This window comes from Atlantibacter hermannii, assembly GCF_009907385.1.
Lineage (GTDB): Bacteria > Pseudomonadota > Gammaproteobacteria > Enterobacterales > Enterobacteriaceae > Atlantibacter > Atlantibacter hermannii_A.
This window is the reverse complement of the sequence record NZ_JAAATR010000060.1, coordinates 1-47,431: the sequence shown is the minus strand read 5'-3', so window position 1 is coordinate 47,431 and position 47,431 is coordinate 1. Positions and strand designations below refer to the sequence as shown.

Genomic DNA, 47,431 nt, shown 5'->3' with positions numbered 1-47,431 from the left:
ATAGGGAGTAATCAGAATCTGACAAGCCTAAAATTCAAAAAAGTTTTTGTTCGCTCACATTTCAAACAAAACCTCGTAAGAAGGCCCAATTCTGCCTGCTTTATAAACAAAACGGGCTCCTGAGAGCCCGTTTTTTGCCATCGGCGAACGCTTATTGGCGAGCAACAATTCGGTCGTCTTTAACGGTCAGCTCAATCGGTTTACCCGGAATCAACTCGCCAGACAGAATCTGTTGAGCCAGCGGGTTCTCGATTTGCTGCTGAATAGCCCGTTTGAGCGGACGCGCACCATAAACCGGGTCATATCCGTTTTCACCCAGCAGTTGTAGCGCCTCATCAGACATCTCAACCTGATATCCACGCTCCTCAAGCCGTTTATACAGCCGTTGCAGCTGGATTTGGGCGATCGACGCGATATGTTTCTGGCCCAGCGGGTGGAATACCACCACTTCATCAATACGGTTGATGAATTCTGGTCTGAAGTTCTGGCTTACTACGTTCAGTACCATGTCCTTCATATGGCTATAGTCGAGTTCGCCAAACCTTTCCTGAATCAGATCGGACCCCAGGTTAGAAGTCATAATCACGACCGTATTACGGAAATCTACCGTACGGCCCTGCCCATCGGTAAGACGGCCATCGTCCAGCACCTGCAGCAGAATGTTGAACACATCCGGATGCGCTTTTTCCACTTCATCCAGCAGGATGACGGAATAAGGACGGCGACGCACCGCCTCGGTCAGGTAACCGCCTTCTTCGTAGCCGACATATCCCGGAGGCGCGCCCACTAAGCGAGACACGGAGTGTTTCTCCATAAACTCGGACATATCGATACGCACCATTGCGTCATCGCTATCGAACATAAAGTTCGCCAGCGCTTTGCATAGCTCGGTTTTCCCTACCCCGGTTGGCCCAAGGAACAGGAATGAACCAATCGGGCGGTTAGGGTCGGATAATCCGGCACGGCTACGGCGAATGGCGTTTGAAACCGCTTCGACCGCTTCATCCTGGCCAATCACCCGCTGATGCAGATCCTGCTCCATACGCAGCAGTTTTTCGCGCTCGCTTTCCATCATGCGGGCCACCGGGATACCGGTCCAGCGCGCCAGCACCTCAGCGATTTCGGCATCGGTAACTTTATTACGCAGCAGGCGCATAGTTTTGCCTTCGCTTTGCGTCGCGGCGGCCAGCTGTTTTTCCAGCTCCGGGATTTTCCCGTACTGCAGCTCAGACATCCGGGCCAGATCGCCCACGCGGCGCGCTTGCTCGATAGCGATTTTCGCCTGCTCCAGTTCAGCTTTGATGGTCTGGGTACCGGAAAGCGAGGCTTTCTCCGCCTTCCATTCCTCTTCCAGTTCTGAATATTGACGCTCTTTATCAGAAAGCTCGTCATTCAGCATATCGAGGCGTTTCTTGCTCGCTTCATCCGACTCTTTCAACAGCGCCTGCTGTTCCAGTTTCAACTGAATGATGCGTCGGTCAAGTCGATCCAGCTCTTCCGGTTTGGAATCAATCTGCATACGGATGCTGGATGCCGCTTCATCGATCAGGTCGATAGCTTTATCAGGCAACTGGCGATCCGCGATATAACGATGCGACAGCGTAGCTGCCGCCACGATAGCCGGGTCGGTTATCTGCACATGGTGGTGCAGTTCATAACGCTCTTTCAGGCCACGCAGGATCGCGATGGTGTCTTCCACCGTCGGCTCGGCGACAAACACTTTCTGGAAACGACGCTCAAGCGCGGCGTCTTTTTCAATATACTGGCGATACTCATCCAGCGTCGTCGCGCCAACGCAGTGCAGTTCACCGCGCGCCAGCGCTGGCTTCAGCATGTTCCCGGCGTCCATCGCGCCATCGGCTTTACCCGCGCCAACCATGGTATGTAATTCGTCGATAAACAGAATGACGTTGCCTTCCTGCTTAGAAAGATCGCTAAGCACGCCTTTTAAGCGTTCTTCAAATTCGCCGCGGTATTTCGCCCCGGCCACCAGCGCGCCCATATCCAGCGCCAGTACGCGGCGGCCTTTTAAGCCCTCCGGCACTTCGCCGTTGACGATGCGCTGCGCCAGCCCTTCGACAATCGCGGTTTTACCTACGCCAGGTTCGCCGATCAGCACCGGGTTGTTTTTGGTACGACGCTGCAATACCTGAATCGTGCGGCGGATCTCTTCGTCACGGCCGATCACCGGGTCAAGTTTGCCCTGCTCGGCACGCTCAGTGAGATCAAGAGTATATTTTTTCAATGCCTGGCGCTGATCTTCAGCCCCCTGATCGTTCACGCTTTCACCTCCACGCATTTGCGCAATCGCCTGAGTGATATTCGCGGTATTGGCGCCTGCCGCTTTTAACAGATCGGCCAGCGTGCCGCGCGACTCAAGCGCAGCCAGAACAAACAGTTCTGACGAAATAAAATTATCGCCCTGCTTTTGCGCCAGCTTGTCGCAAAGGTTGAGGACGCGCACTAAATCCTGCGACGGCTGTACGTCGCCACCGGTGCCTTCCACCTGCGGCAAACGGCTTAACGCCTGATCGATATCCGTGCGTAACTTGCCGGCATTGATGCCCGCAGAGGTCAGTAACGGACGAACGGAACCCCCTTCCTGATTCAGCAAGGCGCTCATAAGATGTAAGGGTTCGATGAATTGGTTGTCGTGCCCCAGTGCGAGCGACTGGGCATCGGCAAGAGCAAGCTGGAATTTATTAGTAAGACGATCCAGACGCATAACTCCTCCCATAAACAGGTCAAATTTGCTACTGGAGATTAAATGAGGTCATCCCTCAATTATTCAAGGTGAATGACCTGAATTATGTGAAAAGAAAACAACGCGTTCTGGATCGTCTTAATTCGCTAGGTTATATCAGCCAAATGAAACTTGCCATACGGCCCGTGATTCTGTCACGGCGGTATGAGAAAAATTCGTCCTGCTCAGTAAAGGTACAGCGGTCGCCGCCGTAGATTTTCGTCACGCCAGCCGCCGTTAAACGCTGGCGCGCAAGCTGATAAATATCGGCGAAATACTTTTCACCCGCTGGACGAAACGCGCTGGCGGCCTGGCCGTCTTTGGCAATAAACGCATCGCGCACATCATCGCCCACCTCAAACGCCTGTGGACCAATCGCCGGGCCTAACCACGCCATGATATTTTCCGGGCGATCGTTAAAACTCGCGAGCGTCGCTTCCAGTACGCCGTCACATAACCCCCGCCATCCCGCATGCGCGGCAGCCACTTCGCTGCCCGCCTGATTACAGAATAGCACCGGCAAACAGTCCGCGGTCATGACAGCGCAAACCGTGCCAGGCGTATCGCTCCAGGAAGCATCGGCGCGTTTTGCGCTATACGGCTCGCCGATCAGGCGTAATACCGCGTTACCGTGCACCTGCTCCAGCCATACCGGTCTGGACGGCATCTGCGCGGCGGCGAATAAACGGCTGCGATTTTCCTCGACGTCATCGGCGTTGTCGCCGCAATGCGCGCCCAGATTGAGCGATGCATACGGCCCGGCGCTTACGCCGCCAATGCGGGTGCTGCTACAGGCCGCAACGCCCGGCGGCAATGGCCAGTCGGGGATAATGAGTTTTGTCATAACCAGTCAACGTCGTCTTTATGCGTTTCGAAGTCAGCACGCAGCGCATCGATGAGGTCAACCATATCCTGCGGGATAGGCGCGTGCCATTCCATCTGGATACCGGTAATAGGATGATACAAACGCAGCATCGTCGCATGCAGCGCCTGGCGATCAAACTGGCGCAGCGCCTGAATGAATTCGTCGGACGCGCCTTTAGGCGGGCGCGGACGTCCACCGTACAGCTGATCACCCACCAGCGGATGGGTAATATGCGCCATATGTACGCGGATTTGGTGGGTACGCCCCGTTTCCAGGCGCAGCCTCAGCCGGGTATGAATCCGAAAATGCTCCATAATCCGGTAATGGGTAACGGCAGGTTTACCCATCGGATGGACAGACATATGGGTACGTTTCGTCGGATGACGGCTGATGGGTTCTTCCACCGTTCCGCCTGCCGTCATGTGACCGATCGCCACCGCTTCGTACTCGCGGGTGATCTCGCGCAGTTGCAGGGATTCCACCAGGCGGGTTTGCGCCGGAATGGTTTTCGCCACCACCATCAAACCGGTGGTGTCTTTATCCAGACGGTGCACAATACCCGCGCGCGGCACGTCGGCAATCGGCGGATAGTAGTGCAGCAGCGCATTCAGCACCGTGCCGTCAGGGTTGCCCGCGCCGGGATGCACCACGAAATCGCGCGGTTTGTTGATGACCAGAATGTCGTCATCTTCATAGACGATATTCAGCGGGATATCCTGGGGTTCAAAGCGGGCGTCTTCTTCGATTTCTACGTCGATAACCACGCTTTCACCGCCGAATACTTTTTCTTTTGGCTTATCGCTAATCTTGCCGTTGAGCTGGACGCGCTGGTCTAAAATCCACTCTTTTATCCGCGATCGCGAATAATCAGGGAACATTTCGGCCAAAGCCTGATCTAAGCGTTGACCGAGTTGAGATTCGGACACCGTTGCAGTGAGTTGTACTCGTTGTGCCATATACTGCTTCTTCGTTTACGTTGGGATTTACGGCTTCGCCGTATAATATAGTGTGCTATTGTAGCTGGTCTTAACCGGGAGCAGGAACTGTCAATCTCCCGCACAAGTAAAACATTCTGAGGAAAGTCAAAACGTCATGACGCGCATGAAATATCTGGTGGCTGCCGCCACGTTGAGCCTGGCTTTGGCGGGTTGCTCCGGTTCTAAGGACGAGGTCCCTGATAATCCGCCATCTGAAATTTACGCGACTGCTCAGCAAAAACTGCAGGACGGTAACTGGAAAGCGGCAATAACGCAACTGGAAGCGCTGGATAATCGTTATCCCTTCGGGCCGTACTCCCAGCAGGTTCAGCTGGATCTGATCTATGCGTACTACAAAAACGCCGATCTTCCGCTGGCTCAGGCTTCCATCGATCGTTTTATGCGTCTGAACCCGACTCACCCGAACATCGACTACGTGATGTATATGCGCGGGCTGACTAACATGGCGCTGGATGATAGCGCGCTGCAAGGTTTCTTCGGTGTCGATCGTTCCGACCGCGATCCGCAACACGCACGCGACGCTTTCCGTGACTTCGCGAAGCTGACCCGCGGCTATCCGCAGAGCCAGTACGTTACTGACGCCACCAAACGCATGGTGTTCCTGAAAGATCGCCTGGCGAAGTATGAACTGTCGGTTGCCGAATATTACACCAAACGCGGCGCGTATGTGGCCGTGGTCAACCGTGTGGAAGGGATGCTGCGTGATTACCCGGATACTCAGGCTACCCGTGATGGCCTGAAGTTAATGGAAAACGCCTACCGCGAAATGCAGATGAATGCGCAGGCGGAGAAAGTAGCCAAAATCATCGCCGCGAATGGCAGCAACACGTAATTGTTATCGATACAAAAAAGGCAGCCAGGCTGCCTTTTTTATGCCCGCGATCCCGATTTAGCCGGGTTTAGCGCGAAGTCATCCCATCAAATATGGCCTGAAAAAGGCGATCCGACAAGGGAAAAATGCCCTCTTCCTGTCCTGTCTCACAAAACAGTTTAGTTGACAAAAAGTGACAAATTTACGTGATTCACATCACACATTTTGACACTCAGGACGGTATGCTGGAATCACCAAGACGGGAAAGACGAGAGGTAAAATTTATGACAATGAACATTACCAGCAAACAAATGGAAATCACTCCGGCAATTCGCCAGCATGTCACAGACCGTCTCGCTAAACTGGATAAATGGCAAACTCACTTAATTAATCCGCACATCATCTTATCCAGAGAACCTCAAGGCTTCGTCGCTGACGCCACCATGAATACGCCAAACGGCCATCTTGTCGCCAGCGCAAAACACGAAGATATGTATACGGCTATTAACGAACTCATTAACAAACTGGAGCGACAACTGAACAAAGTGCAACACAAAGGGGAAGCACGTCGCGCAGTACCTTCAGTTAAAGACGTTAGCTTCGCGGAAGAAGAGTAATCACTCAAACAACAACAACGCGCCTCCGGGCGCGTTTTTTATTGACAGAGCGAAAACAGTACGGGTAGTGTAAACCGTACTTTTTCAAGGAACACCTTATGAAACAACTGCCGTTCTTCTTCGCATTCTTTTTTACCTTCCCCTGAACGGGAGGCTTTTCGTCATGTGATAAAGAATGCGAAGACGAACAAACAGGCCTCCCAAATCGGGGGGCCTTTTTTATGACTATAAAAAAGGTAGCGTTATGACAGCGGAAAACCCTTTACTGGCTCTGCGGGATAAAATCAGTGCGTTGGATGAGAAATTACTGGCGCTGTTAGCCGAACGCCGCACCCTGGCGGTGGAAGTTGGCAAAGCCAAGCTCGCCACGCATCGCCCGGTGCGGGATATTGACCGCGAACGCGATCTGCTGGATAAGCTGATTACCCTCGGCAAAGCCCACCATCTTGATGCGCATTACATTACCCGCCTGTTTCAGCTAATTATTGAAGATTCTGTTCTTACGCAGCAGGCGCTACTTCAGCAGCATCTTAACCAAACCAATCCGCACTCGGCGCGCGTGGCATTTCTTGGCCCGAAAGGCTCTTACTCGCATCTGGCGGCGCGTCAGTATGCCGCTCGCCATTTTGAGCAGTTTATTGAAAGCGGCTGCGCCAAATTCCATGAGATTTTTAACCAGGTGGAAACCGGCCAGGCAGACTACGCGGTAGTGCCGCTGGAAAACACCAGCTCCGGTGCGATTAACGATGTCTACGACTTGCTCCAGCACACCAGCCTGTCTATCGTCGGCGAGTTAACCATTCCTGTCGATCACTGCGTACTGGTATCGGGTTCTACCGACCTGGAAAGTATTGAAACCATCTACAGCCATCCGCAACCGTTCCAGCAGTGCAGCCAGTTCCTTAACCGCTATTCACACTGGAAAATTGAGTATTGCGAGAGCACCTCCGCCGCCATGGAAAAGGTGGCGCAGATGACGTCCCCGAAAGTGGCGGCGTTAGGAAGTGAAGCCGGCGGCGCGCTGTATGGCTTACAGGTGCTGGAACGCAGTCTGGCGAACCAGACCCAGAACATCACCCGCTTTGTGGTACTGGCGCGTAAAGCGATTCACGTTTCCGATCAGGTTCCGGCGAAAACCACCCTGTTGATGGCGACCGGCCAGCAGGCAGGCGCCCTGGTGGAAGCGTTACTGGTGCTGCGTAATCACAATCTGATCATGACTCGTCTGGAATCCCGTCCTATTAACGGCAACCCGTGGGAAGAGATGTTCTATCTGGACGTGCAGGCCAACGTTCAGCAGGCGGAAATGCAGCAGGCGCTGCGCGAGCTCACCGAAATCACCCGTTCAATGAAAGTGCTGGGCTGCTATCCCAGTGAAAACGTGGTGCCGGTCGATCCGGCGTAATCGATAAAAAAGCCAGCGAATTCGCTGGCTTTTTTAGTTTACTGGCGGCTGTCGTTCGCCTGACGCAGCAGGGTCCGACTTTCGCTCTGAAAGCGTGGCGCGTAATCGCCAAACCAGTGTTCGACTTTGCGGAAGCTGTTGATAAACGCCTGTTTATCACCCTGCTCCAGTAAGCCAATCGCCTCGCCAAAGCGCTGGTAGTAGCGCTTAATCAGCGCCAGATTATCTTCCGACGACATAATGATATCCGCATACAGCTGCGGGTCCTGAGCGAACAGCCGTCCAACCATCGCCAGCTCCAGCCGATAGATTGGCGATGAAAGCGCCAACAGTTTTTCCAGTTGCACATTCTCTTCCGCCAGATGCAGGCCGTAGGCGAAGGTCGCGAAGTGGCGCAGCGCCTGAATAAATGCCATATTCTGGTCATGCTCCACGGCGCTGCTGCGGTGCAGACGCGCGCCCCATACCTGAATCTGCTCCAGGAACCACTGATAGGCTTCCGGCTGGCGTCCATCGCAGTAGACCACCACCTGTTTCGCCAGGCTGCCGCTGTCCGGGCCAAACATGGGGTGCAGACCCAGTACCGGACCGTTATGCGCGCTCAGCATCGCCTGTAATGGCCCATTCTTCACCGACGCGAGATCGACGAGGATGCAGTCATCCGGCAATCGCGGCAGTTTAGCAATCACCTGCTCGGTAATGTGGATCGGCACGCTGACAATCACCATCCCGGCGTCGGCAACCAGCGCTTCCGCCTGCGGCCAGTCCTGCGGTTCAAGAATACGCACCTGATAGCCAGACAGCTGTAGCATCTTTTCAAACAGACGCCCCATCTGCCCCGCCCCGCCGACGATCACCACCGGCCGCAGCGTCGGATGCAGCGTTTTAAAGCCTTTGTCATTTTCATGCGCATAGGATTCGCGCATCACCCGGCGCAGGACATCTTCAATCAGATCCGGCGAGACGCCAAGCTGCTCGGCCTCCTGACGACGAGACGCCAACATCGACGCCTCGCGCTCCGGCACGTAAACCGGTAGGCCATAACGACTTTTCACTTCGCCGACTTCAGAAACCAGCGCCAGGCGACGCGCCAGTAGCCCCAGCAGTGCCTTATCCACTTCATCGATTTGATCGCGCAGTGCGGTCAATTCTGCAACCATAATAACCTCTTAAGCGAAACGCGCCGCGAGCGTACCGTTCAGATCGGTGTGGATTTCCTGCAGCAGCGCGTCGGTGGTTTCCCAGCTGATACAGGCATCGGTAACCGATACGCCGTACTTCATTGCGCTGCGCGGTTGCTCAGAAGACTGATTGCCTTCAAACAGATGGCTTTCAATCATCAGGCCGATAATCGAACGGTTGCCATCCTTAATTTGCGCGACGACCGATTCGGCGACGCCCGGCTGGCGGCGGTAGTCTTTATTGGAATTACCATGGCTGCAATCTATCATCAGCGCCGGACGGAGTCCCGCCTGTTCCATCTCTTTTTCACATTGCGCCACGTCCGCCGGGCTGTAGTTCGGCGCTTTACCGCCGCGCAAAATCACATGGCCGTCCGGGTTACCCTGGGTTTGCAGCAGGCAAACCTGGCCCGCCTGGTTAATACCAACAAAGCGGTGAGACTGCTCGGCGGCGCGCATGGCGTTGATGGCGGTCGCCAGGCTGCCGTCGGTGCCGTTTTTAAAGCCCACCGGCATAGAAAGACCCGAAGCCATTTCGCGGTGGGTTTGCGATTCGGTGGTGCGCGCGCCAATGGCGGACCAGCTAAACAGATCGCCCAGGTATTGCGGGCTATTGGGATCCAGCGCTTCGGTCGCCAGCGGCAGCCCCATATTGACCAGTTCCACCAGCAGGCTGCGAGCGATTTTCAGGCCAGCTTCGACATCAAACGAGCCATCCATGTGGGGATCGTTAATCAACCCTTTCCAGCCAACGGTGGTACGGGGTTTTTCAAAATAGACGCGCATAACCAGATAAAGCGTATCGCTGACTTGTTCGGCAAGGGTTTTAAACCGACGAGCATATTCAATGGCCGCTTCGGGATCGTGGATCGAGCAAGGTCCACATACCACCAGCAGACGCGGATCGCGCCCGGCAATAATATTGGCGATCGTCTCGCGGGAGCGCGCGATTTGCGCTTCCTGTTCCAGCGTCAGCGGGAATTCAGCCTTGAGTTGATCCGGCGTGATCAGTACCTGTTCATCAGCGATATGAACGTTATTCAGCGCGTCTTTTTGCATGATTGCGACCCTTAAATGTGCTCGTTTGCGATAGTCTTTACCTCACAGAGGTAGGCGTTACCTTATCATACGCGGTAAAGATTTCAATCCACATTACGTAAATTTTTCGTTACACTAACAAGTAAAGTCCATTTTCCCAGACTTAACTATCACCTGTGTGTAATTATTTATTTACATAATGCATATTCAATCGCCGGATCGTAAAAAAGTAAGCGGCTTATTCGTTTTTTGCGCTACGTTTTGCATAACCACTAACCCACCTTAAGGTTGCGGCAATGCGTCAAATAATGGTCTTTTTCGGCATCCTGTTTGCCACGGGTTGTCAGATCGATCCTTACACCCATGCGCCGACGTGGAGTGAACGGAACTGGTATGAGATTGGCGTTGATGATGCGATGTCCGGCGGTCCGGCAAAAGATCGGCAGCGACTTCTTCAGGATTATGATGACGCGCGAATTGATATGACGGCATACCAAAAGGGCTATCTACGCGGCCAGCAGAGGTTATGTCAGGATGATTTTTTATACGTCTGGGGACTGAGCGGCAGAAGTTTCCCGGCAACGTGCGAAAATCTCGAACAAAGTTCTCAGTTACGCGCACGCTGGAAAGAAGGCGATACGGGTGCCAGCGAAGATTCGATATTAAATTGAAGAGTTTAAAACTTTATTATCCCGTTTATTCACGTTAACCGCTCCGTCTGTGCGACTGATTAGCGTGTCGTTAATGACGAACCCGGCGGTAAATGGTATTATCCCAGGATATATTCTGTAACAACAATTACTGCGTCACCGTTTTATCTGGAATCCACAACATGCCTGTGCTGCATTTCCGAGCCATTTATTTTGTATTGATGTTGGTGGCGATACCTTCGATAGCGGAACTTCCCTCGTCAGGCGCAAATAATGACGAAGCCGTACAGCGTATTGTCTCAGGCATTATCAGTTATACCCGCTGGCCCACTCTTTTAGCGGCACCGCGTATTTGTATTTTTCGCTCTTCCCGTTTGGCAAAATTAGTAACCGATAATATTACGCCGTTATCCTATACGCCGGTCATCATTGAAAACAGTGAACAGGCATTAGCGTCGCAATGTGATGGTCTTTATTTTGGAGAGGAACGACCTGAAGAACAGGTGAAATTAATCGAGGCCTATCAACCACGCCCTTTATTATTAATTGCTGAGCAAAATACTCAGTGCCTGATCGGCAGTTCATTTTGCCTGAATATTAACGTTACCCCGGTTAAATTCGCGGTAAATCTTGACTCGTTGTCCCGTAGCGGTGTGCGGGTCAATCCAGACGTACTGATGCTTGCACGGAATAATAATCATGATTAAGGATATCAACTCTATGCCTCGGCCAACGTTTAAAAGAACGTTGCGACGCATCAGTATGATAAGCGTCGTCATTACTATGATTATTGCCTGGCTGCTGCTTTCCGTCTCATCCATGCTGACGCTGAAACAATACGCCCAGAATAACCTCCGTTTACTGAGCGTTTCCATCAGCCATACGCTGGAAGCCGCCATGGTATTTCGTGATGGCCCGGCGGCGTATGAGACTCTCGCCGCACTTGGCGCACAGGGTCAATTCGCCAGTGCGCAGGTAGTGGACAACACGGGAGAGATTATTGCCGACTGGTCAGGTACGGCAGATAACGATCGCGATGTGATGGGCGGCCTGGTCAGTAAATGGGTATTCCCGACACCGGTGATTCAGCAGATTTATCATAATGGCAGCGTGCTGGGCGAGATCCGCCTGACCGCCATGGATAATATTATTACCCACTTTGTCTGGACTTCGCTTGGCGTACTGACCGCCTGCCTGATCCTGGCTTCCTGTATCTCCCTGTCAATTACGCGTTACTTGCATAAAGGCCTGGTTAACGCGCTCAATAATATTACCGAAGTCGCTCATGACGTGCAGACTAACCGCAATTTTTCCCGACGGGTATCCGCCGAGCGCATAGAAGAATTTCACCGTTTCGGGCAGGACTTCAATACGCTGTTGGACGAGATGGAAACCTGGCAAACACAATTACAGCGTAAAAATGCCTCGCTGTTGATCAGCGCTACCCACGATCCGTTGACGGGCCTGGCCAATCGCACGGCGTTTCGCCAGGCCGTTGAAACCATGATGAATGACAGAAGCCGTAAAATTGACGCCGCGCTGCTGTTCATGGATGGCGATAACTTCAAACAGATCAATGATACCTGGGGTCATGCGGCGGGCGACCGTGTACTGATTGAGGCCGCTCAACGGTTGCGGAATTTCTCAGGCGACACGCATTGTGCCTATCGTCTGGGCGGCGATGAGTTTGCAATTTTGCTGACCGGTGTTCATTCCACCGATGAATTACTGATGTGCATTACCGATTTGCGTCAGGCGCTATTGCCCCCCATTTTGTTGAACAATGGCGAAACCACGGTGCTATCAATGAGCATCGGCTACGCGCTGGCGAAGTGTACGGCGACACCGGAAGCCCTGATGGAAATCGCCGACAAGAACATGTATCACGACAAGAGTCAGCGCCGCCTGGCGTTTGGATAATCACAAAGGAAAGTCATTATGTTCCCCCGCTTTTTCGCTCCCGCCGTTCTCGCTGCATTTCTGTTAACCGGCTGCCAGACGCCGCAGGGAAAATTTACCGCTGAGCAGGTCGAAGCCATGAAGTCTTACGGCTTTAGCGAAAGTAACGGCGACTGGTCGCTGGGCTTATCAGATACCATCCTGTTCGATAAAAACCAGTATCAACTGCGTCCGGAAAGCTATCGCCAGATTGAAACCATGGCGGCCAATCTTTCTTCCCATGGTTTAAAACACGCGCGTATGGACGGTCATACCGATAATTACGGGGAGGACAGCTACAATGAAGCGCTTTCCCTTAAACGGGCGAATATTGTGGCCGATGCGTGGGCGAAAGGCGCGAATCTGCCGCGCAGTAATTTTACTACTCAGGGGTTGGGTAAGAAATTCCCTGTCGCCAGCAACAAAACCGGTGAAGGACGTGCCGAAAACCGTCGCGTTGCGGTGGTCATCAGCACGCCCTGAGGCTTAGCTTACGGCGGGTGCGGTAGCCTGACGGCGCTGCGCCCGCTTCCAGCGTACAATATCGATCAATATAAACAACAGGATACTGAACCCCATCACCGGCATGGCGTACCCTGCCGCAGCCGTAATAACCACTACGCTCACACGCCCAATGATAGAGAGTTGCAGCCACGCATCACACAGCGTTTCCGCCGGATTTTTTGCTGCCGCCGCCGGGCGCCGCAGCCACCACTGGCGGTAACCCATGACAATCAGTACGCACAGGGCGATACCAAAGCCCACCAGCACCAGTTGATTAATCAGCCCGAACAAAACGCCCATATGGAAATCTACGCCCCAGCGGGTGAGTTTCGCCATCAACGGGAAGCGGGTGAAGTCAGTCTTGTCGATCACCTGCATGGTTTCACCGTTTATCGCTACCGCGTCAACCTGCGTCGGCCAGCGCCGATCAATCTCCGTGACCGTCCAGGCCTGGTTATTGCTACGCGGCGGACGAATCTCCAGCAGGCTGGCATGGAGACCGTTTTGCTGCGCCACAGCCATCACGCGATCAACATCGCCACGGTTGATCTCAGGCATCGCCATTCCATGATGTGAATGCTCATGATGCCCGGCGTGCGGATCGACTGCTGCCGCTTCGCCGGCTATCACCGTATTGACCTGCGGCGTCATCCAATCCAGCGCGGCGCGCAGTTTATCGACATTACCGCCCGCATACTGCGACCAGGTTAACCCTGTCGCGGAGAAGAGCAGCAGCCCCGCCAGCAATGCCAGGCCCAGGGTGATGTGTAACTGCCTTGCCGCCATAAACCGGCTGCGTTTGGCCGGCTTACGCTTGCGTGCAGGCCGCGTTACCCACCACAGAACAATGCCGCCCAGCGCCGCGATCCACATCCAGGACGCCGCCAGCTCGCTGTATATGCGCCCGATATCCCCTAACAATAGCGAGCGGTGCAGATAATCGATACCCTGGCGCAGCGGGAGTATTCCGCTGGTGCCGTAAACGGTCAGATCGCCTTTAACCGCGAGCGTAACCGGGTCAACAAAAATTGCCCGATGCTCCGATACGCCCAGCGATGGATCGCTGAACATCACCCGCGTGGTTTGGCCTGCTTCCAGTCCAGGCCTGACCGCATGTAAACGCAGCGCGTAGTGGGTGAATTGTTCGGCGACATCAACCTGACGGGCAAGCGGCTGTGGCTCCCCTTCCCGGCTGCCATTCAGCGCCGATGCGTAAATAACATTTTCCAGTTGAGGGGTCGCTACATAGAGCGTACCCGATAGCGCCGCGACAAAAATAAACGGGCCGACAAATAAGCCAATGGCGAAATGGAGCCGCCGCAATAGCGTGATCCACGCCTGGCGTTGGGTGCAGGTGCTCATACTTTTCCTTTTTATAAAGTACGGAGGGTCCCTCCTGTGGAGAGACGTCATAGTCAAAATGTAAGGGGAAAAGCAGACGCTACCGGCGGTGCCCGGGGTGCGGGCCGCAGCCAAACCGGGGAAGGATAAATAACGGCGACGGCGGGGTAACTCGCCCGCCCAATATGGCGCAACAGCGCATAAACCAGCGCCACGGCAAGGAATATTATTCCCGGCACATGGCTTAACAGCACACAGTAGCCGCAGGCTTCGGCGTGATCGACCATCGTCAGGCCGGGGGAGTGAACGTGTTCTGCCATGCTGTCATGCATGGGCATCTGGTGATGATGTTGGGAATGAGATGGCGGAGCCGGATCGGCGATCCGAACGTTATGGAGGGATATCGAGATGAGCGGCGCAACGAGAATCAACAGCATGGCAAACAGCGCCGCCCATGCCGCTCTTTTCGTATTATGTGATTGCGCTAAACCTGTCGTCACATCCCCTCCGGAAGAGAGGGTATTGTAAATGATTTGCATCCAGAAGGTTAATAAAAAGCGCTACCTGAAACTGAAAAGCTGCCCTTAAAAGCAGCTTTTACATTGCGGTTTTATAACGCTGTATAAATTTGCTTAAAGCAAAGTCCCTGTTAGCGACAAACCTTTTTTGAACGGCTGATGCTGCCGTCATTGCATACAAACTTACCGTCAGCAGTGCAGTGCGAGACGCCTCCTTTTGATTTAGAGCACGGATAGTTGGCTGCATGACTGAACGCGGAGGCCCCTGATAACGCTAAAAAAAGAGGGAAGAGAAACAATGTCCTGATTTTCATCGATAGCGTTCCTTATCAACTATTCCTGCCAGAAGTTCGCTAATTAGCCCTTTTGCTGTTGCTCTTCATTAAAAAGCTTCCATGGCTCGTTAACGCCGTCTTTAATCGCATCCGCATAATGCCTTACTAACTCAGCAGTTTCTTTGCTATGGGCCACAAACATGTCAGGGGCATAAACCCCATTTCTGTTGAGATCGACCTCCACCAGGAGGGTGTCAGGTATAAAATACACCGTCCGGCCTGAAAGGGTTCGCAGGTAATATTTTTTAAAAAGCACCCATTTCTGGTAATAAACATTCGCACCTATTTCAAAGGTATTTTGCACAGGAAAATAAATCACTTGCCAGTCCAGGCAATGACCAGATTCATCGCCGAGTAAAATATCCATACCCGCCGCGCCCTGACTTTTAATGATGTTAAGCGCTGCCTGGAACTGTTTTTTACCATGATAATATTTAATACTCAGAACAAGTATCGCCCCGCCAACCAATAACGCAAAAGCAAGTCCGATAACGGTAATCCACCATGTCCCTGTTGCCATCTCAGCAAATAGCGAGGCAAGAACCATACTGGTAACAAGCGCCGCCAACTGTAAAAGAGTATTCGCGAGAACCTGTTGCTTTTTTGCTTTCCAGGCAAAGTAGCCTATTAATAAGGTGAATAACCCGTAAAAAAAGAGGAGTGACCTGTCCATTATTTCCCCTTCCTTGCGAAATAAACGTTAATGCAGCCCTGTAAACAAAAAAACAAGGGGCTGGCATTACGCCAACCCCTTGTATTCGCACTAACTTTTTGGATGTCGCTTAAGCGAATCTTAGTTCAGGCGCTCTTTAATACGAGCTGCCTTACCAGTACGCTCACGCAGGTAGTACAGTTTAGCTTTACGAACGGCACCACGACGTTTAACAGTAATGCTGTCAACTACCGGTGAGTGAGTCTGGAATACACGCTCAACACCTTCGCCGTTGGAGATTTTACGAACAGTGAATGCAGAGTGCAGACCGCGGTTACGGATAGCGATAACCACGCCCTCAAATGCCTGCAGACGTTTTTTGGAACCTTCAACAACCCATACTTTCACTTCCACGGTATCACCCGGACGGAAGGAAGGTACGTCCTGCTTCATCTGCTCTTGTTCAATTTGCTTAATAATGTTGCTCATAATTTAATCTCTTATCCTGGGTAAACTGATGTATTGGGGGCGTTACGCCATCCCATCATGTTTATGTTGCTGTTGTGCGTGTTCTGTTTTGAACTCCGCCAGCAACCTTGCTTGCTCTTCAGTCAGAGCCAGGTTTTCCAAAAGTTCAGGTCTTCTAAGCCAGGTTCGACCCAGTTGCTGCTTCAAACGCCAGCGACGGATTTCAGCGTGGTTACCCGACAGCAATACTGCCGGTACTTCCATCCCTTCCAGTACTTCAGGGCGGGTGTAGTGTGGGCAATCCAGCAACCCATCAGCAAATGAATCCTCAATTGCCGAGGCTTCGTGACCCAGCACTCCCGGAATAAACCGGGCGACCGAGTCAATCAGCGTCATTGCGGGTAACTCACCACCGCTGAGAACGTAATCGCCGATTGACCATTCTTCGTCAATTTCGGTCTGGATCACGCGCTCATCAATCCCTTCGTAACGGCCACAAACCAGAATCAACTTCTCGTTTGTCGCTAACTCACTGACGCCTTCTTGATCAAGCTTGCGTCCCTGAGGTGAAAGGTAGACAACCTTCGCGCCTTCGCCCGCCGCAGCTTTTGCGGCATGAATAGCATCCCGTAAGGGCTGCACCATCATTAGCATCCCCGGTCCGCCGCCGTAAGGACGATCGTCCACGGTACGGTGCCGGTCATGAGCGAAATCACGTGGACTCCAGCTCTGGACGCTCAGCAGGCCATTTTTTACTGCCCGGCCAGTTACCCCGTAATCGGTAATTGCGCGGAACATCTCAGGAAACAGGCTAATTATGCCAATCCACATAGCGCCGTCTTTTACCGTATTCAGAAGTAGTTAAAAACCAGGATCCCAATCTACTTCAATGGTTTGAGTAGCGAGATCGACTTTCTTGATAACCTGCCCATCGAGGAACGGAACCAACCGCTCCTTGATGCCGAACGCATCTTTCAGGTTTGCCTTGATGACGAGAACGTCATTCGACCCGGTTTCCATCATGTCGATGACTTTACCGAGCTGATATCCCTGCATGGTCACTACCTGGCAACCGATAAGGTCTTTCCAGTAGTAGGTACCCTCTTCGAGACTGGGCAGTTGCGTTGAATCGACCACAATTTCGCAATTGGTAAGCAGATTCGCGGCATCCCGATCGTCAACGCCTTTCAGCTTGATGATCAGATCCTGATTGTGGTGCTTCCAGCTTTCCAGCTGTACTGGCTGCCACTGACCCGCCTTCTGGATAAACCAGGGCTGATAGTCAAATATGCTTTCAGCGTCTTCGGTGGAGGAAAACACTCTGAGCCAACCACGGATACCGTAGCAGGAGCCCATTTTCCCGAGAACAATCGGGTTAACAGGTGCCTTAGCGGTTTCTTGCTTGCTCATCATGACCACCGTGACAGATTAAGCTGCTTTTTTTGCTGCTTTGATCAGCGCGGAAACGCGATCGGAAACGGTAGCGCCCTGGCCAACCCAGTGCTCAATGCGGTCCAGATCCAGGCGGGTGCCTTCTTCTTTTTCGCTGGCGATCGGGTTGAAGAAACCAACGCGCTCAATGAAGCGACCGTTGCGTGCATTACGGCTGTCGGTCACGACAACCTGGTAGAACGGACGCTTTTTCGCGCCGTGACGTGCTAAACGAATAGTTACCATAACATCCTCTATAGTGAATAAAACACCAGGCCCCCTCGAGGGAAGGGGCCCGGTGTCATATTAAAAGCCCGAAAATTTTACTCATTTTCAGCTAAAAAGCAATCAGCAGATGAGATTCGGTGAGATTAAACGGGCGGAAGGGCTAAAGACCGTTATCTACCCGGAAAGCCTGGTGGCATCATCCCTTTCATCCCACGCATCATCTTGGCCATCCCGCCCTTCTTCATTTTCTTCATCATGCGTTGCATGTCGTCGAACTGTTTCAGAAGACGGTTAACGTCCTGCACCTGCATCCCACAACCGGCGGCGATGCGGCGCTTGCGGGAGCCTTTAATGATGTCGGGATTGGCGCGCTCTTTCAGCGTCATGGAACTGATAATGGCCTCCATACGCACCAGCACTTTGTCGTCCATCTGGGACTTCACGTTATCCGGGATTTGCCCCATGCCCGGCAGCTTGCCCATCAGGCTCGCCATGCCGCCCATGTTTTTCATCTGCTTGAGCTGCTCAAGGAAGTCGTTCAGGTCGAAGCCGTCGCCTTTCTTCAGTTTATTAGCGAGTTTCTCCGCCTGAGCGCGGTCAACCTTGCTTTCGATATCTTCGATCAGCGACAGTACATCGCCCATGCCGAGAATACGCGAGGCGATACGGTCCGGGTGGAACGGCTCCAGCGCTTCGGTTTTTTCACCGACGCCAAGGAATTTGATCGGCTTGCCGGTGATATGGCGAATAGAGAGCGCCGCACCGCCGCGGGCGTCGCCGTCGACTTTGGTCAGCACCACGCCGGTCAGCGGCAGCGCTTCGTTAAAGGCTTTTGCGGTATTCGCCGCATCCTGGCCGGTCATGGCATCGACCACAAACAGGGTTTCTACCGGATTAATCGCGGCATGGACCTGTTTGATCTCATCCATCATCGCTTCATCGACGTGCAAACGACCGGCGGTATCCACCAGCAGCACATCGTAGAATTTCAGTTTGGCTTCTTTCAACGCCGCGTTAACGATATCGACCGGCTTCTGCGCCACGTCGGAAGGGAAGAAATCTACGCTAACCTGTTGCGCCAGGGTTTCCAGCTGTTTGATCGCCGCCGGGCGATACACGTCGGCGGAAACGACCAGCACCTTTTTCTTGTGCTTTTCGCGCAGGAATTTACCGAGCTTACCAACGCTGGTGGTTTTACCCGCGCCCTGCAGGCCCGCCATCAGTACCACCGCAGGCGGCTGCGCCGCAAGGTTCAGCGTCTGGTTCTCTTCGCCCATCGCCGAAACCAGTTCGTTACGGACGATTTTGACGAATTCCTGGCCTGGGGTCAGGCTTTTATTGACTTCATGGCCAACCGCTTTTTCTTTCACGCGGTTGATGAATTCACGCACCACCGGCAGCGCCACGTCGGCTTCCAGCAGCGCCATGCGCACTTCGCGCAGGGTTTCTTTGATGTTGTCTTCGGTCAGGCGTCCGCGGCCGCTGATATTGCGCAGCGTACGCGACAAACGATCGGTTAAATTATCAAACATGGTCTTTTGCCTAAGAGGTCACATTAAGGCCGCCACAGCGACTCTGATTCACAATGGGTCGGAGTATAACACGATCGGTGTATTGAGTGTGCTGCAACGGTTGGAGCCTGAGTCACGTAACGGTATACTGATTGACTTTCCTTTCTGGCGAATGAACGACACCCTTATATGCCTTTTTTCGCACTACTTGCGCTCGTCGCGTACTCCATCAGCCTGGCGCTGATTATTCCCGGCCTGCTTCGAAAGAACAGCGCATGGCGTCGCATCGCCATTATTTCTGCGGTGATCGCGCTGATAAGCCACGGTCTGGCGCTGGAAGCGCGCATCTTCCCGGCGGACGGCTCCGGTCAGAACCTCAGCCTGCTCAATGTCGGCTCGCTGGTAAGTTTGCTGATCTGTACCGTAATGACGATTGTTGCCTCGCGCAATCGCGGCTGGCTACTGCTGCCCATCGTTTACGCCTTTGCGCTAATCAACCTGGCATTCGCCAGCTTTATGCCCAATGAATTTATCACTCACCTGGAAACCACGCCGGGGATGATGGTGCATATTGGACTGTCACTGTTTGCCTACGCCACCCTGATTATCGCCGCGCTGTATGCGCTGCAACTGGCGTGGATTGATTACCAACTGAAACATAAGAAACTGGCGTTTAATAATGAAATGCCGCCGCTAATGACCATTGAGCGTAAAATGTTTCATATCACCCAGGTGGGCGTGGTGCTGCTGACGTTAACGCTCTGCACGGGCCTGTTCTATATGCACAACCTGTTTAGCCTGGAGAATATCGACAAAGCCGTGCTGTCGATTATCGCCTGGTTTGTGTACATCATTTTGCTCTGGGGCCATTTCCATGAAGGCTGGCGCGGGCGTCGCGTCGTATGGTTTAACGTGGCGGGTGCCGCCTTGTTAACGCTGGCTTACTTCGGTAGCCGCGTTATCCAGGAATTCGCTGGCTAACTAAGGATCTCCCCTGGAACATATCTCAACGACTACATTAATTATCTCCCTGATCGTAATGGTCGTGGTTTCAGCCTATTTTTCAGGCTCGGAAACCGGCATGATGACGCTTAACCGCTACCGGTTGCGTCATCTTGCCAAACAGGGCAATCGCGCCGCCCGGCGCGTTGAAAAGCTGCTGCGCAAGCCTGACCGCCTGATCAGCCTGGTGCTGATCGGCAACAACCTGGTCAATATTCTCGCCTCGGCCATCGCCACCATCGTCGGCATGCGCCTGTACGGCAACGCGGGCGTGGCCATCGCCACTGGCGTGCTCACCTTTGTGGTGCTGGTCTTCGCCGAAGTGCTGCCGAAAACCATCGCCGCGCTGTATCCCGAAAAAGTCGCCTTTCCCAGCAGCGTGCTGCTTGGCCCGCTGCAAATCGTGATGATGCCGCTGGTCTGGCTGCTGAATACCGTCACGCGCATCCTGATGCGGATGGTGGGGATTAAAGTGGATAACGTGGTGAGCGCGGCGCTGAGCAAAGACGAACTGCGCACCATCGTGAACGAATCCCGCTCGCAGATTTCCCGGCGCAATCAGGACATGCTGCTGTCAGTGCTGGATCTCGAAAAAGTCAGCGTTAACGACATCATGGTGCCGCGTAACGACATTGTCGGCATTGATATTAATGACGACTGGAAATCCATTGTCCGCCAGCTCACGCACTCGCCTCATGGCCGCATCGTGCTGTATCGGGACTCGCTGGACGACGCCATCAGCATGTTGCGGGTGCGCGAAGCGTACCGCCTGATGACCGAGAAGCAGGAGTTTACTAAGGAGATGCTGCTGCGCGCCGCCGATGAGATTTACTACGTACCGGAAGGCACGCCGCTCAGCACTCAACTGATCAAATTCCAGCGTAACAAAAAGAAAGTCGGACTGGTGGTGGATGAATATGGCGATATCCAGGGCCTGGTGACCGTTGAAGATATTCTGGAGGAGATCGTCGGAGATTTCACCACCTCGATGTCGCCTACCCTCGCGGAAGAGGTCACGCCGCAAAATGACGGGTCGGTGATAATCGAAGGGGGGGCCAACATCCGCGAAATCAATAAAGCCTTCAACTGGCATCTGCCGGAAGAAGAGGCGCGTACCGTTAACGGAATGCTGCTGGAAGCGCTGGAAGAGATCCCCGCCAAAGGCACCCGGGTGCGCATCGCCCAGTACGATATCGATATTCTGGACGTTCAGGACAACATGATCCGTCAGGTGCGGGTGATACCGATAAAACCGCTGCGTCAGAGCGTAGAAGAGTAAAAAAACCCGCCGGTCGGCGGGTTTTCATTAGGATCAGGCTTTCGCTTTCGCTACGGTCACCATCGCGGCGCGGATGGTGCGGCCATTCAGGGTGTAGCCTTTTTGCATCACCATCAGCACATTGCCTGGCGCGACGTCCTCGGACTCCACCATGGCAATCGCCTGATGCACGTTCGGATCGAGCGGAACGTTGGTATCAGCGATAACCTCAACGCCGAACTTACGCACCACATCCAGCATGGATTTCAGGGTCAGCTCAATGCCTTCAATCATGGCGCTCATATCCGGGTTGGCTTTATCCGCCACTTCCAGCGCGCGATCCAGACTGTCGATAACCGGCAGCAGTTCGTTGACGAATTTCTCAAGCGCGAACTTATGCGCTTTTTCAACATCCTGCTCGGTGCGACGACGCATATTGTCCACTTCGGCTTTAGAACGTAACACCGCGTCACGCTCGCGCTGTTGAACTTCCGCTAGCTGCGCCTGCAGGTTAGCAATCTGTTCATCGCGCGGATCCACCTGTTCAGCCGTTTCTGCGGTTTCCACGTCCACCGCCTCGTGCTGTTCCGTGATGACCTCTTCCGGGGCTTGCCCGTCAGGCGTTTTCTGTTCTTTACTACTCATGAAATTCTCCGCGTTTCTTAGCATTCAACTCGCTGGTTCGCTTATTATGGGGATCAGTTTACGGGTTTCAAGGGAACCGGGCAGATTGTCGCTGGCTAACTCACAAAGGATCACCAGAAAATGAATAAACATTTCAATTGCATTGGTATTGTTGGGCATCCCCGTCACCCAACCGCGCTCACCACGCATGAAATGCTCTGGCGATGGCTTAGTGAAAAAGGCTATGAAGTCATTATTGAGCAACAAATCGCGCATGAGCTCAAGCTTAAAGGCGTCAAAACCGGCACGCTGGCGGAAATAGGCCAGCAGGCGGATCTCGCCGTGGTGGTCGGCGGGGATGGCAATATGCTGGGCGCGGCGCGCGTGCTGGCGCGTTACGACATCAACGTCATCGGCATCAACCGCGGCAATCTCGGCTTCCTCACCGATCTGGACCCGGATAACGCCCAACAGCAGCTGGCAGACGTGCTCGAAGGGCATTACATCGCTGAAAAACGCTTTTTGCTGGAAACCCAGGTGTGCCAGCAGGATTGCCAGAAGCGCATCAGCACCGCCATTAACGAGGTGGTGCTGCATCCCGGCAAAGTGGCGCACATGATCGAGTTTGAAGTCTATATTGACGAGAAATTCGCGTTTTCTCAGCGCTCCGACGGATTAATTATTTCTACTCCGACCGGGTCAACCGCTTACTCGCTTTCCGCCGGCGGACCGATTCTGACCCCCTCGCTGGATGCCATCACTCTGGTGCCGATGTTCCCGCATACGCTCTCCGCGCGCCCGCTGGTGATTAACAGCAGCAGCACTATTCGGCTGCGCTTTTCTCATATCAGCAGCGATCTGGAGGTAAGCTGCGACAGCCAAATCGCCTTGCCGATTCAGGAAGGCGAGGACGTTTTAATCCGCCGCTGCGACTATCACCTTAATCTTATCCATCCCAAAGATTACAGCTATTTCAACACGCTAAGCTCCAAACTGGGGTGGTCAAAAAAATTATTCTGAAAGCGCACTCCCCTCTTTACTGTATAAGGAACCCGTATATACTGTATGCATAAACAGCAATGTTCTTTTATACAGGAAAGCGGTTATGCTGGCACAACTGACCATCAGCAATTTCGCTATTGTTCGTGAACTTGAAATCGACTTTCACAGCGGGATGACCGCCATTACGGGTGAAACCGGTGCGGGCAAATCCATCGCGATTGACGCGCTCGGCCTGTGCCTGGGCGGCCGCGCAGAAGCCGACATGGTGCGCGCGGGCGCATCCCGTGCCGATCTCTGCGCCCGTTTCTCGTTAAAAGACACTCCCGCCGCCCTGCGCTGGCTGGAAGAAAACCAGCTTGAAGATGGAAGTGAGTGCCTGCTTCGCCGCGTAATCAGCAGCGACGGGCGTTCGCGCGGCTTTATCAACGGCACAGCGGTCCCGCTGTCACAGCTACGCGAGCTCGGTCAACTGCTGATTCAAATTCACGGCCAGCACGCCCACCAGCTGCTGCTCAAACCTGAACATCAACGCACTTTGCTGGACGGCTACGCCGGTGAGCATGCGCTTACTCAGCAAATGGCCCGGCACTATCGCCAGTGGCATCAAAGCTGCCGCGATCTGGCGGCTCACCAGCAGCAGAGCCAGGATCGCGCCGCGCGCGCCGAACTGCTGCAATACCAGCTAAAAGAGCTTAACGAATTCTCCCCGCAGCCGGGCGAATACGAGCAGATCGATGCCGAATACAAACGCCTCTCAAATAGCGGCCAGTTGCTCTCTTCCGGGCAGCAGGCGCTACAGCTGATTGCCGATGGCGAAGACGCCAATATTCAGAGCCAGCTCTATTCGGCCCGCCAGTTGCTTACCGAGCTGGCCGGTATGGATGAAAAGCTGTCCGGCGTACTGGATATGCTGGAAGAAGCGGCCATTCAGCTAACCGAAGCCGGTGATGAATTGCGTCATTATTGCGATCGTCTGGATATGGACCCGAATCGCCTGTATGAACTGGAGCAACGCCTCTCCCGGCAAATCAATCTGGCGCGCAAGCACCGTATCGCGCCGGAAACGCTGCCTGCGTTTCATCAAAGCCTGCTGGATGAACAGGCGCAGCTTGATGGCCAGGCCGATTCGCTGGAAGCCTTAACGCAAGCGGTGGACGTGCATCATAAGCTGGCGCTGGACACCGCAAAAAAACTGCATGACAGCCGCCGCGTCTATGCCAACGAGCTGAGCCAGTTGATTACAGAAAGTATGCACTTACTTTCTATGCCGCATGGCCGTTTAAGCATTGAGGTGGTATTTGAAGAAAACCATCTGACCGCCGATGGCGCCGATCGCATCGATTTCCGCGTCACCACCAACCCGGGCCAGCCGTTGCAGCCGCTGGCGAAAGTAGCGTCCGGCGGCGAGCTTTCCCGTATCGCGCTGGCGATTCAGGTGATCACTGCCCGTAAGATGGAAACCCCGGCGCTGATTTTCGATGAAGTGGACGTGGGCATCAGCGGCCCGACGGCGGCGATTGTCGGCAAAATGCTGCGTCAGTTAGGTGAATCCACCCAGGTGATGTGCGTCACCCATCTGCCGCAGGTGGCAGGTTGTGGTCATCAACATTTCTTTGTCAGCAAAGAAACCGATGGCGCAATGACGGAAACCCACATGCAGCCGCTGGATAAGCGCGCGCGTCTGCAAGAGCTGGCCCGTTTACTGGGCGGTAGCGAAGTCACTCGTAATACGTTGGCCAATGCCCGCGAACTGTTAGCGGCCTGATGACGTCCACGGCGGTGCGCGAGGCAACGCGCACCGTTGATTAAATTACCACCAACTCTTGCGGTGAAAATCCGTTATAGCGACTTTTCCCCAACTTTTTTCCACTCTCGCGGTCATACTGAAGCGCCTAAGGTTTTAAACTGGCTGAAGGTTTATTATTATCGGCAAATTATCCATGAGCCACAGACTGCTCGGGCCCGAAAAGGAATCACATGACTATGCGCTGTAAAACGCTGACTGCTGCTGCGGCGGCCCTTCTGATGCTGACCGCTGGTTGTTCCACTCTGGAGCGAGTGGTGTACCGCCCGGACATCAACCAGGGCAACTACCTGACCACTAACGACGTATCGAAAATCCGCGTCGGGATGACACAACAGCAGGTTGCGTATGCACTGGGCACCCCAATGATGAGCGACCCGTTCGGCACCAATACCTGGTTCTACGTGTTCCGCCAGCAACCGGGCCATGAAAGCGTCACGCAGCAAACACTGACGCTGACCTTCAACAGCAGCGGTGTGCTGACCAACATTGATAACAAACCCGCGCTAACCAAATAACGCGTAAAAGGTGCCAGTTGGCACCTTTTTTTATGGGGTGAACTCGTGTCTGTACCGGAGAATAAACAGCAGTTGCTGGCCGCGATGAATAAAAACTGGGATGCGCTACAGAAAAAACTCAGCCGCATCCCCGCCGACCAGGCTTTTATCGCGCAACTTGACGGCCATGCCAGCGGCACGCAAATGAGCGTGGCAAATCTGGTGAGCTACTTAATCGGCTGGGGAGAACAGGTACTGTACTGGCATCAACAGGAACGCGCCGGGCAGCCAGTTGATTTCCCCGCCAGCGGTTATAAATGGAATGAACTCGGCAAACTGGCGCAAAAATACTATGCCGATTATGCCGCCATGACCTCATGGCCCGCGTTACTTGAAAAGCACGCACGAACACATCAAAAACTCATCAACCTGGTGGAAAGCTATAGTGATGAAGCGCTTTACGGCGTTCCCTGGTACAACACCTGGACGCGTGGACGCATGATCCAGTTCAATACGGCGTCGCCATATAAAAACGCCGCCACGCGATTAAACGCCCTGCTCAAAAAGTGAAGACACTACTTCTTCGCCGCTTTTTCCGCGCGCTGGCGGCGCAGCTCTTTCGGGTCGGCGATTAATGGCCGATAGATCTCCACCCGGTCGCCATCGGACAGCACGTCGGTGAGTTTTACCGGCCTGCTGTACACCCCCACCTTATTTTTTGCCAGATCGATATCAGTACGCAGCGCCAGCAGGCCCGAGGCATGGATCGCTTGCTCGACCGTTGCGCCCTCTTCCAGCGTCACGCGCCGCAGATACTGCTTTTCCGGCAGCGCGTAAGCCACTTCAACCGCGATCTTAGCTGGCACTGTAAACCTCTTTCGCCCGGGCCGAGAACGCCTGAACCATACTGCCTGCCAGCTCTTTAAATACCCGGCCAAACGCCAGTTCGATCAGCTTGCTGGTGAACTCAAAATCAAGCTGGAACTCAATGCGACATGCTTCAGGGCTGAGTGGGGTAAATTTCCAGCCGCCCATCAGGCGCTTAAACGGCCCATCCACCAGATGCATTAAAATGCTCTGGTTGCTGATCAGGGTGTTACGGGTGGTGAACGTTTTGCTGATCCCGGCTTTCGAGACTTCCACCGCCGCCGTCATTTGCGTCGCGGAGGATTCAAGCACCCGGCTGCCCACGCAGCCGGGTAAAAATTCCGGATAGGATTTCACATCATTCACTAATTGGTACATCTGCTCGGCGCTATAGGGTACCAGGGCAGTGCGGCTAATCTGAGGCATAGCGTTTCCTGTCGTTCTGCAACCTGCCAAGAATAGCATTTATCCTGGGTGAAACAAAAACTCTCCGGCCTAAGACGTGCTACTATAACGGCTTTCCGCCCCTGTGGATGGGGTGTTTTTTAAGGTTGGATTACGTATACTGAGTGCCATTATGACGAAGAAAAAAGCACACAAACCGGGTTCTGCCACTATCGCGCTCAACAAACGCGCCCGTCACGAATACTTTATCGAAGACGAATTTGAAGCAGGCCTTGCCCTTCAGGGCTGGGAAGTAAAATCCCTACGCGCCGGGAAAGCCAATATTGGCGACAGTTATGTCATCCTGAAAGACGGTGAAGCGTTCCTGTTCGGCGCCAACTTTACCCCACTTAACGTCGCCTCCACGCACGTGGTCTGCGACCCCACTCGTACCCGTAAGCTGCTGCTCAATCAGCGCGAACTCGACAATTTGTATGGCCGCATCAACCGCGAAGGTTATACCGTGGTTGCCCTGTCGCTGTACTGGAAGAACGCCTGGTGCAAAGTCAAAATCGGCGTAGCGAAAGGTAAGAAACAGCACGACAAGCGCTCGGATGTCAAAGAGCGCGAGTGGCAGGTGGATAAAGCCCGCATTATGAAAAACGCGGGCCGCTAATTTCCTCAAATCCCAACCGCGAGGTTGGGATTTTTATTACCGCTCTCTTAATGCCTCCTTCACCTTGTTCAGCGGCTTGATTAAGTAATCGAGCACCGTTTTCTGACCGGTCTTAATCTCCACGCTCGCCACCATTCCCGGCAAAATCGGGAAGCGTTTACCGCTGCGGTTTTCCAGCTCTGCATGGTCAGTGCGTACATAGACCCGGTAGTAAAACTGGTCGCGCTGCACCTCATCCTGAAGCGTATCCGGCGAAACGATTTCCACCTTGCCGTCGAGATTGCCGTAGATGGAAGAATCATAGGCCGTCACTTTGACCGTCGCGGGCAGGCCGGGGCGGATATAAGCGATATCGCGCGGATTGATGCGCGTTTCGATCAGCAGTTTGTCCTCCAGCGGCACAATCTCCATCAGCTTGCCGCCCGGCTGAAGCACGCCCCCCACGGTGGTCACCTGAATATCTTTTACTACGCCACGCACCGGCGAATAGAGCGTGGCGCGATCCAGCTGATCGGCTTTACCGGCCATCGCCTGGATTTGCGCATCCAGATCGGCATCGTTTTTCACCTGCTCCTCCCTGGCGCGCACCGCGTACTGATTACGCGCCTCGTCGATCTTGCCGCGCAGCTCCGCAACCTGACGTTGCAGGCGGATCACTTCCACCTGCCCCGCCGCCCCTTTCGCCACCAGCGGTTGGGTCATGCGGATTTCCGCGTTGATCAGCTCCAGCGTCTTTTGCAGGTTCGACACCGTTTCGTTGAGATTGCGCCGCCGCGATTCATACAGCTGGCGTTCGCGCGCCACCAGATTAGGCTCGCGCATCGACTCCGCGCTGAATTTCAGCGGTTCGCCGGTCAGCTCGGCGCGCAGCCGCTCACTGGAGGCCCGCAGCGCCCTGGCGCGCGCCGCCGCTTCGCCGTAGTTGGACTGAAAACGCGTCGGGTCCAGCCGCGCCAGCATCTGGCCCTGCTCAACAATATCCCCCTCCTGCACCATCAGCGCGTTGACGATCCCGCCGTCGAGGCTTTCAATCACCTGCGCATGGCTGGAAGGCGTGACTTTACCGGTTCCGACGGTTACCTCATCCAGCATGGCGAACCACGCCCAGGCAAAAAAAACCACCAGCCCGATCAGCGACAGCCAGATCACCGAGGAGTAAAAGCGCCCCTGACGCGCCAGATCGTCCTCAAGAGTAAGTTGACTCATCCTGTCTCCTTAAGCGATAGACGCCACGTTGCTGTTGCGCTGGGCGGTTTTGAGGATTTCATCACGCGGCCCGTCTGCCACCACCTGGCCGTTATCCATCACGATCACCCGGTCCACCAGCGCCAGCAGCGCCGGGCGATGGGTCACCAGTACCAGCGTGCGGCCCGTCAACCACTGGTGCAGCTGGCGAATAATCAGGTTTTCCAGCTGTTCATCCATGTTCGCCGTGGGCTCGTCCATCAGCACGATTTGCGGGTTCCGGACGATCAGCCTGCTCAGCAGTACCATCTGGCGCTGTCCGCCGGACAAGCCGCGCCCGCCTTCATTGATCAGCCGGTCGAGGCTGGCGGCGTCCTGCTGCACCATGCCCAGCGCCCCGCTGATACGCAGCGCCTGCAACAGCTCCGCCTCGGTGGCATGCGGGTGGCCGAGCATCAGGTTCTGGCGCAGGGTGCCGAAAAACAGCCGGGAATCCTGCGACAAATAGCCCACCTGGCGGCGCACATCGTTAGGATCGATATGCGCAAGGTCGACGCCATCGATAATCACTTTGCCTTTACCCGGCTGCGCCTGGCCGCTGAGCAACTTCAGCAGCGTCGATTTGCCCGCGCCCACTTTGCCGAGGATCGCCACCCGCTCGCCGGGCTTGATTTCCAGCTTGCCGATGGACAACGCGCGATCGCCCTTCTCTTCGTCGTAGCTGTATTGGGCATTCTGGAACTGGTAATGCCCCGCCAGCACCGGGCAGTGCGCCATCTTGCGCGAGGCTTCGCGATCCAGCGGTTTCTTCAGCAGTTCATTCAGCCCGTTCATGGCGGTTTTCGCGTGCTGCCAGCGGGAAAACACCATGGTTAACTGCATCAGCGGCGCGAGGGTGCGTGACGAGAGCAGACTGCACGCCACCAGCGTCCCGGTGGTGATTTGCCCGTCGAGCACCAGATAGCTGCCGAATACCAGCATCCCGGCGTAGGTGATTTGCTGCACGGTAGAGGCCCAGCCGCTCAGGCGCGCGCCCCAGATGCGCTGCTTCATGCCGATGCTGGCCCCCACGTGATGGGTGTGCTCCCACTGGCGCTGAAAATACGGTTCCGCCTGCAACGCCTTGATGTCTTCCACCCCTTCGATGGATTCCACCAGTACCGCGTTGCGGATCGCGCTTTCGCGCATCCCCTCTTTGGCGAGCTTCGCCATCGGCCACTGGATCAAAATCCCGGGGATGACAATCAGCGGGATCGCCAGTAACGGGATCGCCACCAGCGGCCCGCCCACCAGCGCCATAATGCCGAGGAACAGCAGCACAAACGGAATATCCATCGCCGCCCCGACGGTGGTGGAGGTCAGCAGCTCGCGCACCTGATCGATTTCCCGCAGCTGAGAGATAAACGATCCGGTGGATTTCGGACGGGCGTCGTTTTTGATCGCCATCGCCCTGGCGAAAAACAGCGACGAAACCTGAAGATCGATATGCTTGCCCATAATGTCCGACACGTGGGTGCGCGCCAGGCGGATAAAAAATTCCAGCAGCGCCGCCATCAGCACGCCGAAAAACAGCACCCACAGGGTTGGAAAAGATTGTGCCGGGATCACCCGATCATAAACCTGCATTGAAAACAGGATCCCCGCCAGCGCCAGCACGTTGCCCACCACCGACGCCAGCGAGATCTCTGCAAGTTTGCGGCCTGCGTGACGGAAATGCCGCCAGAACCAGTGCGGCTCCCAGGCCTGGGCGAACTCATCAATACGCGGATCGTGGCTGCGGGCGGCGATGCCGATCATCACCACCTGATCCTGTAACCGTTCCAGCAGCGTCTCCAGCGCCTCTTCGCGCACCAGATCGCCGCCGTCGCTCACCCAGTAACTGGCGAGGCCATCGCCGTCCAGCGCCTCGATCAGCACCAGGTTGCCCTCCTGGCCCGGCACAATCACCGGGAGATTTTGCGGGCTCCAGCGCATCCGGTCACGGGGCATCATCTGGATTTGTAATCCCATTAATCCCGCCATGCGGGAAAGGCGCTGGGAAAGCGGCAGGTTTTCAAACCAGCGCATCTGCTGGCGCACGGCGGGCGCATCGCTGGTCAGGCCAAAGCGGCCCGCAGCGCGGGTCATCGCGGCGACCCAGCTCGCGGTATCGGGCTGTTCCATACGGACTCCTTCACATGCGCTGCCTATAACGACGGCAGGCTGTCTCCTGTTAAACGAGTACGCTCGATGCCCAACATATCGAGCAAATTATCTACCGCCCCGGCGTAGCGCACGGCGGCGTCCCAGGCGTCGTAGCGGGCGACGATGGCGGCGCTTTCCGCCGAAAACACGTCTTGCTCCACGCTCAGCAAATCATTCAGGCTGCGCTTGCTTAACTGGTACTCGTCGCGATAAACCCCGCGCGCCTGGCCTGCGCTTAACCGTTGCAGTTCACCGGCCTGCTGGCGCTGCTGCGCGCCGGTTAAATCCGCCCAGGCGGTGGCGGCTTTTTGGTTCACCTCAAGCTTGCTGGCTTCCACCTGAGCGCGGGCGTTGGCCCGATCGCCTTCGGCGGCATCCACCCTGGCGCTCACCGCACCGCCCTGATACAACGGCGCGTCCACCACCAGCTGCACTTCATCGTCCCAGTAGTCGCCGTTGTCGTTCTGATAGCGGGTGCGGCCCGCCTGCACGGAAATGGTCGGGTAGTGCTGCGCCCTGGCCTGGCGGATGCGTTCCTCCGAGGCCAGCTGCTTCGCCTGGGCGCTGCGCACCGCGTTGTTCTGGTCGTAAGGCAGGGATTTAAGCGAGATTTTTTGCTTCATTAAATCGTCAGGCAGGTCCGGTAGATTGTCGGAGACCACCCCGGTCAGCACGCTGAGCGACGCCTGCGCCGAGCGCATCTGCGCCTGATATTGCTCATACGTTGCGTTCATGGCGGCGATGCGCGTGCTGGCCTGCAATACGTCGGACTGGGAGCTCAGCCCCGCCCCGGCGCGCAGTTTCGCCATTTCGCGTACCGACTCCAGCGAACTGCGGTTGCGTTCCGCCGCCTTCGCCAGCGCCTGGTAACGCTTGACCTGCAAATAGGATTGCAGGGTTTCCATGCCGACCTGATTCAGGGTGGTATACAGATCGTACTGATAAGAAGTCGACAGGTTTTCCTGCTCATCAATGCTGCCGCCGGTTTTGCCGAAGTCCCACAGCAGCTGTTTCAGGTTGATGCCCGCCGCCGCGTTGCTGTTCAGCGAACCCGCTGAGTCGGTGCGGTGAGTGCGCCCGGCGTTGCCGGTGAGCGCGATTTGCGGAAACCACGCGCTTTCCGCTTCGGAGAGATTGGCCTTCCCGACCTGGATTTGCGCCGAGGCCTGAGCGATTTTTGGATTACGGGCAAAGGCGCGCAGAATCGCTTCTTTAATGGTCAACTGCGCCTGAAAGGCTTCGGTCGGCGCGGTTTGCCAGCGAAAGTCCTCTTGCGCCGCCGCATTTCCGATACTGCACAACGCCACGGCGATCAGCAGCGCCGTCACCGTGCGTCGATACACAGGTTTTATCGTCATAGGGTTCCACCTTGTAAAGCCGCCCGCAGGCGGCTGGTGATATTGTTAGAAGTCATTGCCTCATCCCTGAGCTCCCTGCGTCCCTGCCTGTGTCGCCCGTTAAACCACGTTGACGTGTAACCCGTGTTGCACCAGCACATCCCCCAGGGTGTTGGTCTGGGAACTGTTGTGGTAAACGTCAAAATGCACGCCGTCCACTTCACGCTGCCCGCTGACCTGCCAGATATCGCCCTGCCCTTTCACCAGATTCACCTGGTCGCCGTTGCTGCCTTTGATCAGCAGATCGTCTTCCGGTTTATCGGTGATGGTCAGCGCCTCGTTGAGGTCAAGGGTAATGGCGTTAGTGCCGGACTGGCCCAAATCGAAAATTTCGATATTGTGCAATTTGCCGGTGAGCGCAGTGAGGTCGAGGCTCATATTGATGCCGTCGAGCACCAGGGTATCGGTGCCCGCCCCGGCGTCGATGGAGGTAAAGCCCAGCGTCGACAGGTGAATAGTATCGTTGCCCTCGCTACCCTGAAGCGTCTCCCCGCTCTGATACGTGCCGTCGGCCAGGTCGATACTCACGCCGCCAATAGTGAAGCTGCTGAGCTCGCTTTCGGTGGGGGTTTGTGGTTCAGCAAATCCTGCCGCATCGTCCCTTGCCGGCGTGGTGGTTTGCTGTTCCTGAGTCGCCGCCGGTTCCTGCTGCACATCGACGGTTGCCGCCAGCAGCGAGAAGGTTTCCGCATCGGCCTGGGCGACGGTGAAGCCCGCTGGCGGTTGGGTGGAGATAATATTGCCGCCCAGCCCCACGTTCAGATAGCCGGTGTTACCCGCCGCATCGGTGGAATAGATCGTCAACACGCTGGACAGCGACAGCAGTTGCAGAATATTCAGCCCCAGACCAAGGTTCGCCGACCAGTTGCCGTTAGCATCGGTGATCGCCGTGGTGGTCACAGTGTTATTCAGCAGCGACAGATGCACCACCGCGCCAGGCCCCAGGTTGCGCGAGCCGCCGTTCAGGGTCAGCCCTTTCGACAGCAGCGTCAGCAGGTTAAGCGACTGCAGGGCATTGAAGGTCAATTCCGGCGTAGTCTGTTTCACCGTCACGTCAGTGCTGGTGCGGGTGACGTTGCCGACGCTGTCGGTGACCGCCACGCCCACTTTCAACGCCCCGTTAGCCAGGCCGCTCAGCACATTGCTGCTCAACGCCAGCGACCAGGTGCCGTCCGGGTTTACCGTGGCGTTGTATGGCGTGTTGCCGAGGGTCACCACCACGCTTGCGCCCCCGCCTGCGCCGGTGATCCGTCCGCTGAGGATCTGCCCGGCGCTGGCTTCGCTCACGTTCAGATAGTTGTCGTTGCCAAACAGCGAGGTCAGCGAGAGGGTCGGCAACAGATGGGTGACCACGTTCAGCAGCCCGCTGGTATTGGCGCTGTTGCCTGCGGCGTTGGTTAACGAAGCGTTGACCGTCAGCGTGCCGTCCAGCAGTTGACCGAGATCGGTTTGCGAAACCGGAATCGACCATTTGCCGTCCGCGCCCACCGTAGTCTGGTAGGTTTTACCGCCCAGCAGCAGATTAACCTGCGCGCCGACGGCGTTGGTGCTGCTACCGGTGATGACTTTCGCGCTCAGGATATCGGAGGCGTTCAGGCCGCCGTCGCCGAACAGCGGGTCGAGGATAATCGACGGCAGCGCGGCGATGGACACCAGCAGATTTTGCGTGCCCTGGGCCACGTTGCCCACTGCATCCTGGGCAATGACCGAGACCGCCTGGGGACCGTCCTGCAATCCCTGCAATAGCGTACCCGGCAGCGACAGCTGCCAGCTGCCGTCCGCCGCAATGGTGGTACGCAGCGCCAGCGGGCCGACATTCACGGTAACCTGCGTCCCTGCCGCCAGATTGGTGGAGCTGCCGCTCAGGATCTGGTTGGTCAGCAGATCGGTCAGGCTCAGGCTGCCGTCGCCAAACGGCGTATTGACGGTGAGCGTCGGCACCGCGTTGATAATACTGTTCAACACGTTGTTGCCGGTCGCCACGTTACCTGCGGCATCCTGTACCGTCGCGGTGACGTTGAGCGCGCCATCCGGCAGCAGGCGCAGCACATCGGGCTGGACCTGAACCGACCAGACGCCGTTATTGATGGTGGCCTCCAGCGGCGCGGCGTTGCCGATCCGCACCAGCACCGTGCCGCTGGCGAGATTGCCCACCGTCCCGCTGATCGTCTGGGCGACGCCGGTTTCCAGCGCATTGAGGAAACCGTCGCCAAACACGGTATCCACCACGACCGTCGGCAGATTGGTCAAGCCAATGGTGATCGGTGAGGTTCCCGGCACCTGGCTGGTGTTGCCGTTCGGCGTGGTGATGGTCACCGTCGGGGTAAACACCCCGTCGGACAGCAGCGCCAGCTGAGCCGGGCCGACATTAATCGTGAACGCCCCGTTGCTGGCGACCACGCCGGCGAACGTTCTGCCGCCGATATCCACCGACACGCTGGAGCCCGCGGGCGCATTGCCGACTACGCCGGTAATGGTCTGGGTTGCCAGCGCGTCAACCGCGTTTAACAGGCCGTCGCCAAATGTCGTCAGGGTGTTCAGCACCGGTTGCAGCAGGTCGAGACGCAGCGTGTTTACTGCTTCAGCGACGTTGCCGTTCTGGTCGGCGGCCGTAATGCTGACCGGAACCGTTCCGCTACCCACGGTTTGCAGAATATCGCGAACCTCCGGGGTTAACGCCACCGACCAGCGGCCATCCACGCCGACCGTGGTGGTTAACAGCGGCGCATCGCCGATGCTGATATTCAGCGTCTGGCCCGCCAGCCCGGTCGCCGTCCCGCTCACCAGCCCGGACAGCAAATCAGGGATGCTGAGGGTGCCGTCGCCAAACAACGGATCGAGCGCCAGGGTCGGCAGATTACGCAGCGCCACCGTCAGGCCGATGGTGTCCGACACCACGTTGCCGAAGGTATCGGTGACCGCCACCTGGAGCGCCGCCGTACCATCCGGCAGCGCGGCCAGCACCGCCTGCGGCAGCGTCACGGCCCACTGGGTGCCATTCAGTACCGCCTGATAGGTGTTGCCCGCCAGGGTGACCGCTACGCCTGCCACGTTTTCCACCGTGGAGAGCGTCCCGGTCACCAGCTGATCGGTGGTGCTGTCCAGCACGTTGATAATATTGTCGCCAGCCGCAATCACATCGCCAATCACCGGCAGATCGCTGAGCGCCAGACGCACGTCAATGATTTCGTTGGTGGTATTGCCGTTTGCGTCCGTGACGTTCAGTTGCAGAGAAACCGTATCGGTAAGGATCTGCGACCACAGCTCCGGCGGGAAATCAATGGCGAAGCGGCCATCCGGCCCAACGGCCACGACCGGTAGCGTAATATCGGTGCCGATCAGCGTCGCTTCCACCGTTGCGCCGCGATAATCCCCGGTAATGGTGCCGGTCAGGGTCTGGGTGAGCAGCGATTCGGCCACGTTCAGAATGCCGTCCCCGCCGATCAGATCCTCCACCAGTACGCCCAACCCGCGGTTAAGCGCGACGTTAAGCGCCACGTTATTGGTGGAGGTGTTGCCCGCCGCGTCGGTAGAGGTGATCGAAATCACCTGCGCGCCGTCGAACAGCGTGGTGAGATCCAGGTCCGTGGCGTTAATTATCCAGCGTCCGTCCGGCCCGACCAGCGCTTCGGCGATCAGCGGCCCCACGCGTACTGTTACCGTTTCGCCTGGATCACCCTGTCCGCCCAGCAACACGGCAGGTATCGCCGTCGCCGTAGTCAGCAGCGCAGGCACGCCCAGGGTATCCACCACCAGCAGCGGCGCGTCTTTGTCGACGGTAATCGGGCGCACGTCCGAATCCGGATTGCCTGCCGCATCGGTCATCGACGCGGTGACATCCAGCGTGCCGTTCGGCAGCGCCGCGACCTGTGCGGGCGTCAGCGTGACGCTCCAGTTGCCTCCGCTGTCGACGGTGCTGTACAACGTTTGTCCGTTCAGGGTGACCGTCACGGTACGGCCCTGTTCGCCTGGCGCTGTACCGGTAATGATCAGCGGCTGATTGCTTTCGCTGGCGCTGATCACGTCATCGCCAGAGATCGCATTGATAGTCACGGTCGGCGGCGTGGTATCGACTATCACGCTGGTGTTGCCGGTCGTCACCGGTTCGGCGACGGTGGTGCCAATGACGGTGTAATCGGTCTGCGCCGCAAATACCGCCGACGGCACGTCGAGCGTCCAGTCTCCGTTGGCGTCAATCACCGCATTGCCCACCTCGACGCCGTTAACAGTGATCGTCACTTCCTGCCCTGCCGCAAAGCCGGTGGTGCGCCCGGAGATGGCTACCGTCTCGCCGCTCAGCTCGCTGGCGTTCAGATAGCCATCGGTGCCAGGCGGGTTGATGGTGACGCTGTATTCCGGCGGCTGGGTGTTGATAGCAACGTCGACGGGCTCAGATGTCGCCGGGTTCTGCGCCCGGTCGCTGACGGCCGCCGTAATGGTGGTATCGCCCGGTGTAAGCAGCGCCATTTGCTGCGGGGTGAGTTGCAGTGACCAGCCGCCGCCAGGCTGCACGGTCGTGGTGTACTGCTGATTGCCCAGCGTCACCGTCACGGTCTGCCCCGCTTCCACATTGGTGGTGGTGCCGCTAAGGGTCTGGAGCTGCTGGCTTTCCGCAAAGCTCAGCGCACCGTCTTCAAACGGAAGCGCTACGGTGATGGTGGGCGGGACGATTGCAATGTTTACCGGTACGGTGGTGCTGCCGGTGTTGTCCGCCCCATCGGTAATGGTCACCACCACGCTCTGCGGGCCGTTCGGCACGCCATCCAGGCTATCCGGCCCCAAATTGAGGGTCCAGGTATTGCCAGACACGTCTGCCGTGAACGGCACGCCGCCAATGGTGACGATGACCGTGGTGTCTTCCGGCACGCCGGTAGTCAGCGCGCCGCTCAGTTGGGTCGTGCCATCCGATTCCGCCACGTTCACATAGCCATCGGTAAAGATCGGGGTGTTAATGGTGACGGTGGGCGGCGTCAGCGCGGCGGTAAACGGCACGTCCAGCGGCGCCTGGTTGCCGTACTGATCTTCGGCAATCACGGTGATGGAGTGTGGGCCGTTTTCCAGCGACTGTAGCGCGCCCGCAGGCAGCGGCACGCTCCATGCGCCTTCCGGCGTCACGGTTGCCACATAGCGAGTACCGTCCACGTCGATGGTAACGGTGACGTACTGATTCGGCCCGGTAACGCCGGTCGTACCGCTCAGCGTCAGTGGACCGGCAGCTTCCGCAGCATTCAGGTAGCCATCATCGCCGAACAGGCTGGTGATCTGCGGCGTCGGCAGCGTGGTCTGCACCTGATACGTTAAGTCAGCGGTATCGGTATTGAGCGCGGCATCGGTCACCTGCACGGTCATGGTCGGGCTGGTGCCCGTCGCCAGACCGGCAAAGGCGGTGGTGGGCAGCGTCACGCTCCATTCGCCCCGAGCATTCACCGTGCCGACATAGTTTTCGCCGTTAAAGGTGAGTGTGACGGTTTGGCCTGCGCCAGTGACGCCCGTAGAGCCACGGATCACCTGCGGCGTCTGGGTTTCAGCATAGTTAAGCACACCGTCGCCAAACGGGGTGGTAAAGGTCGCATCCGGCAGGGTGTTGATCACCACATTAAACGTGCTGTTGCCGGGAGAGGTATTACCCGCCACATCGGTCACCACCACCGTTACCGGTAGCGTGCCGTCCGGCAGCGCGTTCAGCTGTTCCGGCGTCAGCGGTAGCGTCCAACTGCCGTCCGGATTCACCGTGGCGATCTGCGCCGGGCCGTTGTTAATGCTCACGGTCACCTGAGCGATATCTTCCGCTGCCAGGCCCGTAGTGCCGCCCAGCGCGCCACCCGCGTCCGCTTCATCACCGTTCAGGGTGCCGTCGGTAAACGGCGGGGTCAGGGTCGGCAAAGGCAGCGCATCGGTGCGTACCTCGAAGGTTTCCGTCGGGCTGGTGTTGGTGTTACCCGCTTTGTCGGTTACGGTCACGGTGACATCGTAATCGCCATCCGCCAGGTTTTGCAGCAGATCGGCTGGAAGCTGTACCGTCCAGTTGCCCTGCGCGTCTACGGCGCCGGCAATCGGCGCCAGCCCTTCAATATTCACCACCACTGTCTGGCCGCTGCCGGTAATACCGGTATTGCCGGTCAGGGTCTGGCCAACGCTGGCTTCCGCCTGGTTCAGATAGCCGTCGGTAAACAGCGCATCCGGCAGCGTCGCCTGCGGTTCGGTCAGCAACAGTTCGATATCCGCGCTGGTGCTGGCCGGGTTGCCGTAAGCATCGGTGGCGGTGACGTTCAGCACGTACTGCCCGCTGGCAAAGTTAGTAAACTCGCCGATGTCGATCGCCACGGTCCATACGCCATTGGTGACGCTCCCGGCGCCCAGCAGGGTATCGCCAAGATAAATTTGCACCGCCGTGCCGTCGGCCAGGCCGGTGGCGGTCCCGGTGATTTCTCCGCCAGCAGCGGCCTCGTCAATGCTCACCAGGTTATCGCCAAACACCGCGTCCAGCGTCAGGGTCGGCAGTACCGTGCCCACATCGAGCGGCAGCGGTTCGCGCGTTTCGTTGCCCTGTGGATCGGTCACCACCACTTCCAGTGCGTTCGGGCCCTGATCGAGCGCTTTCAGATCCTGAGACGGCAGCGTCAGTTGCCAGCTTCCGTCGATCCCCGCCTGAGTCGTGATCGTGTTGCCGTTGAGCGTCAGCGACACTGTCGATCCCGCGGTGGTGGTGCCGGTGAGTAACTGATCGGCACCCGCTTCGGCCAGGTTCAGACGGCCATCGGCGTAGAATCCTGTTACATCGATGATGACGTCAGGGCCGATGGTATCCACGGTAATCGGATAACGGATTACCGCTTCATTCAGCGCCGGATCGAGGGCCGTGACCACCAGTTCATAGCTTTGATCGGCGAGCGCCTGAAGATCGGCTGGCTGAATAGTGACCTGCCATTTGCCGTCCGGGCCAACCGTTGCGGTGTAATTGCCGGCGCCAAGCGTGATGTTCACCAGCGTGCCCTGCGGCAGATTGCGCGATCCGCCGGTCACGATCAGCGGCTGATCCTGTTCCTGAGCGTTAATCACATCGTCTCCGGCCACCACGTCCACCGTCAGGCTCGGCTGGTTTTCCGGGCTGGCAATGACATTCACGGTACGGGTGGTGCTGGCCGGGTTGCCCGCGGCATCGGTCACCGTGGCGGTGATCACCTGTGGACCATCGACAACCCGCGCCAGATCCGTGGCGGGCACATCCACCGTCCAGCTGCCGTCAGCCAGCACGGCGGCGCGATACTCTGTGCCATTCAGGGTCAGCACCACTTCGCGACCCGTCTCGACAAAGGTGGTGGTGCCGGAAAGCGTAACCTGATCCTGCGCCTCGGTAACATTGATGTAGTCATCGCCGGACACCGGATCCAGCGTCAGGGTCGGTGCGCTCAGCGGATCGGTGTTCAGCGTCAGGGTGGCGGTTTCAGTCGTGCTGTTACCCACCGCATCGCTCGCCGTGACGGTCACCGTGACCGGTCCGTCCGGCAGATTACTCAGCGCGTTGGCCGGAATGGTCGCGCTCCAGATATTCCCTTCCTGGATCAGCGCGCTGTATTTCTGGCCGTTGAGATCGACGATCACATACTGCGCCCGCGCAGGATCGAACGGCCCTGCGGTCCCGCTAATGACGATCTCCTGTTTCGCCTCGGCGATGTTGACGATGTTATCGCCCGCGATGGGTGCAATGGTCAGGGTCGGCGGCGTGGTATCAACTTGCAGGCTGCTTTCCAGGGTATTGCTGTTGCCTGCGGCATCGGTGGCCGTGACCACCAGCGCATTCGGGCCTTCAGCCAGATCCGCCAGCGCAGTACCGGGAACAGCCACGCTCCAGTTGCCGTTAGCGTCTACGGTGGCGGTCAGGGTCGCGGTGCCCAGCGTGACGGTGACGGTCTGCCCTGCGCCGCTCACGCCGGTAGTGCCGCTCAGCGATCCGCCGCTCAGTTCGCTGCCGCTGACGATACCGTCGGTAAACGGCGTATTGAGCGTCGGCTCCGGGGTCTGATGGGTGAGCACGCTGAAGCTGTGGGAGGTGGAAATCGGGTTGCCATCGGCATCAATGCCCGACACGGTGAGCGTCGCGGTGCCGTCGGCCAGCGCGGCGGCATCCGCCTGCGGAACCAGTGCACTCCATGCGCCGCCTGCCGTCACGGTCGCCGGATACTGTTTGCCGTTCAGGGTCACGGTCAGCACCGTGCCTTCAGCAAGATTGGCGCTGTTGCCGGTAATGGTGAATCCATCGGCCAGATCGGCGACGCCAAGGATATTATCGCCGGTGATCGGATTGAGGGTCAGCGAACTGGTGTCGAGGTTAATAGTGAAAGTACGATCCGCGCTGGCCGCGTTGCCCGACGCATCAGTGACCGTCACGGTTAAGGTTTGTTCGCCGTCGGCCAACGCGCCGATTGCCGCCTGCGGCACCGCCACGCTCCAGCGCCCGGCGGCATCCACCAAACCGGTCCAGCTATCGCCGTTAATCGACACGGTCACTTCGCGCCCGGCTTCCACGTTCAGGGTATAGCCGGTGATAGTCACGTCTGCGAGCACTTCGCCCGCATCAAGAATATTGTTGTTGGTTACCGGATCGATCACCACGCGCGGCTGCTGCTGGGGATCGGTATCCACGGTAATCAGATGAGTAATGGTCGTGGCGTTGCCCGCACTGTCGGTGGCGGTAACGGTCATCGCGATCGGGCCGTTCGGCAGCGCCTGAAGATCCTCCGCAGGGATCGGCAGTTCCCACCCGCCCAGCGAGCCGGTAACGGTCTGATAGGTGACGCCGTTGATCACAACAGTCACCCGTTGACCGCCTTCCGCTCCAGGCGCAGACCCGCTCAGCGTTTGCGGTACGCCCGCTTCCGCCACGTTGAGGATATCATCACCGGTAAACGGCAATACCGTTACCGTTGGCGGGGTGACATCTACCGTAAAGCTTTCGTTGATCGGCACCACGTTACCCGCCACATCGGTGACGGTGACCACCAGCGCTACCGGGGAATCCGCCTCGCTCAGACCGGTCAACGCCCCCGCAGGCAGACTCACGCTCCAGGTTCCGTCGGTGGCCACCTGGCCGCGATAGGTATTGCCATTCAGGGTGATTTCTACCTGCTGCCCGCCGCCTGTAACCCCGGTACTACCGGTGATTTCATGGGATTGCCCGCGCTCAGCCAGATTAAGTACGCCATCACCAAACGGAGCGTTCAGGGTGGGAAGCGGTAAGTTTTCAATGACCACATTGAGTTGATGGGTATCGCTGACCGGGATGTTATCCGGAGAAGTCGCCGTCGCGGTAATGGTCAGCTCACCATCCGACAGATCGGCTAACACGCCAGTGCCGACGGTAATACTCCAGCTGCCATCCGGCCCGATAAAAGTATTAAACAGCATACCACCGAAATTCACCTCTATCGGCGTGCCTGCCGGCAGCCCGGCGCTGGTGCCGCGCACCACCAGATCTTCGGTGCTTTCCGCCTGATTGAGATAATCGTCATCGGCAATGATGCTGATCGCCACTGCGCTCAGGCTCTTATCCACCACGAAACTGTGCTGCTGGCTGGCGGACTGCCCGAAGGCATCCGTCACCGACACCTGCAACGTGTTAGTGCCGTCAGCCAGTTTTTGCAGATCGGCAGCGGTCATCTGGATGCGCCAGTTGCCCTCGGCATCCACCTGGGTCGTGAATTCCTGATTGCCCAGCACCACCACGATTTTGCTGCCCGCCTCGACGTTATCCGTCGAGCCCGTGAGCCACTGGTCGGTTTTCACTTCGGCGGCGCTGAGGGCGTTATTGGCGGTGAAGGGATCAACGGTGAGCAGTGGCTGCGCCGTTTTCACTGACACGGTGCCGACGGCTTGTTGGCTGTTGCCTGCGCTGTCGGTGAGCGTCACGGTGTAGTTGGTATCACCTGCCAGCAGCGAGCTCAGGCTACCGGCAGGCAGCGTAACGCGCCATGTTCCGTCGCTATTGACCGTAGTGGTGAAACGCTGGTTATTGATGTCAATCACCACTTCGCGGCCATTTTGCTCCGGCGTGGTAACGCCTGACACCGTTTGCGCGGCGCTGAGTTCAACGGCGCTCAGTTTGCCGTCGCCTGAGAACGGCAACAGGCTGAGAATGGGTGGGGTGACATCAACAATGGCATTCCCTGCCAGCGTAGCGCGATTGCCTGCGGCATCGATAGCGTTGACGTTCAGCGACACGGTGCCTTCGCGCAGGCTCTGGAGATCCGCTGCCGGGACCGCAAGCGACCAGCGGCCGTCCACGTCCACAATTGCGTTATAACTCTTATCGCCAAGCTGGACCGTCACCTGCTGCCCCGTGCCGGTGATACCGGTACTGCCGCTGAGGGTTTGGTTAGTGGTCATCTCCTGCGCGTTGAGAAAGCCGTCGCCAAACGGCACATCGAGCGTGGGTTTCGGTAAATAATTCACCGCCACATTCAGATCGCGGGTATCGCTGGCGCTTTCAATACCATAGGTCACCGTGGCGGTAACCGGCGTCACGCCATCCGGTAGCGACGCCAGATCTTCTGGCGGGATGACGGCGCTCCAGTTGCCCGCGCTATCCACCAGCGCAGCATAATCTTTACCGTTGAAATTCACCGTCACGGCGACACCCGGCCCGGTCACGGTCGTGACGCCGCGCACTTCCAGCGGCTGAGTCGACTCCGCCGCGTTCAGATAATCATCGGTGGAAAGAATGGCGATGGCGATGGCATCCTGAGAAAGATCAATCACCAACGTTTCCGTGGTTTGTGCCAGCAGCGTGCCGTCATTGTTCTGGCACTGCACGACAATGGTTTCTACAGGCGGTGCCAGCGCCTGTAAATCCCCTGCGGGCACCGTAACCTGAAAACTGCCGTCACCGGCAACCCGGCTGTAATACGTGTTCGCGGCAAGCGTCACCATCACCATCTGGCCGGGCTCGATATTTGCCGTCCAGCCGGTCAGTACCTGATTAAGCGCGATTTCAGCCCCGTTAATCTGGTTGTCGCCCGTAAACGGCTCCAGTTGAATAATCGGATCGGTGGTATTCACGATAAAGCTTTGTTCGGCAGTGGCGGTATTACCCGCCAGATCCGTGACGCTGATTTCCAGGGTATAGACCTGGTCTTCCTGTAGCGTTTGTAAGATCTCTGAGGGGATTAACGCGCTCCAGCTGCCGTCTTCAGCAATAATCGCTTCAAACTGATTTTCGCCAAGCGTGATAGTGACCGTTTGCCCGGCGTCCTCCGGCGAGCTGAACCCGGAGATAAGTTTTCCACTGTCGATTTGCGCCTGGTCGAGCACATTGCCGGGAGAGAATTCCGCTAAATCGAGCTCTGGCGGGATAGTGTCGACTGTCAGGGTAATATCCTCGGTGACGGCATTACCGTTGCTGTCGACAAAGGAGACGTTCAGGTTTATCTCGCCCTGAGGCAGGGCCTGCAATACTTCACCCGGGATGATCACCGTCCAGCTTCCGTCTGCTGCGACAACGGCGTTCCAGCTGTTAAGGCCCAGAGTAACAGTAATGGTGCGCCCTGCGTTGCTGGCATCGGTACTACCGCTAAGTGTCTGATCGGTAGTGCTTTCAATAAGATTAATGACGTTATCTTCCGCAAAAGGCGCAACAATCAGCGTGGATGGCGTGGGCGTTTCACCGCCAGGATTCGTGCCACCATCACCGCCGCCGTTATCGCCGCCAGTTCCACCGTCTCCACCGCCGTTATCGCCGCCGGTTCCGCCGTCTCCATCGCCGTTGCCGTTATCGCCGCCGGTGCCGCCGTCTCCATCGCCGTTGCCGTTATCGCCGCCGTTTCCGTTACCGCCACCGCCGCCGCTGCCGCTTGCAGCAATGGCCACGCCAGCGATACCGCCTACTGCGGCCAGCCCCCCAAGGATGGCCGCTGTTGAAAGGCCTTCACCGCCAATCAGCGTGCCCAACGACGTATCGGCCATTACCGGAACAATGGCTTCTGCCGCTGCAGGTCCGGCTTCGGTCGCAAAGGGAAAAACCGCATGGTGGGTGCCATACTGATCTTCAAAAATCAGTTCGCTGTGCAAGCCCTCGGCATCCAGGTGGAAGAAGTTTTGATAGCGGACTGTTGAACCGTCACGCATATGGACGATCAGGTCATCGCCCTGACGCTCATAATAATTTACGGATTCCGGTGAGGCGTTAATTCTTACTACGCTTGACTGGGTAATATTCACCACACGATCGCCGGGTCCGGAATATTGCGTAACCAGATCGCCAGTTTTGCGATTAAGAATATCAACGGATTCTGAACGGTTATTTTCTAAAGCCATGGCGGCTATCTCCCGAATAAAGACAACAGTCAACCCGGCGGAGTGAATGCATCACACCCGCTAAAGATTGATACTGCTGCATTTAAAGCAGTATCAAAGATTCGCCTGGTATAAGTGTTTAAATGAAAGATAACTTAATGATTTGTGGTGTTTTTTATTGATTATGGCGTTTGCCGTTATACAGCAACCGCAATTAAACATATAAACAACCTTTCTGAATATGGCAAAAAAAAATGCAACAATTGTTGAGTGGAAAAAATAAAAGCCTGTGCTAGCACACATTAACTTATTGTTATGAAAGAGAGAGGACGAGAATTACTTAAAAAGTCGCCCACCTATTATCATTTCGATATGTAATTATTTAAAAATAGATACATAAAAAATATATCATGCATAATGGATAATAAGAACAATCTTGGACATTAATACACAGTATTTATTGCTAATTATTTCAAATATAGACTAGCAACGACTATTGCTAATTATCTGTATGATTAATAATCTAAAAAGGTCTGAGATGGGTCGCGTGTCTCGCTACGCTACAGACCCCATACGAAAGTCGTAGCGATATGGACTGGCATGGCAAAGCCTAAATCTGTTATACTTATTTCAACACTTTTGGGGCTGATTCTGGATTCGACGGGATTCGCGAAACCCAAGGTGCATGCCGAGGGGCGGTTGGCCTCGTAAAAAGCCGCAAAAAAATAGTCGCAAACGACGAAAACTACGCTTTAGCAGCTTAATAACCTGCTCTGAGCCCTCTCTCCCTAGCTTCCGCTCTTAAGACGGGGATCAAAGAGAGGTCAAACCCAAAAGAGATCGCGTGGATGCCCTGCCTGGGGTTGAAGCGTTAAAACTAATCAGGCTAGTCTGGTAGTGGCGTGTCGGTCCGCAGGTGCCAGGCGAATGTAAAGACTGACTAAGCATGTAGTACCGAGGATGTAGGAATTTCGGACGCGGGTTCAACTCCCGCCAGCTCCACCAAAATTCTCCATCGGTGATTACCAGAGTCATCCGATGAAGTCCTAAGAGCCCGCACGGCGCAAGCCCTGCGGGCTTTTTTGTGCCCTTAATTTGTCCCGCGAAGTCTGATGCCAACTAATTAAATCCGAACCTTTTAGGCACCTTGTTAGGCACCTCATAAAGCTTTATTGTTTTTGAGGTGCCTAAAAATATGGAAACCCGGCAATGGCAAGACAAACCAAACCTCTATCCTTTAAAGAAATCGAATCAGCCAAACCCAAAGAAGCGGACTACGTTCTCTATGATGGTGATGGCCTTGAGCTACTCATCAAATCCAGTGGAAGTAAAATCTGGCAATTTCGCTACATTCGCCCTGTTACCAAGAAACGAGCGAAGAAGAGCATCGGCCCCTACCCGTCAGTTACCCTTGCCGATGCCAGAAACTACCGGGCAGAGTCTCGCTCTCTCTTGGTAAAACAAATCGATCCACAGGAACATCAGCAAGAGCAGCTTCGCAGTTCACTTGAAGCTAAAACCAATACTTTCCAGCTCGTAGCTGAACGATGGTGGAATGTGAAGAAAGCCAGCGTGACAGAGGACTATGCCGACGATATCTGGCGCTCTCTTGAAAGAGATGTCTTTCCTGCGATTGGCGAGGTTAGCGTTACAGATATTAAAGCTCACACACTGGTTCAGGCCGTCCAACCGGTTCAGGCCAGAGGAGCACTGGAAACCGTTCGTCGCCTGTGTCAGCGCATTAATGAGGTCATGATCTATGCCCAGAACACAGGGCTGATTGATGCTGTTCCCAGCGTTAATATCGGTAAAGCCTTTGAGAAGCCGCAGAAGAAGAACATGCCAAGCATTCGACCGGATCAGCTACCTCAATTGATGCAGACGATGCGTACGGCCAGCATTAGCCTTTCAACACGATGCCTGTTCATGTGGCAACTTCTTACTATCACCCGCCCTGCCGAAGCGGCTGAAGCTCGTTGGGAAGAAGTAGACATGGAAGCGCGAGAGTGGAAGATTCCTGCAGCACGCATGAAAATGAACCGCGACCATACTGTCCCATTGTCAGATGAGGCAATAGCAGTGCTGGAGATGATGAAGCCGTTAAGTGGAAATCGAGAGTTTATATTTCCCAGCCGTATCAAGCCAAATCAGTCAATGAATAGCCAAACCGTGAACGCCTCGCTAAAACGCGCAGGTTTTGGTGGAGTGCTCGTTTCACACGGTCTGCGATCTATTGCCAGTACAGCCCTAAATGAGCAAGGCTTTCCGCCAGATGTTATTGAAGCCGCACTTGCCCATGTGGACAAAAATGAAGTACGTCGCGCTTACAACCGCAGCGACTATCTCGAACAACGTCGCCCGATGATGCAGTGGTGGGCAGACTTCGTTATGGCTGCTGATCGCGGAAGTATCATTGATGATGGGACAAAAGGAATGCGGCTCGTTGGGTAGAAAACATAAGCAGTATTGATGCAACTTGAGCTCTTACTATGCAGCTCGGCATATGTTGTTAATTAAATTGGTCGCTGCAACGCTATCTACGAGCAATGATAGCATTGCTTCAACATTGAGGAGAGTCTCCTAAGAGATTGAGCTGTTGCTCTCCTCTATACATAAGCAAACCTTTATTATCGAGATTATTCCCCCTATCCTTATGATCAGTCACAGCTTACCCTAATTCATTATGATATTAGCCGTTCTTCTGGTAGATACAAAGACGGCCCCCCTTGCTAGCAATAAACCTATCCTTTTGATTTAGATTAATATTTTAGCCTTTTATATTTCATTGTTTTAGACTATCATTTATGTTAAAAAGCAATCATAGCCTTATTATTTTTAGCGTTTTTTAGGATAAAACAATGACAATGCTAAAATGGATTCGACAGGAAAAAGCCTCTAATTTAGTACTCTTTATTCATGGACTAAATGGAGGTGGTGATACTTGGAATTACAGCGATGAAGTTTCCTTTCCAAAGTTATTAAAATCGGATGAAGATTTAGCAAGTTTTGACATTTCATATTTTGAATAC

At 55.9% G+C, this 47,431-nt stretch carries 37 protein-coding genes, 1 other RNA gene and 1 other annotated feature; of the genes, 17 read left to right on the top strand and 21 right to left on the bottom strand.

All coding sequences use genetic code 11. The features are described 5' to 3' along the window. Positions 1 to 151: 151 nt before the first annotated feature. The 3 genes from clpB to rluD form a co-directional block, all read right to left on the bottom strand. Entirely contained in the window at positions 152 to 2,725 is a 2,574-nt protein-coding gene (clpB, locus tag GV764_RS15725) for an ATP-dependent chaperone ClpB (protein WP_161660944.1), read from the bottom strand. Between the two features lie 130 nt (positions 2,726 to 2,855). Then, positions 2,856 to 3,587: a purine nucleoside phosphorylase YfiH gene (yfiH, locus tag GV764_RS15720; RefSeq protein ID WP_161660943.1), complete on the bottom strand. Its 732-nt coding sequence runs from the start codon at positions 3,585 to 3,587 to the stop codon at positions 2,856 to 2,858. Continuing rightward, positions 3,584 to 4,564 carry a 23S rRNA pseudouridine(1911/1915/1917) synthase RluD gene (gene rluD, locus GV764_RS15715; RefSeq protein WP_161660942.1) on the bottom strand — a complete coding sequence of 327 codons (981 nt, stop codon included), beginning with the start codon at positions 4,562 to 4,564 and terminating at the stop codon, positions 3,584 to 3,586. The genes yfiH and rluD overlap by 4 nt, the downstream gene beginning before the upstream one ends. Before the next feature lie 136 nt (positions 4,565 to 4,700). On the opposite strand from rluD, the gene bamD reads away from it, so the two are divergent. From bamD to pheA, 4 genes are all read left to right on the top strand, one after another. Beyond that, positions 4,701 to 5,438: an outer membrane protein assembly factor BamD gene (gene bamD / locus GV764_RS15710; RefSeq protein WP_161660941.1), complete on the top strand. Its 738-nt coding sequence runs from the start codon at positions 4,701 to 4,703 to the stop codon at positions 5,436 to 5,438. Positions 5,439 to 5,701: 263 nt separating this feature from the next. Then, positions 5,702 to 6,034, top strand: coding sequence for a ribosome-associated translation inhibitor RaiA (gene raiA, locus GV764_RS15705; RefSeq protein WP_125294798.1), 333 nt, complete (start codon positions 5,702 to 5,704; stop codon positions 6,032 to 6,034). Positions 6,035 to 6,131: 97 nt separating this feature from the next. Further along, positions 6,132 to 6,257 (top strand) — a sequence feature (Phe leader region). Further along, positions 6,133 to 6,180: a pheA operon leader peptide PheL gene (pheL, locus tag GV764_RS15700; protein WP_125294913.1), complete on the top strand. Its 48-nt coding sequence runs from the start codon at positions 6,133 to 6,135 to the stop codon at positions 6,178 to 6,180. (Overlaps the previous feature by 48 nt.) 21 nt (positions 6,258 to 6,278) lie before the next feature. Next, a complete protein-coding gene (pheA, locus tag GV764_RS15695) occupies positions 6,279 to 7,439 on the top strand; it encodes a bifunctional chorismate mutase/prephenate dehydratase (RefSeq protein ID WP_161660940.1) in 1,161 nt (386 codons plus the stop codon). Positions 7,440 to 7,477: 38 nt separating this feature from the next. On the opposite strand, the gene tyrA is transcribed toward pheA, so the two are convergent. Both tyrA and aroF read right to left on the bottom strand, forming a co-directional pair. After that, positions 7,478 to 8,599 carry a bifunctional chorismate mutase/prephenate dehydrogenase gene (tyrA, locus tag GV764_RS15690; protein WP_161660939.1) on the bottom strand — a complete coding sequence of 374 codons (1,122 nt, stop codon included), beginning with the start codon at positions 8,597 to 8,599 and terminating at the stop codon, positions 7,478 to 7,480. 9 nt (positions 8,600 to 8,608) lie between these two features. Further along, positions 8,609 to 9,679 carry a 3-deoxy-7-phosphoheptulonate synthase AroF gene (gene aroF, locus GV764_RS15685; protein ID WP_161660938.1) on the bottom strand — a complete coding sequence of 357 codons (1,071 nt, stop codon included), beginning with the start codon at positions 9,677 to 9,679 and terminating at the stop codon, positions 8,609 to 8,611. A 275-nt stretch (positions 9,680 to 9,954) separates the two neighbouring features. Between aroF and GV764_RS15680 the strand changes: the two genes are divergently transcribed. The 4 genes from GV764_RS15680 to GV764_RS15665 all read left to right on the top strand — a co-directional run bounded on the left by GV764_RS15680 (position 9,955) and on the right by GV764_RS15665 (position 12,729). Beyond that, on the top strand, positions 9,955 to 10,329 hold the full coding sequence (locus GV764_RS15680) for a DUF2799 domain-containing protein (RefSeq protein ID WP_161660937.1): 375 nt from the start codon (positions 9,955 to 9,957) through the stop codon (positions 10,327 to 10,329). Positions 10,330 to 10,490: 161 nt separating this feature from the next. Continuing rightward, positions 10,491 to 11,015, top strand: coding sequence for a regulatory sequestration protein YfiR (gene yfiR / locus GV764_RS15675; protein ID WP_161660936.1), 525 nt, complete (start codon positions 10,491 to 10,493; stop codon positions 11,013 to 11,015). Continuing rightward, entirely contained in the window at positions 11,008 to 12,228 is a 1,221-nt protein-coding gene (dgcN, locus tag GV764_RS15670; protein ID WP_161660935.1) for a diguanylate cyclase DgcN/YfiN, read from the top strand. The genes yfiR and dgcN overlap by 8 nt, the downstream gene beginning before the upstream one ends. A gap of 18 nt (positions 12,229 to 12,246) precedes the next feature. Beyond that, positions 12,247 to 12,729: an OmpA family protein gene (locus tag GV764_RS15665; protein WP_161660934.1), complete on the top strand. Its 483-nt coding sequence runs from the start codon at positions 12,247 to 12,249 to the stop codon at positions 12,727 to 12,729. 3 nt (positions 12,730 to 12,732) lie between these two features. Here GV764_RS15665 and GV764_RS15660 read toward each other — a convergent pair whose 3' ends face one another. The 9 genes from GV764_RS15660 to ffh form a co-directional block, all read right to left on the bottom strand. Beyond that, positions 12,733 to 14,112, bottom strand: coding sequence for a PepSY-associated TM helix domain-containing protein (locus GV764_RS15660; RefSeq protein WP_161660933.1), 1,380 nt, complete (start codon positions 14,110 to 14,112; stop codon positions 12,733 to 12,735). Positions 14,113 to 14,165: 53 nt separating this feature from the next. Continuing rightward, positions 14,166 to 14,591 (bottom strand): DUF2946 domain-containing protein, encoded by a 426-nt coding sequence (locus GV764_RS15655; RefSeq protein WP_328515175.1) that lies wholly within the window; start codon positions 14,589 to 14,591, stop codon positions 14,166 to 14,168. 149 nt (positions 14,592 to 14,740) lie between these two features. Then, the gene (locus tag GV764_RS22120) at positions 14,741 to 14,923 is read right to left on the bottom strand and encodes a YdcA family protein (protein WP_161660931.1); all 183 of its coding nucleotides are present in this window, start codon (positions 14,921 to 14,923) and stop codon (positions 14,741 to 14,743) included. Positions 14,924 to 14,966: 43 nt separating this feature from the next. After that, positions 14,967 to 15,617, bottom strand: a complete 651-nt coding sequence (locus GV764_RS15645) for a hypothetical protein (RefSeq protein WP_161660930.1) — start codon at positions 15,615 to 15,617, stop codon at positions 14,967 to 14,969. A 120-nt stretch (positions 15,618 to 15,737) separates the two neighbouring features. After that, entirely contained in the window at positions 15,738 to 16,085 is a 348-nt protein-coding gene (gene rplS, locus GV764_RS15640) for a 50S ribosomal protein L19 (RefSeq protein ID WP_125294809.1), read from the bottom strand. 42 nt (positions 16,086 to 16,127) lie between these two features. Then, positions 16,128 to 16,895 carry a tRNA (guanosine(37)-N1)-methyltransferase TrmD gene (trmD, locus tag GV764_RS15635; RefSeq protein ID WP_161660929.1) on the bottom strand — a complete coding sequence of 256 codons (768 nt, stop codon included), beginning with the start codon at positions 16,893 to 16,895 and terminating at the stop codon, positions 16,128 to 16,130. 30 nt (positions 16,896 to 16,925) lie between these two features. After that, the gene (rimM, locus tag GV764_RS15630) at positions 16,926 to 17,474 is read right to left on the bottom strand and encodes a ribosome maturation factor RimM (protein WP_161660928.1); all 549 of its coding nucleotides are present in this window, start codon (positions 17,472 to 17,474) and stop codon (positions 16,926 to 16,928) included. Between the two features lie 18 nt (positions 17,475 to 17,492). Beyond that, the gene (rpsP, locus tag GV764_RS15625; protein ID WP_002437767.1) at positions 17,493 to 17,741 is read right to left on the bottom strand and encodes a 30S ribosomal protein S16; all 249 of its coding nucleotides are present in this window, start codon (positions 17,739 to 17,741) and stop codon (positions 17,493 to 17,495) included. 152 nt (positions 17,742 to 17,893) lie between these two features. Beyond that, positions 17,894 to 19,255, bottom strand: coding sequence for a signal recognition particle protein (gene ffh, locus GV764_RS15620; RefSeq protein WP_161660927.1), 1,362 nt, complete (start codon positions 19,253 to 19,255; stop codon positions 17,894 to 17,896). Between the two features lie 168 nt (positions 19,256 to 19,423). On the opposite strand from ffh, the gene GV764_RS15615 reads away from it, so the two are divergent. Together GV764_RS15615 and GV764_RS15610 are read left to right on the top strand one after the other, a co-directional pair. Next, entirely contained in the window at positions 19,424 to 20,215 is a 792-nt protein-coding gene (locus GV764_RS15615) for a cytochrome C assembly family protein (protein WP_125294814.1), read from the top strand. 13 nt (positions 20,216 to 20,228) lie between these two features. Beyond that, complete coding sequence (locus tag GV764_RS15610) at positions 20,229 to 21,515, top strand: HlyC/CorC family transporter (protein ID WP_161660945.1); 1,287 nt, start codon at positions 20,229 to 20,231, stop codon at positions 21,513 to 21,515. Positions 21,516 to 21,548: 33 nt separating this feature from the next. On the opposite strand, the gene grpE is transcribed toward GV764_RS15610, so the two are convergent. Beyond that, positions 21,549 to 22,139, bottom strand: a complete 591-nt coding sequence (gene grpE, locus GV764_RS15605) for a nucleotide exchange factor GrpE (RefSeq protein ID WP_144130591.1) — start codon at positions 22,137 to 22,139, stop codon at positions 21,549 to 21,551. Positions 22,140 to 22,259: 120 nt separating this feature from the next. Here grpE and nadK point away from each other — a divergent pair, with 120 nt between their 5' ends. From nadK to GV764_RS15585, 4 genes are all read left to right on the top strand, one after another. Beyond that, complete coding sequence (gene nadK / locus GV764_RS15600; RefSeq protein ID WP_161660926.1) at positions 22,260 to 23,138, top strand: NAD(+) kinase; 879 nt, start codon at positions 22,260 to 22,262, stop codon at positions 23,136 to 23,138. Positions 23,139 to 23,223: 85 nt separating this feature from the next. Next, complete coding sequence (gene recN / locus GV764_RS15595) at positions 23,224 to 24,885, top strand: DNA repair protein RecN (RefSeq protein WP_161660925.1); 1,662 nt, start codon at positions 23,224 to 23,226, stop codon at positions 24,883 to 24,885. Positions 24,886 to 25,103: 218 nt separating this feature from the next. Further along, complete coding sequence (gene bamE / locus GV764_RS15590; protein WP_125294915.1) at positions 25,104 to 25,442, top strand: outer membrane protein assembly factor BamE; 339 nt, start codon at positions 25,104 to 25,106, stop codon at positions 25,440 to 25,442. A gap of 45 nt (positions 25,443 to 25,487) precedes the next feature. Next, positions 25,488 to 25,991 carry a ClbS/DfsB family four-helix bundle protein gene (locus GV764_RS15585; RefSeq protein WP_161660924.1) on the top strand — a complete coding sequence of 168 codons (504 nt, stop codon included), beginning with the start codon at positions 25,488 to 25,490 and terminating at the stop codon, positions 25,989 to 25,991. Between the two features lie 5 nt (positions 25,992 to 25,996). Here the strand turns inward: GV764_RS15585 and GV764_RS15580 are convergent, their stop codons facing one another. Together GV764_RS15580 and GV764_RS15575 are read right to left on the bottom strand one after the other, a co-directional pair. Beyond that, entirely contained in the window at positions 25,997 to 26,287 is a 291-nt protein-coding gene (locus tag GV764_RS15580; RefSeq protein ID WP_161660923.1) for an RnfH family protein, read from the bottom strand. Further along, complete coding sequence (locus GV764_RS15575; RefSeq protein ID WP_201743223.1) at positions 26,277 to 26,714, bottom strand: type II toxin-antitoxin system RatA family toxin; 438 nt, start codon at positions 26,712 to 26,714, stop codon at positions 26,277 to 26,279. The genes GV764_RS15580 and GV764_RS15575 overlap by 11 nt, the downstream gene beginning before the upstream one ends. A 151-nt stretch (positions 26,715 to 26,865) precedes the next feature. Between GV764_RS15575 and smpB the strand changes: the two genes are divergently transcribed. Beyond that, positions 26,866 to 27,348, top strand: a complete 483-nt coding sequence (smpB, locus tag GV764_RS15570; protein WP_125294822.1) for an SsrA-binding protein SmpB — start codon at positions 26,866 to 26,868, stop codon at positions 27,346 to 27,348. Between the two features lie 36 nt (positions 27,349 to 27,384). On the opposite strand, the gene GV764_RS15565 is transcribed toward smpB, so the two are convergent. The 4 genes from GV764_RS15565 to GV764_RS15550 form a co-directional block, all read right to left on the bottom strand. Further along, positions 27,385 to 28,554 (bottom strand): beta-barrel domain-containing protein, encoded by a 1,170-nt coding sequence (locus tag GV764_RS15565; protein WP_161660921.1) that lies wholly within the window; start codon positions 28,552 to 28,554, stop codon positions 27,385 to 27,387. A 9-nt stretch (positions 28,555 to 28,563) separates the two neighbouring features. Beyond that, positions 28,564 to 30,696 (bottom strand): type I secretion system permease/ATPase, encoded by a 2,133-nt coding sequence (locus GV764_RS15560; protein WP_161660920.1) that lies wholly within the window; start codon positions 30,694 to 30,696, stop codon positions 28,564 to 28,566. A 23-nt stretch (positions 30,697 to 30,719) separates the two neighbouring features. Further along, the gene (locus GV764_RS15555) at positions 30,720 to 32,075 is read right to left on the bottom strand and encodes a TolC family outer membrane protein (protein ID WP_161660919.1); all 1,356 of its coding nucleotides are present in this window, start codon (positions 32,073 to 32,075) and stop codon (positions 30,720 to 30,722) included. A gap of 99 nt (positions 32,076 to 32,174) precedes the next feature. Further along, positions 32,175 to 44,423 carry an Ig-like domain-containing protein gene (locus tag GV764_RS15550; RefSeq protein ID WP_161660918.1) on the bottom strand — a complete coding sequence of 4,083 codons (12,249 nt, stop codon included), beginning with the start codon at positions 44,421 to 44,423 and terminating at the stop codon, positions 32,175 to 32,177. 620 nt (positions 44,424 to 45,043) lie between these two features. Between GV764_RS15550 and ssrA the strand changes: the two genes are divergently transcribed. Together ssrA and GV764_RS15540 are read left to right on the top strand one after the other, a co-directional pair. Beyond that, positions 45,044 to 45,407, top strand: a transfer-messenger RNA (tmRNA) gene (ssrA, locus tag GV764_RS15545). Positions 45,408 to 45,611: 204 nt separating this feature from the next. Beyond that, a complete protein-coding gene (locus tag GV764_RS15540) occupies positions 45,612 to 46,853 on the top strand; it encodes an integrase (RefSeq protein WP_161660917.1) in 1,242 nt (413 codons plus the stop codon). Positions 46,854 to 47,431: the final 578 nt, after the last annotated feature.

What these genes read in the sequence shown, in the direction of transcription:
- GV764_RS15565 (WP_161660921.1), bottom strand. Translation starts at nt 28,554, where the DNA reads ATGAGTCAACTTACTCTTGAGGACGATCTGGCGCGTCAGGGGCGCTTT.
- clpB (WP_161660944.1), bottom strand. Translation starts at nt 2,725, where the DNA reads ATGCGTCTGGATCGTCTTACTAATAAATTCCAGCTTGCTCTTGCCGAT.
- GV764_RS15550 (WP_161660918.1), bottom strand. Translation starts at nt 44,423, where the DNA reads ATGGCTTTAGAAAATAACCGTTCAGAATCCGTTGATATTCTTAATCGC.
- GV764_RS15665 (WP_161660934.1), top strand. Translation starts at nt 12,247, where the DNA reads ATGTTCCCCCGCTTTTTCGCTCCCGCCGTTCTCGCTGCATTTCTGTTA.
- aroF (WP_161660938.1), bottom strand. Translation starts at nt 9,679, where the DNA reads ATGCAAAAAGACGCGCTGAATAACGTTCATATCGCTGATGAACAGGTA.
- bamE (WP_125294915.1), top strand. Translation starts at nt 25,104, where the DNA reads ATGCGCTGTAAAACGCTGACTGCTGCTGCGGCGGCCCTTCTGATGCTG.
- ffh (WP_161660927.1), bottom strand. Translation starts at nt 19,255, where the DNA reads ATGTTTGATAATTTAACCGATCGTTTGTCGCGTACGCTGCGCAATATC.
- rpsP (WP_002437767.1), bottom strand. Translation starts at nt 17,741, where the DNA reads ATGGTAACTATTCGTTTAGCACGTCACGGCGCGAAAAAGCGTCCGTTC.
- recN (WP_161660925.1), top strand. Translation starts at nt 23,224, where the DNA reads ATGCTGGCACAACTGACCATCAGCAATTTCGCTATTGTTCGTGAACTT.
- grpE (WP_144130591.1), bottom strand. Translation starts at nt 22,139, where the DNA reads ATGAGTAGTAAAGAACAGAAAACGCCTGACGGGCAAGCCCCGGAAGAG.
- GV764_RS22120 (WP_161660931.1), bottom strand. Translation starts at nt 14,923, where the DNA reads ATGAAAATCAGGACATTGTTTCTCTTCCCTCTTTTTTTAGCGTTATCA.
- nadK (WP_161660926.1), top strand. Translation starts at nt 22,260, where the DNA reads ATGAATAAACATTTCAATTGCATTGGTATTGTTGGGCATCCCCGTCAC.
- GV764_RS15615 (WP_125294814.1), top strand. Translation starts at nt 19,424, where the DNA reads ATGCCTTTTTTCGCACTACTTGCGCTCGTCGCGTACTCCATCAGCCTG.
- dgcN (WP_161660935.1), top strand. Translation starts at nt 11,008, where the DNA reads ATGATTAAGGATATCAACTCTATGCCTCGGCCAACGTTTAAAAGAACG.
- tyrA (WP_161660939.1), bottom strand. Translation starts at nt 8,599, where the DNA reads ATGGTTGCAGAATTGACCGCACTGCGCGATCAAATCGATGAAGTGGAT.
- GV764_RS15575 (WP_201743223.1), bottom strand. Translation starts at nt 26,714, where the DNA reads ATGCCTCAGATTAGCCGCACTGCCCTGGTACCCTATAGCGCCGAGCAG.
- GV764_RS15560 (WP_161660920.1), bottom strand. Translation starts at nt 30,696, where the DNA reads ATGGAACAGCCCGATACCGCGAGCTGGGTCGCCGCGATGACCCGCGCT.
- trmD (WP_161660929.1), bottom strand. Translation starts at nt 16,895, where the DNA reads ATGTGGATTGGCATAATTAGCCTGTTTCCTGAGATGTTCCGCGCAATT.
- GV764_RS15660 (WP_161660933.1), bottom strand. Translation starts at nt 14,112, where the DNA reads ATGAGCACCTGCACCCAACGCCAGGCGTGGATCACGCTATTGCGGCGG.
- bamD (WP_161660941.1), top strand. Translation starts at nt 4,701, where the DNA reads ATGACGCGCATGAAATATCTGGTGGCTGCCGCCACGTTGAGCCTGGCT.
- yfiH (WP_161660943.1), bottom strand. Translation starts at nt 3,587, where the DNA reads ATGACAAAACTCATTATCCCCGACTGGCCATTGCCGCCGGGCGTTGCG.
- yfiR (WP_161660936.1), top strand. Translation starts at nt 10,491, where the DNA reads ATGCCTGTGCTGCATTTCCGAGCCATTTATTTTGTATTGATGTTGGTG.
- pheA (WP_161660940.1), top strand. Translation starts at nt 6,279, where the DNA reads ATGACAGCGGAAAACCCTTTACTGGCTCTGCGGGATAAAATCAGTGCG.
- raiA (WP_125294798.1), top strand. Translation starts at nt 5,702, where the DNA reads ATGACAATGAACATTACCAGCAAACAAATGGAAATCACTCCGGCAATT.
- smpB (WP_125294822.1), top strand. Translation starts at nt 26,866, where the DNA reads ATGACGAAGAAAAAAGCACACAAACCGGGTTCTGCCACTATCGCGCTC.
- rimM (WP_161660928.1), bottom strand. Translation starts at nt 17,474, where the DNA reads ATGAGCAAGCAAGAAACCGCTAAGGCACCTGTTAACCCGATTGTTCTC.
- GV764_RS15680 (WP_161660937.1), top strand. Translation starts at nt 9,955, where the DNA reads ATGCGTCAAATAATGGTCTTTTTCGGCATCCTGTTTGCCACGGGTTGT.
- GV764_RS15645 (WP_161660930.1), bottom strand. Translation starts at nt 15,617, where the DNA reads ATGGACAGGTCACTCCTCTTTTTTTACGGGTTATTCACCTTATTAATA.
- GV764_RS15555 (WP_161660919.1), bottom strand. Translation starts at nt 32,075, where the DNA reads ATGACGATAAAACCTGTGTATCGACGCACGGTGACGGCGCTGCTGATC.
- rluD (WP_161660942.1), bottom strand. Translation starts at nt 4,564, where the DNA reads ATGGCACAACGAGTACAACTCACTGCAACGGTGTCCGAATCTCAACTC.
- rplS (WP_125294809.1), bottom strand. Translation starts at nt 16,085, where the DNA reads ATGAGCAACATTATTAAGCAAATTGAACAAGAGCAGATGAAGCAGGAC.
- GV764_RS15540 (WP_161660917.1), top strand. Translation starts at nt 45,612, where the DNA reads ATGGCAAGACAAACCAAACCTCTATCCTTTAAAGAAATCGAATCAGCC.